49 protein-coding genes and 3 tRNA genes (2 of these 52 only partly in view) are annotated in these 56,894 nt (G+C 71.5%); 18 read left to right on the top strand and 34 right to left on the bottom strand.

Annotated features, from left to right (window positions below; translation table 11 throughout):
* The 7 genes from pheA to ACIRRU_RS26745 all read right to left on the bottom strand — a co-directional run.
* On the bottom strand, window positions 1-738 hold the 5' portion of the coding sequence (pheA, locus tag ACIRRU_RS26775) for a prephenate dehydratase (protein WP_363203536.1). 198 nt of this gene lie to the left of the window's left edge; only the first 738 of its 936 coding nucleotides appear in the window; the start codon lies at window positions 736-738; its stop codon lies off the left edge, out of view.
* Window positions 739-850: 112 nt separating this feature from the next.
* Entirely contained in the window at window positions 851-2,212 is a 1,362-nt protein-coding gene (efeB, locus tag ACIRRU_RS26770) for an iron uptake transporter deferrochelatase/peroxidase subunit (RefSeq protein WP_403684603.1), read from the bottom strand.
* 126 nt (window positions 2,213-2,338) lie between these two features.
* Entirely contained in the window at window positions 2,339-4,423 is a 2,085-nt protein-coding gene (locus ACIRRU_RS26765; protein ID WP_403684585.1) for a copper resistance CopC/CopD family protein, read from the bottom strand.
* A gap of 10 nt (window positions 4,424-4,433) precedes the next feature.
* Entirely contained in the window at window positions 4,434-4,883 is a 450-nt protein-coding gene (locus ACIRRU_RS26760; RefSeq protein ID WP_403684583.1) for a copper chaperone PCu(A)C, read from the bottom strand.
* Window positions 4,880-5,542: an SCO family protein gene (locus ACIRRU_RS26755; protein WP_403684581.1), complete on the bottom strand. Its 663-nt coding sequence runs from the start codon at window positions 5,540-5,542 to the stop codon at window positions 4,880-4,882. Before ACIRRU_RS26755 ends, ACIRRU_RS26760 begins: the two co-directional genes overlap by 4 nt.
* A 44-nt stretch (window positions 5,543-5,586) precedes the next feature.
* On the bottom strand, window positions 5,587-6,336 hold the full coding sequence (locus tag ACIRRU_RS26750; protein ID WP_403684579.1) for a YcnI family protein: 750 nt from the start codon (window positions 6,334-6,336) through the stop codon (window positions 5,587-5,589).
* A gap of 165 nt (window positions 6,337-6,501) precedes the next feature.
* On the bottom strand, window positions 6,502-7,362 hold the full coding sequence (locus ACIRRU_RS26745; RefSeq protein ID WP_403684578.1) for a hypothetical protein: 861 nt from the start codon (window positions 7,360-7,362) through the stop codon (window positions 6,502-6,504).
* 293 nt (window positions 7,363-7,655) lie between these two features.
* Between ACIRRU_RS26745 and ACIRRU_RS26740 the strand changes: the two genes are divergently transcribed.
* Window positions 7,656-8,153: an ATP-binding protein gene (locus ACIRRU_RS26740; RefSeq protein WP_403684576.1), complete on the top strand. Its 498-nt coding sequence runs from the start codon at window positions 7,656-7,658 to the stop codon at window positions 8,151-8,153.
* Between the two features lie 112 nt (window positions 8,154-8,265).
* On the opposite strand, the gene ACIRRU_RS26735 is transcribed toward ACIRRU_RS26740, so the two are convergent.
* The gene (locus tag ACIRRU_RS26735; RefSeq protein WP_403684574.1) at window positions 8,266-9,747 is read right to left on the bottom strand and encodes an aminopeptidase P family protein; all 1,482 of its coding nucleotides are present in this window, start codon (window positions 9,745-9,747) and stop codon (window positions 8,266-8,268) included.
* Window positions 9,748-9,994: 247 nt separating this feature from the next.
* Window positions 9,995-11,482: a PP2C family protein-serine/threonine phosphatase gene (locus ACIRRU_RS26730; protein ID WP_403684600.1), complete on the bottom strand. Its 1,488-nt coding sequence runs from the start codon at window positions 11,480-11,482 to the stop codon at window positions 9,995-9,997.
* Between the two features lie 578 nt (window positions 11,483-12,060).
* On the opposite strand from ACIRRU_RS26730, the gene ACIRRU_RS26725 reads away from it, so the two are divergent.
* Together ACIRRU_RS26725 and ACIRRU_RS26720 are read left to right on the top strand one after the other, a co-directional pair.
* Window positions 12,061-12,813, top strand: coding sequence for a bifunctional DNA primase/polymerase (locus tag ACIRRU_RS26725; protein WP_403684573.1), 753 nt, complete (start codon window positions 12,061-12,063; stop codon window positions 12,811-12,813).
* Between the two features lie 482 nt (window positions 12,814-13,295).
* Window positions 13,296-13,739, top strand: coding sequence for a hypothetical protein (locus ACIRRU_RS26720; RefSeq protein ID WP_403684571.1), 444 nt, complete (start codon window positions 13,296-13,298; stop codon window positions 13,737-13,739).
* Window positions 13,740-13,984: 245 nt separating this feature from the next.
* Here ACIRRU_RS26720 and ACIRRU_RS26715 read toward each other — a convergent pair whose 3' ends face one another.
* The 3 genes from ACIRRU_RS26715 to ACIRRU_RS26705 form a co-directional block, all read right to left on the bottom strand.
* On the bottom strand, window positions 13,985-14,950 hold the full coding sequence (locus ACIRRU_RS26715) for a DUF5926 family protein (RefSeq protein ID WP_403684569.1): 966 nt from the start codon (window positions 14,948-14,950) through the stop codon (window positions 13,985-13,987).
* A 323-nt stretch (window positions 14,951-15,273) separates the two neighbouring features.
* Window positions 15,274-15,891, bottom strand: coding sequence for an ATP-binding protein (locus ACIRRU_RS26710; protein WP_403684567.1), 618 nt, complete (start codon window positions 15,889-15,891; stop codon window positions 15,274-15,276).
* Between the two features lie 76 nt (window positions 15,892-15,967).
* Window positions 15,968-16,816: a glycerophosphodiester phosphodiesterase family protein gene (locus ACIRRU_RS26705; RefSeq protein WP_403684565.1), complete on the bottom strand. Its 849-nt coding sequence runs from the start codon at window positions 16,814-16,816 to the stop codon at window positions 15,968-15,970.
* A 200-nt stretch (window positions 16,817-17,016) separates the two neighbouring features.
* Between ACIRRU_RS26705 and ACIRRU_RS26700 the strand changes: the two genes are divergently transcribed.
* Both ACIRRU_RS26700 and ACIRRU_RS26695 read left to right on the top strand, forming a co-directional pair.
* Window positions 17,017-18,813, top strand: coding sequence for a S1C family serine protease (locus ACIRRU_RS26700; protein ID WP_403684563.1), 1,797 nt, complete (start codon window positions 17,017-17,019; stop codon window positions 18,811-18,813).
* A gap of 86 nt (window positions 18,814-18,899) precedes the next feature.
* Window positions 18,900-18,989 (top strand) — tRNA-Ser (locus tag ACIRRU_RS26695).
* Between the two features lie 136 nt (window positions 18,990-19,125).
* Here the strand turns inward: ACIRRU_RS26695 and ACIRRU_RS26690 are convergent.
* From ACIRRU_RS26690 to ACIRRU_RS26670, 5 genes are all read right to left on the bottom strand, one after another.
* Window positions 19,126-20,529 carry a tyrosine-type recombinase/integrase gene (locus ACIRRU_RS26690; protein ID WP_403684560.1) on the bottom strand — a complete coding sequence of 468 codons (1,404 nt, stop codon included), beginning with the start codon at window positions 20,527-20,529 and terminating at the stop codon, window positions 19,126-19,128.
* A gap of 60 nt (window positions 20,530-20,589) precedes the next feature.
* On the bottom strand, window positions 20,590-20,775 hold the full coding sequence (locus ACIRRU_RS26685) for an AlpA family transcriptional regulator (protein ID WP_037878213.1): 186 nt from the start codon (window positions 20,773-20,775) through the stop codon (window positions 20,590-20,592).
* 203 nt (window positions 20,776-20,978) lie between these two features.
* Entirely contained in the window at window positions 20,979-22,139 is a 1,161-nt protein-coding gene (locus tag ACIRRU_RS26680; RefSeq protein WP_403684558.1) for a DUF3631 domain-containing protein, read from the bottom strand.
* Window positions 22,136-22,483, bottom strand: a complete 348-nt coding sequence (locus tag ACIRRU_RS26675) for a hypothetical protein (RefSeq protein WP_403684556.1) — start codon at window positions 22,481-22,483, stop codon at window positions 22,136-22,138. Before ACIRRU_RS26675 ends, ACIRRU_RS26680 begins: the two co-directional genes overlap by 4 nt.
* Complete coding sequence (locus ACIRRU_RS26670) at window positions 22,480-23,394, bottom strand: bifunctional DNA primase/polymerase (RefSeq protein WP_403684553.1); 915 nt, start codon at window positions 23,392-23,394, stop codon at window positions 22,480-22,482. Before ACIRRU_RS26670 ends, ACIRRU_RS26675 begins: the two co-directional genes overlap by 4 nt.
* A gap of 172 nt (window positions 23,395-23,566) precedes the next feature.
* Between ACIRRU_RS26670 and ACIRRU_RS26665 the strand changes: the two genes are divergently transcribed.
* Window positions 23,567-24,580, top strand: a complete 1,014-nt coding sequence (locus ACIRRU_RS26665; protein WP_403684552.1) for a hypothetical protein — start codon at window positions 23,567-23,569, stop codon at window positions 24,578-24,580.
* A 162-nt stretch (window positions 24,581-24,742) separates the two neighbouring features.
* On the opposite strand, the gene ACIRRU_RS26660 is transcribed toward ACIRRU_RS26665, so the two are convergent.
* The 10 genes from ACIRRU_RS26660 to ACIRRU_RS26615 form a co-directional block, all read right to left on the bottom strand.
* Entirely contained in the window at window positions 24,743-25,264 is a 522-nt protein-coding gene (locus tag ACIRRU_RS26660) for a hypothetical protein (protein WP_403684551.1), read from the bottom strand.
* 18 nt (window positions 25,265-25,282) lie between these two features.
* Window positions 25,283-25,477 carry a hypothetical protein gene (locus ACIRRU_RS26655; RefSeq protein ID WP_403297151.1) on the bottom strand — a complete coding sequence of 65 codons (195 nt, stop codon included), beginning with the start codon at window positions 25,475-25,477 and terminating at the stop codon, window positions 25,283-25,285.
* 258 nt (window positions 25,478-25,735) lie between these two features.
* Window positions 25,736-27,898, bottom strand: a complete 2,163-nt coding sequence (locus ACIRRU_RS26650) for a hypothetical protein (protein ID WP_403684548.1) — start codon at window positions 27,896-27,898, stop codon at window positions 25,736-25,738.
* A 115-nt stretch (window positions 27,899-28,013) separates the two neighbouring features.
* Window positions 28,014-29,084: a hypothetical protein gene (locus tag ACIRRU_RS26645; RefSeq protein WP_403684545.1), complete on the bottom strand. Its 1,071-nt coding sequence runs from the start codon at window positions 29,082-29,084 to the stop codon at window positions 28,014-28,016.
* A 978-nt stretch (window positions 29,085-30,062) separates the two neighbouring features.
* Window positions 30,063-30,449 carry an RRQRL motif-containing zinc-binding protein gene (locus ACIRRU_RS26640; protein WP_403684543.1) on the bottom strand — a complete coding sequence of 129 codons (387 nt, stop codon included), beginning with the start codon at window positions 30,447-30,449 and terminating at the stop codon, window positions 30,063-30,065.
* Window positions 30,446-30,955, bottom strand: coding sequence for a hypothetical protein (locus tag ACIRRU_RS26635; RefSeq protein WP_403684540.1), 510 nt, complete (start codon window positions 30,953-30,955; stop codon window positions 30,446-30,448). Before ACIRRU_RS26635 ends, ACIRRU_RS26640 begins: the two co-directional genes overlap by 4 nt.
* Window positions 30,952-31,971 (bottom strand): DUF2637 domain-containing protein, encoded by a 1,020-nt coding sequence (locus ACIRRU_RS26630; RefSeq protein ID WP_403684539.1) that lies wholly within the window; start codon window positions 31,969-31,971, stop codon window positions 30,952-30,954. The genes ACIRRU_RS26635 and ACIRRU_RS26630 overlap by 4 nt, the downstream gene beginning before the upstream one ends.
* Window positions 31,968-32,252, bottom strand: a complete 285-nt coding sequence (locus ACIRRU_RS26625) for a DUF6303 family protein (protein ID WP_403684537.1) — start codon at window positions 32,250-32,252, stop codon at window positions 31,968-31,970. Before ACIRRU_RS26625 ends, ACIRRU_RS26630 begins: the two co-directional genes overlap by 4 nt.
* Window positions 32,249-32,551, bottom strand: coding sequence for a hypothetical protein (locus tag ACIRRU_RS26620; protein ID WP_403684535.1), 303 nt, complete (start codon window positions 32,549-32,551; stop codon window positions 32,249-32,251). The genes ACIRRU_RS26625 and ACIRRU_RS26620 overlap by 4 nt, the downstream gene beginning before the upstream one ends.
* A 695-nt stretch (window positions 32,552-33,246) precedes the next feature.
* Entirely contained in the window at window positions 33,247-33,963 is a 717-nt protein-coding gene (locus tag ACIRRU_RS26615) for a GntR family transcriptional regulator (protein ID WP_403684532.1), read from the bottom strand.
* 56 nt (window positions 33,964-34,019) lie between these two features.
* Between ACIRRU_RS26615 and ACIRRU_RS26610 the strand changes: the two genes are divergently transcribed.
* A complete protein-coding gene (locus ACIRRU_RS26610) occupies window positions 34,020-34,847 on the top strand; it encodes a class I SAM-dependent methyltransferase (RefSeq protein WP_403684529.1) in 828 nt (275 codons plus the stop codon).
* Between the two features lie 1,223 nt (window positions 34,848-36,070).
* Here the strand turns inward: ACIRRU_RS26610 and ACIRRU_RS26605 are convergent.
* The gene (locus ACIRRU_RS26605) at window positions 36,071-36,460 is read right to left on the bottom strand and encodes a hypothetical protein (protein WP_403684527.1); all 390 of its coding nucleotides are present in this window, start codon (window positions 36,458-36,460) and stop codon (window positions 36,071-36,073) included.
* A 244-nt stretch (window positions 36,461-36,704) separates the two neighbouring features.
* Here ACIRRU_RS26605 and ACIRRU_RS26600 point away from each other — a divergent pair, with 244 nt between their 5' ends.
* Window positions 36,705-37,700 (top strand): DUF6602 domain-containing protein, encoded by a 996-nt coding sequence (locus ACIRRU_RS26600; protein WP_403684525.1) that lies wholly within the window; start codon window positions 36,705-36,707, stop codon window positions 37,698-37,700.
* A 1,054-nt stretch (window positions 37,701-38,754) separates the two neighbouring features.
* Here the strand turns inward: ACIRRU_RS26600 and ACIRRU_RS26595 are convergent.
* The gene (locus ACIRRU_RS26595) at window positions 38,755-38,877 is read right to left on the bottom strand and encodes a hypothetical protein (protein WP_403684523.1); all 123 of its coding nucleotides are present in this window, start codon (window positions 38,875-38,877) and stop codon (window positions 38,755-38,757) included.
* Between the two features lie 213 nt (window positions 38,878-39,090).
* Window positions 39,091-39,981 carry a bifunctional DNA primase/polymerase gene (locus ACIRRU_RS26590; RefSeq protein ID WP_403684521.1) on the bottom strand — a complete coding sequence of 297 codons (891 nt, stop codon included), beginning with the start codon at window positions 39,979-39,981 and terminating at the stop codon, window positions 39,091-39,093.
* A gap of 545 nt (window positions 39,982-40,526) precedes the next feature.
* Between ACIRRU_RS26590 and ACIRRU_RS26585 the strand changes: the two genes are divergently transcribed.
* From ACIRRU_RS26585 to ACIRRU_RS26550, 8 genes are all read left to right on the top strand, one after another.
* Window positions 40,527-40,841: a hypothetical protein gene (locus ACIRRU_RS26585; RefSeq protein WP_403684518.1), complete on the top strand. Its 315-nt coding sequence runs from the start codon at window positions 40,527-40,529 to the stop codon at window positions 40,839-40,841.
* A gap of 356 nt (window positions 40,842-41,197) precedes the next feature.
* A complete protein-coding gene (locus tag ACIRRU_RS26580) occupies window positions 41,198-42,493 on the top strand; it encodes an acyl-CoA dehydrogenase family protein (RefSeq protein WP_403684516.1) in 1,296 nt (431 codons plus the stop codon).
* A gap of 197 nt (window positions 42,494-42,690) precedes the next feature.
* Window positions 42,691-43,680, top strand: coding sequence for a bifunctional MaoC family dehydratase N-terminal/OB-fold nucleic acid binding domain-containing protein (locus ACIRRU_RS26575; RefSeq protein ID WP_403684597.1), 990 nt, complete (start codon window positions 42,691-42,693; stop codon window positions 43,678-43,680).
* Between the two features lies 1 nt (window position 43,681).
* The gene (locus tag ACIRRU_RS26570) at window positions 43,682-44,857 is read left to right on the top strand and encodes an acyl-CoA dehydrogenase family protein (RefSeq protein WP_403684513.1); all 1,176 of its coding nucleotides are present in this window, start codon (window positions 43,682-43,684) and stop codon (window positions 44,855-44,857) included.
* Complete coding sequence (locus ACIRRU_RS26565; protein WP_403684511.1) at window positions 44,854-45,501, top strand: hypothetical protein; 648 nt, start codon at window positions 44,854-44,856, stop codon at window positions 45,499-45,501. Before ACIRRU_RS26570 ends, ACIRRU_RS26565 begins: the two co-directional genes overlap by 4 nt.
* A complete protein-coding gene (locus ACIRRU_RS26560) occupies window positions 45,498-46,664 on the top strand; it encodes a lipid-transfer protein (protein ID WP_403684508.1) in 1,167 nt (388 codons plus the stop codon). The genes ACIRRU_RS26565 and ACIRRU_RS26560 overlap by 4 nt, the downstream gene beginning before the upstream one ends.
* 158 nt (window positions 46,665-46,822) lie before the next feature.
* Complete coding sequence (locus ACIRRU_RS26555) at window positions 46,823-47,386, top strand: SigE family RNA polymerase sigma factor (protein ID WP_403684506.1); 564 nt, start codon at window positions 46,823-46,825, stop codon at window positions 47,384-47,386.
* Window positions 47,387-47,619: 233 nt separating this feature from the next.
* Window positions 47,620-49,272 (top strand): long-chain fatty acid--CoA ligase, encoded by a 1,653-nt coding sequence (locus tag ACIRRU_RS26550; RefSeq protein WP_403684503.1) that lies wholly within the window; start codon window positions 47,620-47,622, stop codon window positions 49,270-49,272.
* A gap of 121 nt (window positions 49,273-49,393) precedes the next feature.
* On the opposite strand, the gene ACIRRU_RS26545 is transcribed toward ACIRRU_RS26550, so the two are convergent.
* Window positions 49,394-53,905 (bottom strand): PAS domain-containing protein, encoded by a 4,512-nt coding sequence (locus ACIRRU_RS26545; protein WP_403684502.1) that lies wholly within the window; start codon window positions 53,903-53,905, stop codon window positions 49,394-49,396.
* 317 nt (window positions 53,906-54,222) lie between these two features.
* The gene (locus ACIRRU_RS26540; protein WP_363203579.1) at window positions 54,223-54,780 is read right to left on the bottom strand and encodes an SSI family serine proteinase inhibitor; all 558 of its coding nucleotides are present in this window, start codon (window positions 54,778-54,780) and stop codon (window positions 54,223-54,225) included.
* 291 nt (window positions 54,781-55,071) lie between these two features.
* Here ACIRRU_RS26540 and ACIRRU_RS26535 point away from each other — a divergent pair.
* Both ACIRRU_RS26535 and ACIRRU_RS26530 read left to right on the top strand, forming a co-directional pair.
* A tRNA-Ser gene (locus ACIRRU_RS26535) sits at window positions 55,072-55,163 on the top strand.
* Between the two features lie 203 nt (window positions 55,164-55,366).
* Window positions 55,367-55,439: transfer RNA gene (locus ACIRRU_RS26530), tRNA-Arg, on the top strand.
* A gap of 134 nt (window positions 55,440-55,573) precedes the next feature.
* On the opposite strand, the gene ACIRRU_RS26525 is transcribed toward ACIRRU_RS26530, so the two are convergent.
* Window positions 55,574-56,794, bottom strand: coding sequence for an NAD(P)/FAD-dependent oxidoreductase (locus ACIRRU_RS26525; RefSeq protein WP_403684498.1), 1,221 nt, complete (start codon window positions 56,792-56,794; stop codon window positions 55,574-55,576).
* Between the two features lie 93 nt (window positions 56,795-56,887).
* Window positions 56,888-56,894, bottom strand: partial view of an RNA polymerase sigma factor SigJ gene (sigJ, locus tag ACIRRU_RS26520; RefSeq protein ID WP_403684495.1) — the final stretch only. 938 nt of this gene lie beyond the right edge of the window; only the last 7 of its 945 coding nucleotides appear in the window; the start codon falls outside the window, past its right edge; it ends in the stop codon at window positions 56,888-56,890.

Genomic DNA, 56,894 nt, shown 5'->3' with positions numbered 1-56,894 from the left:
CTCCGCGTCCACGGCGAAGCAGTAGTTGCCGATGCCCTGGCCGGTCGGGCGGGACTGGATCAGCATCAGGTTGACGCCGCGCACCGCGAACTCCTGGAGGAGTTCCAGCAGGGCGCCGGGGTGGTCGTCGCCCAGCCAGATCACCACCGAGGTCTTGTCCGCGCCCGTCGGCGCCGAGGGCCGCGCGGGGCGGCCCACCAGGACGAAGCGGGTCTGGGCGTTCTCCGCGTCGTGGATCTCCGTCACCAGCGGTTCGAGGCCGTAGGTGGCGGCGGCGAACTCCCCGGCGAACGCGGCGTCGTAGCGGCCCTCCTGCACCAGCCGGGCGCCGTCCGCGTTGGACGCCGCCGACTCCCACACGGCGCCCGGGAGATGGGCGGCCATCCAGTTGCGGACCTGCGGCTGGGCGGCCGGGTGCGCGGTCACCGTCTTGATGTCCGACAGCTCGGTCCCGGGGCGCACCAGCAGCGCGAAGGTGATGGAGAGCAGCACCTCGCGGTAGATCATCAGCGGTTCCCCGCTGGTCAGCTCGTCGAGCGTCGCGGTGATGCCGCCCTCGACGGAGTTCTCGATCGGCACGAGCGCTGCCGCGGCCTCCCCGTTACGTACGGCGTCCAGGGCGGCCGGTACGGAGACCATCGGGGCGAGTTCCCGGGTGGCGGCCTCCGGGAGCGTGCGGAGGGCGACCTCGGTGAAGGTGCCCTCGGGGCCGAGATAGGCGTAGCGCGTGGCTGACATACGGTCACCCTAATGCGCCCCGGGAGGGCCGCCGCGCTGTCTCAGGATGCGGGCGCGAGCCCGCGGCCCCCCTCGGTGAGGGCCGGGCGAACCCCACGGACCGTACGGGTGACTACGCCTCCAGCAGCCGCTGCCCCACGTACTCGCCCTCCGCCGCCCCGCCCGGCACCGCGAACACCCCGCTCGCCTCGTGCCGGATGAACGGCGACAGCGCGTCACCCCGGTCGAGCTTGCGCTGCACCGGCACGAAGCCCCGGAACGGGTCCGCCTGCCAGCAGACGAACAGCAGCCCGGCGTCCGGAGTGCCGTCCTCCGCGATGCCGTCGTGGTACGAGAACGGGCGGCGCAGCATCGCGGCCCCGCCGTTCTCCTCGGGGGAGGAGATCCGGGCGTGGGCGTTGTCGGGGATCACGAGCCGCCCGTCCGGGCCCGCCTTGCCGAGGTCCATCTCCGTGGTCTCGGTGCCTCCGCTGAGCGGCGCCCCGTCCGCCTTGCGCCGCCCGATGACCCGCTCCTGGCGGTCCACCGGAAGCTTCTCCCAGTCGTCCAGCAGCATCCTGATCCGGCGTACGACCGCGTACGAACCGCCCGCCATCCACTCCTGCGGCTTGCCGGGGGAGGCGGGCACGAAGACGCGCCGGTCGAAGTCCTCCTCCGACGGCTTCGGGTTGCCGGTCCCGTCGACCTGGCCCATCAGGTTGCGGGCGGTCATCGGCCGGGCGGTGCTGCCCGGGGTGCGGTTGAAGCCGTTCATCTGCCACCGCACCCGCGCCGTACTCGCGGCCTCCTTCTGGAGCGCGCGCAGCGCGTGGAAGGCGACCAGCGCGTCGTCCGCGCCGATCTGCACCCACAGGTCGCCCCCGGAGCGCCGGGCGTCCAGCTGGTCGGAGGAGAAGGCGGGCAGCGGGTCGAGCGCGGCGGGCAGCCGGGAGGCCAGTCCGGTGCGCCCGAAGAACGTACGGCCGAAACCGAAGGTGACGGTGAGGGAGGAGGGGCCCGCGTCCAGGGCGATCCCGGTGTCGTGCCCGGATCCCTCGGCCGCACCGCCCGCCGGGCGGCCCTCCATCAGCTCCCGCGCCACCGCCGACCAGCGCCGCAGGAGCGCGGCCGCCTCCTTGCGGCCCGCGCCCGCCGCCAGGTCGAAGGCGACGAGGTGGCCCCGGGCCTGAAGCGGAGTGGTGATCCCCGGTTGATGTTTCCCGTGAAACATCGCCTCGGTGGAGCCGATGGACGTCACCGCGGCCGGGGCGTCGGAGCGGGTCGCCGCGTACCCGGCCGCGCCGCCTCCGGCGCCCAGCACCAGCCCCGCCGCGCCCGCCGCCCCCGCGGTCCCCAGCAACCGCCGCCGCGAGACCCCGGACGCGGGTCCAGGATCGCGGTCGGGTCCGGACCCACGGCCGGCCCCGGGATGGGGTCCGCCCCCCGACCCGGGCTCGGGGTTGGTGCCGGGACCGGGCGTGACCCCGGACCCCAGGCCCGACGGTGCGCCCGCACCGCCGGCGCTGGACCCCGGGCCCCGCGTGCTCAGCTTCCTCTTGTCGTTGCTCACGTTCCTCTTGTTGTTGCTCACGTGCTCAGCTTCCTGGTGGTGCTCACGTGCTCAGCCGATCTTCGCGTTCTTGTCGATGGTCACCTGGTCGATGTCCGACGTCCGTACCGTCACGTCGATCTTCCAGTCCCCCGCCATGGGGATCTGGACGCCGCTCGCCGACCAGTGCCCCTCGGCCAGCCGGTCCGGCGCCACCGGCAGCGGGCCGATGTCCTGGGCCTCCAGGGTCAGGGCCACTTTCAGCTCGGGGACGTCCATCGGCTTGCCGTCGCTGCCGTCGACCCACACGTGCAGCTCGTTGGAGCCGGTGCGGCCGGGGTCGATGTCGATGCGGACGGTCCCCTTGCCGTTCTGGCCGCCCGTGTCGAACGGCATGCTCAGGTTGACGGGTCCCCCGGTGGCGGGAGCGGCCGCGGCGGCGGTCCCGCCCGCCGCCTCCTCCTCGGTGCGGCCCGGTTCCGTGGAGGTCAGCACGGTGGTGACGGCCAGCAGGACCACGGCGACGGCCGCCTCGGCGAGGACCGAGCGGCGCAGCCCGGAGCGCTCCGCGTCGGCGTCCCGTATCCGCTTCTTCCGGGTCGCGGTCAGGGCCGCCCGCTGCCGGGCCAGTTGGGCGGCGCGCTCGGGGCCGACGTCGTCCGGAGTGTCCTCGATGGCCGCTCCGGCACCTTCGGCCGCTCCGGCACCTTCGGCCGCCCCGGCCCCTTCGGCCGCTCCGGGCTTCCCGGCCGCTCTGGCCTTCTCGGCCGCCCCGGCACCCTCGGCCTCACCGGCCGCCCCGGCCGCCCCGACGGCTTCGGCCTCCGTATCACCGGCGAGCGCCGAGTCCTCGTCCTCGTCCTCCGCCTCATCGGAAGCGGCCGTGCGGTCGGTCAGCCGTCCCGTCCAGCGGCGGGAGAACCAGGCGACCGCGAGCAGAACGGCGATCAGCGCGATCTTGAGGATGAGCAGCTGTCCGTAGCGGGTGCCGGTCAGCGCCGACCAGGAGCCGACCTGCCGCCAGGACTGGTAGATCCCGGTGGCCGCCAGCACCACGACGCTGCCGAACGCGACCGCGGAGAACCGCCGTACCGCCGCGCTGTCGATGTCCGGCGTCCGGTACAGCGCCACCAGCAGCGCGGCGAGCCCGCCGAGCCAGGCGGCGACGGCGAGCAGGTGGAGGACGTCGACGGGCATGGCGATGCCCGCCTGGATACCGGTCGAGGCGTGCTCCGACATGGCCCAGGTGGCGGCGATGCCCGCCGCGACGACCCCGCCGCCGACCGCGAGGCCGAAGGTGAGGTCCTTCTTCTCGCGCTCGTCCTCGCGCCGGGCGTACGTGCCGAACAGCACGGCGATGAACAGGGCGGCGGCCCCCAGCAGGAGCAGCCGGGAGACCAGGGCGGCGCCGGGTTTGGTGTCCAGGACGGCCTGGAGCCCGCCGAGGTCGAAGGCGTCGCCGAACCGCCCGCTGCCGGTGTACGGGTGGCGGAGCAGCAGCATGACCAGGGTCGCCGCGGTCAGCGTGACCCAGCCGCGTACCACCAGCCGCTGCATCGGCAGGGCCCTCGCGCCGCGCTGCCAGCAGCCGAGGACGAAGGCGCTGCCGCCCGCCAGCAGGACGAACCCGGCGTACGCGGCGTAGCGCGCGATGCCGTAGACGACGCCGACCGGTCCGCCGCCCGCCTCCTGCGCGGGCAGGGCGACCGTCGTGTCGGACGGGGCGCCGATGGAGAAGGTGAACGCACCGGAGATCGGGTGGCTGTCGGCGGAGATCGCCTGCCAGGCCACCGTGTAGGTGCCCTGGGGCAGTCCGGAGTGCAGGGAGACGCCGTAGCGGACGACCGGACCCTCGGACAGGTCCTGGGGCTCGGCCCCGGTGTCGGCGCGCTTGCCGCTCGGGTCCAGGACCCGGATCGAGTCGTCGCCGAGGGCGATCGCCTCGGAGAAGCTGAGCGTGACCTCCTGGGGCGCGGTGTCCACCACCGCCCCGTCCTGCGGGTCGCTCCCGGTGAGGGCGGCGTGCGCGGACGCCGGGCCCGCGCCGGCCAGCAGCAGCCCGAACACCAGGCTGACCAGGGCGGCGAGGAGCGCGGCGGCGGCGAGCGGCCGTCGTATCGGGGACGGCCCGAGGGGCGGGGCGGTGGCAGACGTCACGGTCGGTCCCTCACTGCTTCTTCGGGTTGTGGGTGGTTTCCTTCACCGGCAGGTCGACCGTGATGGCGTCGGCCTTCTCGAAGTGCAGCTCGACGGAGACCTTCTCGCCCTGCTTGGGCTGCTTCTTGAGCTTCATGAACATGATGTGGTTGCCACCGCGTTCGAGGTCGAGCTCGCCGTTCGCGGGGACCTCGAAGGACGGGACCTCCCGCATCTTCTGGTCCTTCGTCTCGTGGATCGTGACGTCGTCGGAGAGCGGGCTGGTCACCGAGGTGAGCCGGTCACCGGCGTCCCCGCTGTTGCGAACGGTCAGGAATCCGGCGGCCATGTCGCTGACGGGCTGCGGCAGATACGCGCCGGTGACCTCCAGCTCGGGCCCGCTCCCGGAGGAGCACCCGGCCAGACCCAGCCCGGTGGTGAGGGCGAGGACGCCGACGAGGGCCGTGCGGCGGCGGTTCACGGGGTCTCCCCCTTGATCAGCTTCGGCAGATCCTTCGCGTACTCGTCGGCGGTGGTGTCCTCGCCGTAGATCACATAGCCCTCGTCCGTCTTCGGGGAGAAGGCGACGACCTGGGCGCCGTGCATCGAGACGACGGTGCCGTCCTTCTCCTTCTTCGGCGCGTCGATGCCGATGCCGATCTGCCGCGCCCCGGCCTGGATGGTCGGGAAGTCGCCGGTGAGACCGGTGAAGGTGGGGTCCTGGGCCTTGAGCCACGTGCCGAGCGAGGCGGAGGTGTCGCGCTCGGGGTCGGTGGTGACGAAGACGACCTGGAGCTTGTCCTGGTCGGCCTTGGGCAGCTCCCGCTTGGCGAGCGAGATGTTGCTCATGGTCAGCGGGCAGACGTCGGGGCAGTTGGTGTAGCCGAAGTAGATGAGCGTCGGCTTGCCCCGGGTCGTCTCGCGGAGGTCGTACTTCTCGCCCCGGGTGTCGGTGAGGACGAGGTCGGGCTTGGTGAAGGGCTGATCGAGGACGGTGGCGGCCTTGGTCTTCGGCGCGGCGCTGACGTCGGCGACGGACGCGGAGCCCGCCGTGTCGTCACCGGAACCGCAGGCGGAGAGGGCCAGCGCGGCCGCGGCGGCGAACGCCACGGCCGTCACTGCTTTTTTGCTGCTACGCATGAAAGGGGTGTCCTGAGTGTGGTGCGGGTGGTTGAACCGGCGGGTCAGGCGGTGCGGCGACGGCCGGCGAGCACGCCGAAGGCGACGCCCGCGATGCCGACGACGATGCCGATGATGCCCAGCGTGCGGGCGGTGGTGTCGCTGGAGGAGGACGCGGCGTGCTCCGTGTCGTCGCCCTTCGCCGAGGCGTTGGTGCCGGCGGCCTTGGCGTCGCCGTCCTTCGCGTCGTCGGCCGCGCCGCCGCCGTGGTGGTCGTCGCTCGCGGCGGAGAGCGCCAGGACGGGGGCGGGGCTGTCCGGCTCCTCGCCGCCCTCCTTGGGCTCCTCGATCCAGCGGACGACCTCCTTGTTGTCGTACGTCTGGATCGCCTTGAAGACGAGCTGGTCGGCGTCCTCGGGGAGCTGGCCGACGGAGACCGGGAACTGCTGGAAGTAGCCGGGCGCGATCTCGCTGCCGTCGGCGGTCCAGGTGACCTTGGAGACGGCCTCGGTGACCTTGTTGCCGTGGACCTCCAGCGGCTTGTCGAGCTTGCTCTTGTCGATCGCGATCTTCCAGCCGGGGACGGCCTCGGGGGTCACGGAGGACAGCGGGTGGTCGGCCGGGAAGTTGACCTCCACCTTCACGGTCGAGGCCTGGTCGCGCTCGTTGGGGACCTTGAAGTTGAGCGTCGCGTAACCGCCCTTGGCGGCCTCGCCCTGCGGCTGGACGCTGACGTGCGCCGCGGCCGGTCCGGCGATCAGCAGGACGGTGGACGCGGCGACACCCGCGGCGAGGGCGATACGGGAAGGCTTCATGGCAGGAATCACTCCACAGGGAGACGGAACTCGGTGAACGGAACGTGGTGCTCCGGCGCGCGGATGCACGACGGCGTCACGACACCTCGTCGTCCGGTTCCGTGGGAGCGCGCGGGCACGGATGGGTGCTCGGGCGGCCCTGCGGGGCGGCGGGGAGGTGTCGCGTCAGGCTGCGAGGGCGTACGGGGCCGGAGGCCCGCGCCTGATCACCAGGTGCTGGAGAGGATCCCCGGCCGCGGGCAGGGCGTCGTCGGCGGCCGTCCGCACCGCGCGCGGCCCGGCCGTCCGCTGCTCGCGCGGGGCGGCCCGCAGCGCGCGGACGAGGGCGAGCGCTCCCCGCAGGGAGCGCAGCCGCGCCCCGGCGGCCAGGGCCTGGGCGCTGTACGCGGAGAGCCGGGCCAGCCGGAAGAGGGCCGTCTCGCCGCGGCGCAGCAGCCAGCCGGTGGCCAGCGCGACGAGGAGGTGGGCCAGGAACATCGGCAGGCTCGGCAGCAGCGCGGTCACCGTGGCGCACACCGCCGCGATGCCGGACGCGCCGTCCCCGGCCGCCGCGCTCGCCGCCCCGGCCGCGTCGGCCGACGCGAGGTGGCCGTGGCCCCCGGTGAGCGTGGCGGGGTCGATGCCCGCCGTGGAGACGATGCGGTGTGCGTCGGCGGCGTCCAGCCGCTCGCCGCCGCCGCCCCCGCACACCAGGTCGGCGGCGAACCGGATGAGTGTGCTGTCGCCGCCCATGGCCCCCGCGGTGGGGGAGGCGCCGCCGTGTCCGCCGGACGCGAAGAGGGTGTGCAGGGCGAGCTGACCGCCCGCCAGCGCGCCCGCGATCGACGGAAGGGAACGCTCCCGTCCGGCGAGGACCGCGGCGACGGCGAAGACGCCGAGGAACGCGGCGAGCAGCGTCCACGCGGGGACGGCCGCTCCGGCGGCGAGGACATGTCCGCCCGCGGACAGCACGACGCAGACCGCGGTGAACACCGCGGCCCTCATGAGCCGCAGACCGGCTCCGGCGCGTGCGCGAGGCGTGGACATGGCCGGGACATCATCGCACTGAGCGCCCTCCTCCGGTACGGCAGGTCCGGAAGATCAGCCTCCGTCCGCAAGCGCGCTTGTTACGCCTGTTCGCGGGGGATGTACGCACCGGGGCACACACCGGACCCGGACGGGGGCGCACTCCGAGCTGTCCGCCGCGACGGCGGCCCCTTACACCGGCCGGTGGAATGTACACATCCGCCGATCGAGCGCTCTGCGGCCCGATCCGTGCTTACGAAGGGCCGAGGGCGGCAATACGTATCGATACGTCGAGCCGCAGCCAGGAGGCTGGAATGGGCATCTGGTGGTCTCTCCATTTGCGGCGCGAGGCTGCGAGCGTTCCGCTCGCCCGTCGTTTTCTGCTCGGCACCATGGAAACCGCGGGGGTCGATCCGGACATCTCCTTCGACCTGTCGCTCGCGCTCAGCGAGGCCTGTGCGAACGCCGTCGAGCACGGTGGTGACCGCACGGCCCCCGGTGAACACGGGCCCGGGAGCGGGGTCGAGGGATGCGGACACACCCCGCCGGACGCCGGGCAGTACCAGGTCACGGCCTATCTGGACGGTGCGGTCTGCCGTATCGAGGTCAGTGACTCGGGGCCGGGTTTTCCCGCCCGGCGCGCGCTTCGCCCGGCCGCACACCTCCCCTGCGTCGCCGAGAGCGGCCGGGGACTCGATCTGATCGAGCAGCTCTCCGACCACGTCCAGTTCGCCAACGGGCCGGGACGCGGCGCTGTGGTGAGCTTCGACAAGACCCTGAAATGGCGCGAGGGCGCGCTGCTCACGGTGTAGCGAGCGGCGCGCCCCGGCGCGTGTACGTCCCTCCTCCGGCGCGTGCGGAACGCCCCGGCGCGCGTACGAACGCCTCCGGCGCGCGTACGTACGGGAAGGAGAGGACGAAGGGTCAGCCCTTCAGCCGGGCCATCCAGGCCTCGACCTCGTCGGCCTGGCGGGGCAGCGCGGCGGAGAGGTTCCGGTTGCCGTCCTCGGTGACGAGGATGTCGTCCTCGATCCGGACGCCGATGCCCCGGTACTCCTCCGGCACCGTCAGGTCGTCGGCCTGGAAGTACAGCCCCGGCTCCACCGTCAGGCAGACGCCCGGCTCCAGGGTGCCGTCGACGTACGCCTCCCTCCGCGCGGCGGCGCAGTCGTGGACGTCCATGCCGAGCATGTGGCCGGTGCCGTGCAGGGTCCAGCGGCGCTGAAGGCCCAGCTCCAGGACCTTTTCCACGGTCAGGTCGCCGAGCAGGCCCCACTCGACGAGCTTCTCGGCGAGCACGCGCTGCGAGGCGTCGTGGAAGTCGCGGAAGGAGCCGCCGGGCTTCACCGCGGCGATGCCCGCCTCCTGGGCCTCGTACACCGCGTCGTAGATCTTGCGCTGGAGCGGCGAGAACGTGCCGTTGATCGGCAGGGTGCGCGTCACGTCGGCGGTGTAGAGGTCGTTGGTCTCCACCCCGGCGTCCAGGAGCAGCAGCTCGCCCGCGCGGACGGCGCCGTCGTTGCGGACCCAGTGCAGGGTGGTGGCGTGCGGTCCGGCGGCGCAGATCGAGCCGTAGCCGATGTCGTTGCCCTCGATGCGGGCGCGCAGGAAGAACGTGCCCTCGATGAAGCGCTCGCTGGTCGCCTCGGCCTTGTCCAGGCTCCTGACCACGTCCTCGAAGCCGCGCGCGGTGGCGTCGCAGGCCTTCTGGAGCTCGGCGATCTCGAAGGCGTCCTTCACCAGGCGGGCCTCGGAGAGGTGGACGCGCAGCTCCTCGTCGCGCTCGGCGGTCACCTTGTCGGTGAGGGCGGCCTCGACGACGGCGTCGTGGCCGCGCACGTTACGGACCGGACCGGTGGCCTCGGCGAGCGCGGCGGCCACTTCCCGGACGTCCTTCGCGGGGATGCCCAGCCGCTGCTCGGCCTCGGCGAGGGAGTGGCGGCGGCCGACCCACAGCTCGCCCTGGCCGTCGAGCCAGAACTCGCCGTTCTCCCGGTCGGAGCGGGGCAGCAGGTAGATGGTCGCCCGGTGGCCGCTGTCACCGGTGGGCTCCAGGACGAGGACGCCGTCCTGGGTCTGGTCGCCGGTGAGGTACGCGTACTCGGTGGAGGCCCGGAAGGCGTACTCGGTGTCGTTGGAGCGGGTCTTCAGGTTGCCCGCGGGGACGACCAGGCGCTCGCCGGGGAAGCGGGCGGAGAGCGCGGCGCGCCGGGCGGCGGTGTGCTCGGCCTGGGCGATCGGCCGGAGGTCGCGCAGCTCGGTGTCGGCCCAGCCGGACTTCATGTTCTCGGCGAGCTCGTCGGAGACGCCCGGGTACAGGCCGTTCTTCCGCTGCTTGATCGGCTCCGCTGCCTCGTTCTCTTCGGTCTCCTGCTCCGGGGTCTCCGGAATGAGCTCCTCAGACACGATGTGACTCTCCTTGATACGACACTGGACCACCCCCCATCGTACGGGCGTACGGAAGGGGGCCCAGGGCCGAAGGACCTCTTACCGCGGCGGGCGGGAACGGCTCACCGGGCCGGGCGCGGGACAGCGCGAGTCGACGTGCGCGGCTCGGCCGACGTGCGCAGCTCAGTCGAGTCGACGCACGCGGCTCAGCCGAAGAGGACAGCTCAGCTGAGTCGAAGTGGACAGCTCGGCCGAAGTGGGCGGCTCAGTCGAAGTGCGCGGCGAGGATCACGACGTCCTCGGCACCGTCGCCGCGGTCCAGGCCGTCGGGGAGCACCGTGCGCAGGACGTGGTCGGCGACGGCCCCCGGATCGTGCCGCTGGGCCTTCGGTACGCAGGAGGCGGCGGCGTGCAGCCGCGCGAAGGCACGGTCCATCGGGTCGCCGGTGCGGCGCAGCAGCCCGTCGGTGCACAGGAGCAGCGTTTCGCCGGGCGCGGGGCTGAACTCCACGCTCGGCGCCTCCCAGCAGGCCAGCATCCCGAGCGGGGCGGAGAGGGTGGTCTCGACGAACTCGCACCGCCGGTCGCCGAGGATCAGCGGCGGGGTGTGCCCGGCTCCGGCCAGCACCACCTTGCGCGCGGCGGGCTCGCAGTAGGCGAACAGGGCGGTCGCGGTCCGGGCGGGCTCGGTGAGCCGCAGCAGCAGTTCCAGATCGGAGAGTACGGCGACGGGGTCCTCGCCCTCCATCACGGCGTACGCCCGCAGACTGGCGCGGAGCCGCCCCATCGCGGCCATGGCGCTCGGCCCGGACCCGCCCACGGAGCCGACGGCGAGCCCGAGGGCGTGGTCCGGCAGCGGCAGCGCGTCGTACCAGTCGCCGCCGCCCCGGGGGCCCGTCCGGTGCCGGGCGGCCAGCTGGACGCCGGGGATCCGGGGCAGCCGGCTGGGAAGCAGTTCCTCGGCGACGGTGGCCACGTCGGCGCGGGCGCGCTCCAGTTCGGCCAGGCGGGCCAGGTGCTCGGTGGCGTAGCGGACGTAGAGCCCGACGAGGTGGCGCTGCTTCCCCGTGGGCTCGGCGGGCTCGTCGTAGAGCCAGACGACCGCGCCGAGGCGTCCGGCCGCCTCGGAGGAGAGGGGGAGGGCGTAGCTCGCGGCGTAGCCGAGCCGGGCGGCCACCTCGCGGTGGCGGGGGTCCAGGCCCGGGTCGCCGGGGAGGTCGGGGCTGGCGACCCCGTCCGCCGTGCCGGGGGCGCCGTCGAGGGCGCGGCCCAGCGCGGTGGCGGCGCGCTCCACGGTCTCCAGCAGTCCGAGGTCCGCGTGGGCGAGCCCGAGGCCGAGGGTGGTGGAGGGGCCGCGGCCGTCGTCCGGTTCCAGGACGAGCAGGCCGCGGCGGGCGCCGACGAGGGCGGCTCCGGCGCGCAGCAGTTCGTTCAGCGCGCCGTCGAGGGTGTTCGTCCCCGCCAGCCGCTCGGTGAGTTCGTGCAGAGTGGTGAGGTCGGAGACCCAGCTCGCCAGCCGGTCCTGGAGGAAGGCCCCGGGCGCTGCCGGAACCTCCGGAAGGGGAGCAGGAGTCCGGCTTGAAACCGGAACCCCGGAATCGATTCCAGCCACTTTCGGCAGGTGTGGGGCGCTCATGGCAGCCAGCTTTCCGACCGGTGTGTTACGTCGAATAGCATCGCAAACCCCCATGTGATTCTGCGCCACTATCAATGCATCCACATGTACACGCACAAGTAAGCAGATGTCCAGCATTGTCCCTGCGGGGTTCGAGGGATTCACGCTCTCCCAGTGTCGGGTAACTTGGCCGAAAAATGCACCCCGTGGACGTTATTTACGATCGACTGTGGCAGCTCGACAGGGGCATCTCCGGGGTACGGCTCCCCGGGGAAGCGTCATGACGGGCATGCTGGGTACGTAATCGTTGCCGCACGGGGGCAGTTGTGATCGCCCGGAGGCATCGCCCAGGAACCCGGCAGCGGGTTCGGGCGTCCTAACCCGTGACGATGACGCCTCCGCCGGAGCGGCGGGGTGCGCACCGGAGCGGCGGGCGAGGCACGTGCCCCCTCGCCCTCGGGTGGCAGGCCCGGCCCGCCCGGTTCGACACAGCTCGACTCTGCTCGGTTCGGCCCTGTTCCACCCCGGATCGGTTCTCCTCGGATCGGTTCCGTCCGGCTCGACTCGACTCACGCTCGGTACCGACGGCACACCCTCGCACCGCCCCGTACCGCAGAACTGATGAGTACGTACGCACAGCGAAGAGATACACGCGTGGTGCGACACACGCGTGGTGTCATGTGGACTCGGCGTTCAACGGAAAGGAACGAGCGCTCATGCGCGAGATCCTCGGAAGGCGACGCAGGCTCCGGCTCCGGCGCAAGGAGGGGGCCGCCCGGCTCGACGCGGCCCTGACCTGCGCCACCGTCTGGCAGTGGCCCGTGCTCCCGGGAGCCGGGACGGCACCCGCCGCCCCGCACGGCGAGCGCGGCCAGGGCTGCGCCTGCCCCGAACCGGACTGCGTCGTACCGGGCGCACACCCCTTCGAACCCGGCCTGCTGGCGGCCACCACCGACGAGCGCATGGTGCGCTGGTGGTGGACCGGCCGTCCTGCCGCCCCGGTGATCCTCGCGACCGGGGGCCGCGCGCCCTGCGCGGTGAGCCTGCCCGCCGTGGCCGGCGCGCGGGCGCTGGGTGCGCTGGACGCCCTCGGCATGCGGCTCGGCCCTGTCGTGGCGACGCCCACCCGGTGGTCGCTGCTGGTGGCCCCGTACACCCTGGAGCGGCTCGGCGAACTGCTGTACGCGAAGGACTGGGTGCCCAGTTCGCTCCGGTTCCACGGCGAGGGCGGCTACATCGTGCTGCCGCCTTCAGCGATCGGCACGGGCCAGGTCCGCTGGGAGCGCCCGCCCGCGCCGGGACCCTCCCCCGCCGCTCCGGTGGGCCCGGTGTCGTCCCGGAGGCGGTCCTGGGGCAGGGCCCCCGTCGTGCCCCAGGCCCCCTGGCTCCCGGATGTCGAGGCGGTCCTGGACGCGCTGGTGGAGGCCAGCACCGGCGCCCCGGGCGGCGGCAGCCGACTGGCGTACTGACGGCGTACGACGGCCGACGCGCATCGCACGACGTGCGACGGACGTATGACGCGCATCGCAGGACGTGCGACGCACATCGCAGGACGGCCGTCGGACCTGGCAGGACGCGCGACGGGCTTCGGGCGCCGGGGAGTTGCTGACGGCGCCCGGCTCACTCGTACGGGTGCGAGCCGGGCCGGATCCGCGGTGAACGGGTGCGGAGGGGCCCGGTGGTGCGTATTCCGCCGATATCGTCGCCCCGTCGTCAGGAATTCCGCGCAGTCGCCGGGTGGGCCACCATGAACCTCCGCATGATCGGCTTCGCGGCCGTCACCGTGTCCGCGTGTCTGGTTCCCCTGATGGCGGCCGCGGACCCGGTGGCCACGCCCGTGGCGGCCGAGGGCGGCGCGGGAGCGGGAGAATCTTCTGGCACATCACCAGAAAGCCACCGGAGAAGCATTTCTGACGACCTGTCCGGAAACGGGGGTGCGCGTTCTTCTCCGGTGCCGCGGAAATCGCCGTCGAAAAGGGAAGCAGAAGGCGGATTTCTGTCTGAATTCGACCGCGCGGCCGTTCCCGGTGGCGCGGCCGCCCGGTGCGGTCCCGAGCTGGTCGCGCCGGAGGGCGTCGAGGCGCAGACCTGCGTCCTGAGCCGGGGCGGCGAGACCTGGGCGCGTACGTACCACCGCAACACGACCGGTGAGGAACTCCGTTCCGTGCTCACGCTGATGGCCCCGGGAGGCCGGACCGTGGAGCTGCACTGCGCACTCGCCGCGGACGACGAACCGGGCAGTTGCGAGACGCCGCGCGAGCCGTCGGCGGGGAAGCTCTCGGCGTACCGCGCGGTCGCGGAGTTCGCGGGCGCGGGCCCGGTGGAGGAGGCTCCGCTGCTGCTGCGCGCCGGATCGGACCGGGCGCCCGGCGACGCGGACACCGCCGCGGACTGAGCACGCGGCGGGCGGGTGGGCCGGACGGGCCTGCCTGGCCGGGGAGCGGGCCGGGGACGGGCGGCGGCGGAAAACGAAGACGCCCGGTCGCTGGCGACGGGGGATGCACCAGCGACCGGGCTTTTAGAACCGTAACAAGAGATCTGCCGTTCGCAAATTCGATCTCGGCTCTGGAGACAGGGATTTACTTACGGGTACGGCGAGTTGTGACGCGGGTCACCGCCTGCGGCCCGTTCCGGTCACGGTCAGCTGAGCGTCACCTGACGGTTGGTGAGCCCGCTGCGGGCGCGGCGCTCCTCGGCGGTGAGCGGCGCGTCGGACGCGAGCGCGGTGGCCAGCCGCTCGGCGAACGCGACGGCGGGCTTCTCACAGGCTTCGGCGCCCATCGAACTCGGCAGGTCCCAGACCGGGACGACCAGTCCGTGCGCCCGGAACGAGCCGACGAGCCGGGTGTCCTCGCCGAGCGAGGACGTGCCGGCGGCGTGCAGCCGGGCGAGGGCGTCGAGGAGCCGCTCCTCGGGGTGCGGCATGACCCACCGCAGGTGGTTCTTCTCCGGGGTCTCGCACCAGTACGCGGCGTCGACGCCGGACAGCAGCGTCGTCGGGATCGCGGCCGCGTTGGCGCGCTCCAGGGAGGCGGACACCTCGGGCGTGGCGTTCTCCGCGTCCGGCACCCAGAACTCGAACCCGCTGTGCACGTCCGGCTCGAACGCGGCGTCGGGGGCGAGGAGGTCCTGCAGCCGGGGGCCCTCGGCGGGGACCCGGCGGGCGGCCACGGGCGAGCCGGGCTCGGTCTCCAGCGCCCGCTGGAGGGTGTCCGCGAGGTCGCGGCTGAGGTCGCCGGAGGAGGTGTCGTTCTGGAGGGCGAGCAGGACGGAACCGTCGTCGCGGCGCAGCGCGGGCCAGGCCATCGGCAGGACCGTGGCGAGCGTCACCGACGGAACCCCGTCGGGCAGCCCGTCCTTGAGGGTCAGTTCGACCGTGGCGGCGGGCACCAGCTCGCGCAGCGCGACCCAGTCGCACTCGCCCGCCAGTCCCTCGAAGGGCCGGGGCACGAGCTGGGTCACGGCCTGCGCGGCGGCACGGCCGTGACACGCCTTGTACCGGCGGCCCGAACCGCACGGGCAGGGCTCACGGGCCCCGACGACCGGAATCTCACCGCCCTGGAGCTGCTGCTTCCCGGCCTTGGTCTGAGGGCGCTTCTTCGCCATGGTGGGCGTTCTCCCGAGTGCGACGGTGCGGTGACGCGACGGTGCGCGTTGCGGTGGTGCGGCGACGCGGTGCGGCGTCGCGGTACCGGCGCGAGCCTAGCCGTACGGGAGGACACGGCGGGACCGTGCCGTGCCGTCGGCCGGGGCACGCCGCCCGTCGAGCGCGCACAGGAAGGCCGTGCGTGTACGGGAGTCGGGGCGCACCGGGCCGCTGCCGTACGGGAGTCGGGGCACACCGGGCCGGACGGGAGTCGGGTGGGTCCGGGGGCCCTGTGTACACGGCAGTCCGTGCACGGCGTAACGGGAGAAGAGAAAAAGGGGGGTCAGCTCACGTCGTCGAAGGCTTCGGAGAGATCAAGCCCGGGGAACGGGGCGGGCCCGCCGACACCGGGCGGCCCGCCTACGCCCGGCGGCTTCTGGCAGGAGACCAGGGCCCAGACGGTGACCTCGCCGGAGGCGCCGTCCCGTACGCCCCACTCCTGGGCGAGAGCGCTGATGATGTTGAGCCCGCGGCCCCCGCGCGCCGTCACCGAAGGGGTGGCCGGGACGGGACGGGTGGGACCGCCGCCGTCCGTGACCTCCACCGTCAGGACGCCGCCCGTCTCCACCCGCCAGGCGGCGCGGATGTCGCCGTCACCGACGTCGGTGTGCCGCCCCAGGGGCCTGCCGTGCCGGCAGGCATTGCTCAGAAGCTCCGAAAGGATCAGAACGGCGTCGTCGACGACCGCGTCCGACACGCCGTTGCCGCGCAACTGCTCACGCATCCGGTGTCGTGCCTGTCCCACGCCGACAGGGCCGTGCGGTACGGCCATGCTCGACGACGCGGGCACCTCTTGTGCCACCACCAACGCCACCCCCGAGACCTCCTTCGTCCCACGCCAGGGGTTGGATGCCCCACCGAGCCGTACCGGAAACCGGCCGATGCGCCGCCGGTGACGCACTCGTCACGCTCGACCGCGCACCGAATGCGCCGGTGTACTCCCCGTCACGACGGCTGCGGGGCGAGGGGCTTCCGTACTAAATGCGGCCCAGTTGGGACAGAACCTGCTTCGGGCGGTTGGTGATGATCGCCTCGACGCCGAGTTCGGCGCAGAGTTCGACGTCGGCGGGCTCGTTCACGGTCCACACGTGCACACGCTGGCCCGCCCGGTGCAGCCGTTCGATGTAGCCGGGGTGGCTGCGCACGATCCGCATCCCGGGCCCCGCGATCCGGGCGCCCGCGGGCAGCCGCCCGTCCCGCAGCCGGGGCGAGACGAACTGCATCAGATAGACCGTGGGCAGCGTGGGCGCGGCCGCCTGGACGCGGTACAGGGAGCGCGCGGAGAAGCTCATGACGCGGATGGGCGGGGGCTCGTCGGGGGCGGGGACGGCGGGCGGGTCGGCCAGCCCGAAGCGCCGCAGCAGCTCCAGGAGGCGCTCCTCGACCTGCCCCGCCCACCGGGTGGGGTGCTTGGTCTCGATGGCCAGTTGCAGCGCGCGCCCGGTGGCCCGTACCTCGGTGAACAGCTCCAAGAGCCGTTCCAGGGTGAGTACGGAGGTGAGCTCGCCCGGTACCGGATCCCAGTCGGGGGACTCCTCGCGGTCCTTCCAGGAGCCGAAGTCGAGGGCGGCGAGGTCGGCCAGTTCCAGGGCCGAGACGGCGCCGCGCCCGTTCGACGTACGGTTCACCCGGCGGTCGTGGACGCATACGAGATGCCCGTCGGCGGTCAGCCGGACGTCGCACTCCAGGGCGTCGGCCCCGTCCTCGATCGCCTTGCGGTAGGCGGCCAGAGTGTGTTCGGGGGCGTCGTCGGACGCCCCGCGGTGGGCGACGACCTGGATCGAGCTGTGCGGGCTGCGCCGCCGTGCGTGGGTCACCCGGGCCATGGTGTCACCGCCACGGGGTGGGTGAGCCCATGTCACCCTGGAGGTCTGTTTTGTCTGATGTAAAGATTGGTGTGCGGATGCACAGGTCCTGCTTACAGTGACCCGACGTGCTGTGGGAAAAGCTGACCGCAGACACCTGCACAGCGGATTTCTTGCCGAAGACCGACTGGATGCCGAGTGGAACCGAGGAGCAAAGAGCTGTGAGCACCGAGAACGAGGGCACCGAGGGCAACGCGGTACCGGCCGTGCCGTCTGTTCCGCCCGCACCTCCCATGCCGCCCGCCACTCCCGGGTCGGCCCCTGACGGAGCGGCGCCCTCGTCGCCGTCCCCGTCGGCTCCGCCCCAGGACGCGTCCGGCGCGCAGGACGCCGCCACGGCGCGCACGCCGAGCGCCTCGGGGGCGTACGGAGACGGCCCCGAGCCCGGCGACAGGCCCGTGCACGGCGACGGTCCCGTAGCGGCCCCCGGCGACGGATTCGCGTCCGGTTCCGGTGACGAGACCACACCCGGCTCTCACGGCGCGCCGTCCACGCCCGCGGCGCACCCCGCGCCCCCGGCGCACGCGGAGGCGCCGCGCCACGACCCGACGCACCAGGGCGCGCCGCAGGGTGCTCCGCACCACCAGGGCACGCCGCCCTCCCACCCGCCGCAGCACTCCCCGTACGGCGCGGCGCCCGAGCCCCCCGCGGGCGCCGCCGCCTGGCCGCCGCCCCCGCCCGCCGTCCCCGCGTACGCCGGCGGGGAGGCCCACCACGCGTCCGGACACCCGGCCGGTCCCGCGGCGGGTCACGCGTCCGGCGCAATCGGCGGCGGGAGCGGCCACGGACCGGTCTGGGGCGCCCCGGTCCCGCCCGGCTCGGAACCGGCGCGCGGCAAGCGCCGGGGCGGCGGGCTGGTCGCGGCCGTCGCGGTGGCCGCGCTCGTCGCGGGCGGCATCGGCGGGGCCCTCGGCTACGTCGCGGCCGACCGTAACGACAACGGCTCCTCCGGCAGCTCGACCACCGTCGCGGCGTCGGACAGCCCCAGGGACCTGAAGCGCCCCGCGGGCACGGTGGCCGGGGTGGCGTCCAAGGCGCTCCCGAGCGTGGTCACGATCGACGCGCAGGGGGACGGCGGCGAGGGCGGCACGGGCACCGGCTTCGTGTACGACAAGGAGGGCCACATCCTCACCAACAACCACGTGGTGGCCTCCGCTGCGGAGTCCGGCGAACTGTCGGCGACCTTCTCCGACGGCAAGAAGTACGCGGCCGAGGTGGTCGGCCGCGCCCAGGGCTACGACGTGGCCGTGCTGAAGCTCAAGAACCCCCCGGCGGGCCTGGCGCCGTTGCCTCTCGGCAACTCGGAGAGCGTCGCGGTGGGCGACTCGACCATCGCGATCGGCGCGCCCTTCGGCCTCTCGAACACGGTCACCACGGGCATCATCAGCGCCAAGAACCGCCCGGTGGCGTCCGGGGACGGCCAGAGCAACAAGAACTCCTACATGAGCGCCCTCCAGACGGACGCCTCGATCAACCCGGGCAACTCCGGCGGTCCGCTGCTGGACGCGACGGGCGCGGTGATCGGCATCAACTCCGCGATCCAGTCCTCCGGCGGCGGCCTCGGCCAGTCCCAGGCGGGCTCCATCGGCCTCGGCTTCGCGATCCCGGTCAACCAGGCGAAGAACGTCGCGGAGCAGCTGATCAAGACCGGGAAGCCGGTGTACCCGGTGATCGGCGCGACGGTCACGATGGAGGAGAAGACCGGCGGCGCCGCCATCTCCGCCGAGGGCGCGGGCGGCACCCCGGCGGTCACCCCGAACGGCCCGGCCGCCAAGGCGGGCCTCAAGTCGGGCGATGTGATCACCAAGTTCAACGACACGGTGATCGACAGCGGCCCCACCCTGATCGGCGAGATCTGGACCCGCAAGCCGGGCGAGAAGGTGACCCTCACCTACGAACGGGACGGCAAGGAGGCCACGGCCGACGTCACCCTGGGCCAGCGCGAGGGCGACAGCTGACCGGCTAGGCTGTCCCACGCGTCGATCCGGCCCCACCCGGGCCTGACGGCCCCTCGGCCTGCACAGCCCCGGGACCGCCGACGCGGGGTGGGTTGCCCGAGCGGCCTAAGGGAACGGTCTTGAAAACCGTCGTGGCAGCGATGTCACCGTGGGTTCAAATCCCACACCCACCGCCAGGTGAGAGAAGTAGCAGGTCAGAGGGCGGGTCTCCGAAATGGGGGCCCGCCCTCTGTGCTCACCTTGTCTCACCTCACGCCCCTGATTCCCGATCCCGACCAGGGTGTGTGGGCCATACGTGGGCCAGGATCGGCCCTACTCCTCGGCGCGAAGCCCCAGCTCAACGAGGCGGTTGGCCGCTGCCGAACCGCCCTTGAGGAGCTTGGCGTAGAACCGGTAGAGCACCGCGAGACTGTGGCCGGCGCGGTAGGCGGCTTCCACCGGGTCCATGCCGGATTTGATCCACAGCGAGATCGCGGCATGCCGCAGGGAGTACGGGACCTCTGCCAGCGCAGTCCGAAGCTCCTGCTCGCTGAGCACCGCCTTCCGCGCCTCGCTCCAGACCTCGGAGTACTCGTTCGACGTCAGACGACCGCCACGCACCGCCCGAAACAACCGGCCGTCCGGTGCGACGCCGAAGCGCGCGATGTGGGCGCGGACCATGCGTACGTATATCGGCGGGACGGGAACGGCGCGTACAGCCTTCCGAGCCCGGTGCTTCAGGCCGCGCTCGTCGTGGGACTTGCCGCTGTCGGTCCAGCCGCCCCCGACTTCCGGGTGGCTCTCCGAGACCAGCACTTCGCCCCACGCTTCCGGCTCGCTCTCTGGCGGCAGGATGAAGTCCGCTTCCTTCAGTGCTGCGGCCTCGCCGGGGCGTGTCGCCACGTAGTAGACGGCTCCGTAGAACGCCTCCAGTTGCTCACCGCGTTCTCCCTGCGCGGCCACGGCGGCGAGCAGAGCGCGAGCGAGTCGGGGGCCGGGCACCCACCGAAAATCGACCTCGTCCGAGGTCTGCGGGGCGGCCCAGTCCACCGACAGGAACGGGTGGCGGGTGAGGAGGGCCCGTTCCTCAACCGCGTAGCGGAAGGCGTTGCTCAGCACCATGCGCTTCCGGTTGGCGGTGTTCTCCGCCGCAGGCTTCCCGTTCAGGAGCCGGGAAAGGGCCGTGAGCGCCGCTCGCACGTGCTCCGGCTTCGCGGCTTCGTCCACCCGCATCGAGTGTTGCCCAACCCACTCCAGTGCCTTCCGAACTTCGTCGGGAGGTTCTTGGGCTTCGGCGCGCGAGACGAGCTGATCCTTCGGACCGTCCACGGCTCGGAACGCCCACTGGTACAGAGCGGCACGGAGGACGCGGGCGTCGGGTCGGATGCCGCTGCCTGTCGTGAAGACGGGCGTCACGACCGCGAGGGATTCCGCGATGCTCGCTCGATGCTTCGCCGCCGCCCCGGGCCACTTCATCAGCGCGTACGCCTTGGCGTGCTCGAACCACGTCGGCATCGCGAGGGCGGCAAGCTCCTTCTCGGGGAGCCCGGTCTCCTCGTCGAACTGCTGCCCCGCTCGAAGAGCGGCCATGAGCTGGGAGCGCCGACCGTCAGCCTGCGGTTTGAGTGTGAAGCTCTTCGAGTGCCCCTCGGCTCCGACGCGCCAGCGGACCTCCCAGGGCTTCGGCCGGCCTTTGCGCTGCCGGATGGACCAAATGACGACGTCGAAGGTGAGCATGTCTCTCCATGAAGAGAGGGCCCGCCATGGCGGGCCCTCTCAGATCTGGTTGGTGCGGACTCAGGCGGCTTCCTCGTACCTGGCGAGCCAGGCGTCAAGGTCGGCGCGACGTACACGCACCTGGTGGTTGGGGAGCTTGATGAGCTTGGGTGCGAGGCCCCGGGCGCGCAGGCGGTAGAAGGCGGCGCGAGACATGTTGAGTTCGTCGAGGACTTCGGGGAGCTTCAGCATCTGGGGGCGGGCCACGGTGCGACTCCTTCGGCATTCGGCTTCATGGGGTCGGTTACATCGGTTACGTCGGTTACATCGCAGGTCAGGGGCCTGTTTTCTGTAACCGGTGGGTGGGGTGTAACCGATGGCTTGCGGTTACAGGGGGTGGGTTGGCCGGGGTGGTGTAACCGGGGTGTACCGGTTACACCACCCCGGATCGGTTACGGCTGCGTCGCAGGTCAGGCGGGCAGGGTGAGGGGTGTAACCGATGTAACCGTGGTTTCCGGAGGCGGGGGGCAGTACCGGTTCCAGGCGTCGGTGAGGTCGTCTCGGTGGTAGCCCTTGACGACCTGTCCGCCGATGCGGAGGGGGCGGGGTGAGATGGGCTTGTTCTTCGCGGTGACGTACTCCTTGAGCATCTTGGACAGGGCTCGTGCGGTGAGCTGCTGGCCGTCGAGGTCGCCCCAGGGGGATTCCTCCATGGCGTTGAGCATGTGGAGCATCTCGACGGTGGAGACGGTGTCGGTGCCGGGGAAGACGTGGTCGCGCAGGTCGGTGAGGAGCTTCACTCCGAGCGAGGCGCGGTCGTCCTCGTTGACGGCGGTGACCAGGTCGACGCACGCCTGGCGGGCACGCTGGGGCCAGTCGCCGCCCGCGGCGTCGGCCACGGCGAGGAGCGGTTCCCAGACGTCGGCGGGCCGGTCGGTGATGCCGTCGGGCATCTCGGGCCAGGCGCCCTCGATCTGGTCGCGGACCTGGTCGGCCCAGGTGGCGAGCTGGTCGCGCAGGGCGTGGCCCTGGGGCTCGTGGATGCGGGCGCGGAAGGGTTCCACGGTCTCGGTGCGGGCCCTGCGGCGCATCCGGATGATGACCGAGCGGGCCAGGATCGTGTCGGGGAGCGATCCGAGTCCGCCCATGGCGACGGCGCAGTAGGAGGGGAAGGCGACCACCGTCTGGTTGCCGCCGTCTCCGACGCACCGGTAGGAGACGCCGCTCCTGCGGTGTCCGGCATTCAGCAGGCCGCGCAGGTCTTCGTTGTCCTTGGCTTTGGGGCCGAAGACGGTGTCGATCTCGTCGAAGAGGATGGTGGGCCGCCCGGCGGTGTCAGCGACCGCGCGGAAGAGTGCGGCGGGGGAGGCGTTGACCGCGTGCATGGGGTGGGGCACGAGGGTGCTGATTACTTCGAGTGCGCGGGTTTTGCCGCTGCCCGGTTCGGGGCTGAGGAAGGCCATGCGCGGGGTGGAGTCGAAGGCGTCGAGGAGGTGGGTGTGTGCGTCCCAGAGGGCGACGGCGACGTAGGCGGCCTCGGTCGGGAAGGCGTTGAAGCGGCGGTGGAAGGTCTCCACCTCGTTGAGGAGGGCGGCGCCGTCGACGGGCTGTGTGGTGGGGGTGGCGTTCATGCGGCGGCGCCTTCCTGGGGGGTGCGGAGCGGGCAGAGGTCGCGGTGGCGGGTGTGGTCTTCGATCAGGGCGAGGGCCAGGTGGTGGCCTGCGGCGAAGAGGTTGCGCCCGCACTGGCAGACGCTGGTGACGGTCGGAGTCGCGCCACGGGGTGCGGTGATGGTGAGCCAGGCGACGGCACGGCGGCCGTCTCCGGTCTGCTGGTCAGGGCGAACAACAGTGGGGACGCCTTCGGCGACGACCTCCGGCGCACCATTGCCGGATGCGGCGGGGGCCAGATTGGCGAGTCTGAGCTGGGGAGTGGGCGGATGGCCTTCCAAGCGGGGGCGGTACGGGGTGCTCATGCCGTTTCCCGGGGCCGGGCGGTGCGAATGGAGCTGTCCAGGGCGCTGCGGATCGTGGCGCGGCACTCGGCAGCGGTGAGTCCCCGCGTCTCTCCCGCCCCTTGGAAGGCCTCCTCAACCTCGTGCCGGGCGAGGTCGCCCCACGCGACGAAGCGCCCCACCTTGAACGCGCTGCGGTTGAGCGTGTTGTTGCCCTGCTTCTCCGGCGCCGCGACAACCCGCCGGCACTCCCGTTCCAGAGCGGCCCGACCGGCGCGGCTGCCACTGACAACCGGCACGGCCAACGGCCCGACCGGCTGGCGGGGTGTGGGCTGGAGGAGGGTGAGTAGCCAGTCGGGCAGCGGTGCGACGGGAGCCGGGTCGATGACCTCGTACCGGCCGCCCGGTGTCGCGCTACCGGCAGCGACGACGTATCCGCCCCATGCTCGGGTGTCCACCAGGGGTGCCAGGGTGCCCGCGGTGTTGCCCAGCCGGGTGCCGGGTGGGGTGGTGAAGTACAGGTGGTGTCCGCCGGACGCGGTCCGGGTGCGGTAGGTGGTGGGGACGGGCTGCCCGGCGCGCTCGCAGAGCGCTTTGAAGGTCGTCACGCCGGGAGGCGTGTCTGTGCTGCTGTTCCGCTTGGGCATGTCCAGGTCCACGACCAGCAACCCGGAGGGTCCGGTGGCAATACCGATGTTGAACGGCCGGTCGGCCCAGGCGCGGCGGATGCGGTCGGGGTCGGTGGTGGCCCGGTACTCCCACTTGCGGTGTCCGCCCGCGCAGTCCCCGGTCAGCGGGCACGCGGCCTCGCCGTGGAGGGCGGGGCGCTTGTCCGCGGGGCGGAGCGGGAAGAGGTGCCAGCCGTGCTCGGCGGCGGCCAGGGCGGCGGAGAGGTGTGCGCCCTCTCGTCGGATGGGGACGGGGTGGGTCATGCTGGTGGCCTCCACTGTTGAGTTGGGTGGAACGAGGGCGGCCCCGGATCTTTGGTCGGATAGGGGGTCGCCCTCGGCGTGTCGGTGAGCTGTTGGCCGCGGGGCCCGTGGTGGGTGTGGCCTGGGGAAATGGGAAGGCGCGGTGTCAGTGGTGGGGTCTAGGGTCGTTGGCATGCTGACCACCGCTGATCTTGTGCCGGGCCTCGTGACGATGCGCGATGACGTCGCGGAAGCCTTTGGCTGCGGGACGTTCCAGGGAATCGAGCCGGCTTCGGCCGCGAAGAAGGTGTTCGTCTACTCCGACCCGGCCGCGGGCGAGGAGTACGGCTACACCTTCGATGGGCGGGGCGAGGACGACGAGTTCGGGCCGCTCTACCTGTACACCGGTGCCGGCGCGAACGGCCCACAGACCCCGACCGGCCGTAACAGCTCTCTGCTGACCGCGAAGGCGAAGGGCCGCGAGATTCACCTGTTCGTCGCGCACGGGGAGGTGTCGCCCGGCGGCGCGATGAGGCAGCGCTACATCGGGCAGATGGTGCTGGACCCCATCACCCCGTACGTCGTCCGCCGCGGTCCCGGCAAGGACAAGGTGATGCGGGACGTGTTGGTCTTCCGCTTCCGCCCGGCGCCGGGCACGACGCCGGCGTGGACGGAGGCGGACAAGCAGCCGCCGGCCACGAAGACGACGACGGAGATCACCGACCCCGCGGTCACGGTGCCGGCGCCGATCGTGCTGCCGAAGCAGAGCGGGGCGAAGGTCAAGAAGACCGAACAGCACAGCACGTCGGAGACCGTCGCGGACATCCCGGCCGGTCAGCGCAAGGTGAAGCGGCGCGAGGGCGAGCTCGTGAAGGCATTTATCGCGCACCTGACCGCGGCGGGACATAAGACCCACAGCTTCCAGTTCACGATCGCGGGCGAACCCGGGACGCTCACCCCCGACCTGTACGACGTGAACGACCACGCCCTGTACGAAGCCAAGGGGCTCACGACCCGGGCGAACGTCCGCATGGCCATCGGGCAGCTTGCCGACTACCGCCGGCGCGTACCGAACAACAAGACCCTGCGCGTCGCGGTGCTGCTGCCCACCGCCCCCACCCCCGACGTGCAGGAGCTCCTTGCGGAGCAGAACATCGCGCTGGTCTACCAGACCGAAGACGGCTTCGCCGGCTGGCCCCTCACCTGACCTACGAAGCGGGGCTGCTCCTCAGTTGATGCGGGCGGCGCTGCCGGTGATGTCCCCGTCGCGCAGGTGCGGGTGCCTGCGGATGATCTCGGTTCAGTTGGGTGGAATGTGGGCGGCCCCGGTCATTGGCGTGAGGGGGCCGCTCTCGGCGTTTGGTGGGGTTCAGCCGTGGAAGTGGCTGCGCTTGATGACGGCCTTGCGGATGTTGACCGTGGTCCCGGTGCGGCCGGTCGGGCGGGCACGGCGGCTGGTGAGGAAGAGGGCCGCGAGGACGGCGAGGACGGCGATGGTCATGACGGCCTGTCCGAGCGCGGCGAGGATGTCGTCGATGTGGGCGAGGCCGGGTGCGGCGGCGCCGATGCCGTATCCGGCGAGGGCGACGAAGCCGCCGGTGGACAGGGCAAGCGCGCTGTACTGCCACACCCACCCGGGCACCCCCGTGGGGGCGGGGGCCTGCTGCCGGGCAGGGTTGGTGAGGGCGGCGGGCGCCGGGGGCGTGGCCTGGTGGTGGGCCGGGGTGGTCTGTCCGGTGCGGGTTTCCTCTTCGCGGCGGATGAGGGACCAGACGCGGGCCATGTACAGCTCGTCGGAGAGCAGTTCGTGTGCCTCGGCCGGGTCGATGGGCGCGCGGTCGGTGACGGCCGGGGTCCGGTGGGCGGGGGCGAAGGTGGTGTCGGTGTTCACGCGGGGCTCCTCGGTTGGTCAGGCGGTGAGCTGGGCGAGGGCGGTGATGACGCTGTTGAGCGTCTGGTTGATGGCGGGGGCGATGCCGGTGGATGCGGTGAAGAAGCCGAGCAGGGCGGCGGCGAGGGCGGCGCCGAAGCGGAGGTAGCCGGTGCGGAGCATGATCAGGACGATGATCAGGAAAAGGACGACGGCGGACACGGTCAGAGCCATATGGGGCGACCTCACGTGAGTTTTTTGGTTACCGGGAGTGATGTGTGGGGTGTGGGGCCACACGGCCCGCTGAGAGGCCCCGGAACCCTCTTGGGGGAGGGGGTTCCGGGGTTGTTCCGGCGGGGGTTGTGTGTGACGCACACGCCCCACACGGGCAGGTCAGGGACCTACACGCCCGTGTGTGACGCACACGGGCTGTGTGGGTCGGGGCGTGTGGGCCTGTGTGGGTCGGCTGTGTGGGTCAGGTGCCGGGCTGGGTCACTGTGTGTTGCGGTAGCACTGGATGGCTTCGGCCAGGGTCTCGGCGAGGTAGCCGCTCTTGGACTCGTCGCCGATCCGGACCGTGCCGACTCCGGGGCGCTCGACACCGACGTCACGCAGCAGACGGTTGAGCTCGGTGCCGAAGGCGCGGGGGTCCAGGCCGTGGGCGGCGGCGAGGTCGCTGCTCCACATCCGCCCGCCCGCGGCGACGACGTGCTGGTGCGCCTCGGCCAGGAGTTGGGGGACGGGGCTGGGTCGGTCTTCGGGAGTCCCGGCCTGCTGGATGACGCGGCCGAAGTCGGCCCGGATGACCGTCGCGTTGTCCCCGTCGGTGGTGGTGGCCGGGGTGGGGGTGGTGCGGGCGGCGGCGAGCATGGTCGACAGCAGATCGCTCCCGACCGTCGGTTCGGGCCAGGCCGCTCCCTGCGTGGCCGCGGCGACGACGCGGGGAGCGGGCGCGTTCTCGTCTTCGGGGTCGGTGGCGGTGGTGATGGGGATGCCGGTGAGGGGGTTGATCGGCGGGTAGAGGGTGTCGCCGCTGGTGTAGGGGGTGGTGGTGGGGGCGAGTTGGGTGGGCTTGTAGAGGCGGGGCAGGATGCGGCCCCACCGGCTGGCGTAGTACTCGCCCGGCTCGGTGTCGAGAAAGACGTCTTCGAGCTTCGGCCGGCGCTCGGCGTAGGTGACGGACAGGGCCCGGATCTGCTTCGGGGTGATCCGGTAGGCCTTGAACGCGGTCGGGTCGGAGACGACGTCGTCGGCGTCGGGTGAGGAGTAGAACCCGCAGCCCTTGTACGGGGCCGACTTGGGGTTGATGCGGGCCCCGCCGGTCGGGAACAGGTGGGAGAGCTCCTCGGGGTCGGAGACGCGCATCCCGACGCGGCCCCGGGACTGCTTCTTCATGGCGGCGGTGATGACGTCCTGGGTGGCGCGCAGTCCGCAGATCAGCACGCGGACGCGGACGGCGCGGCCGGTGTTGACGATGGTGTCCAGCTTGCGGAGCAGGGCGGGCGGGAGTTCGGCGATCTCGTCGACGACGACGAGGACTTCGGGCAGGTCGTGGGTGACGGTGAGTTTGTCGTCCTCGGTGAGCCTGTCCTGGTGCCCGGTCTTGCGGGCGCCGATCCCTGCGATGACGGTGTCACACAGGATGTGGGCTTCTTCGACGGTGTCGGCGGTCCAGTCGATCAGCGGCACCCCCGCGGTTCCCTCGGCGGCCCAGGAGTGGAGCCAGGGCAGGCTGATACCGGCGCCGGTGACGTCGATGTGCATGACAATGGTGTTGTTGGTGCGCAGGGCCCCGGCGTTGGCCACGTTGACGGTGTTGGTCTTCCCGGACCCGGTCTGGCCGACGACCAGGACGCAGTCGTCGACGACCGCGATGCGGGCTTCCTCGGCGTCGGGCTTGAGGCCGAGGGGGATGCCGTCGTAGATGCTGGTGACGGTGGTGTCCGGCGGGGTGTCGGGGTGGTCGATCTGCTGGGCGAGGACGTCGACGGCGGTGACCCGGATCAGGGTCTGCCCGTACGTGTCGCCGTCGAGGATCTGGATGCCGCCCCCTTTGGGGAGGCGGAGGTCGACGGCGAGCTTGCGTACGGCGTCGGCGGGGAGTTCGGGGGTGTCGGAGGGCATGGTGACCAGGACGGTGTAGCCGACGTCGCCCTTCCAGGGGCGGACACCGTCGACCTGGTGGCCTTCCAGGCGGAAGAGGCGCTCCAGGCGCTCGTGCCATTCACCGGCCTGCTTGTTGGCCCACTTCTGCAACCGTCGCTGGTGGCGTTCGGTGCGGGCGGTCTCCTCGGCGCGGACCAGGCCGCGGGCCAGGGTCATGCCCGCCACGGTTCCGGCGGCCCACCAGCCGGTCATGCCCCAGGTGAGGGGAGTGTGGTCGGCCAGCGCGGACGCGGTCCAGCCTCCGGCGGTGAGCCAGGCCGCGCAGCGGGCGACGATGTGGCCGGCGGGCCGGTGCTGGACCAGGTCGGCCAGGCTCTGGGCGGCGGCCCCGGCCCCGGCGACCATGAGGGCGTGGCTGGGGGGCAGGCCGGTGACGGACCCGGTCGCGGCCAGCGCGTAGGCGCCTCCGGCGACCAGGGCGGCGGACGTTGCGGGTGTGTGGTTCCAGCTCCAGTCCAGGACCGGAGCAGCGGCGGGCTTGGCAGCCATCAAGGCTCCTTCGACGAACACAGATCAGGGCAGGGCAGGGGGAGGCGTGTGGGCCGTGCACCGGCTGGTGCACGGCCCACACGCGTTGAGCGGGGTGTGGTGGTGGTTCAGGTGGTCAGACGTCCCACATGGCTTCGGACTCTTCGCCGTTGCGGGGGGCTTCGTGGCGGGCGATGTCGGGGGCGTGCAGACGCCGGAAGGACGGCATCAGCTCCTGCGCGGCGGAAGCGGCCTGCATGAGGATCTGGTGGACGTCCGTGATCGCGTCCACCACTGCCTTGTCGACGGGGTAGCGGTCGTTGGAGCGGACCTGGAGCAGGCTGACCGCGGCGGCGATGTTCTCGATCCCGGCCGGGATGCCCTCGTACTCGGCGGCGACCTGGTTCATGTGGCCGGGCTCGTAGCGGGCGTAGACGTGCGCGACGTCCTGGGCGACCGCGACGAACCGGGAGGGCTCACGCTGGTCGAACCCACCGTCCGGGCGGCGCTCCAGGATGTTCCACATGTGCTCACCCGGCCGCGGCTCCTCGAAGCGGCGCAGGTCGTTCTCGTGGACCTTCGCGAAGAGGGGGCCGACCTCGGCGGCCTTCTGGGCGGCCTGGTGGAGCAGGGCGTAGACCGCGGCGACCTGGTCGGCCATCTTCGCGTCGGCGGGGTACTTGTCGGCGGTGTTGACCGCGAGCTGCCGTACCGCCTCGGCCACCGAGGTGACGCCCTCGGGCAGGCCCCAGTACTCGGCGGCTACGGCGAGCATCATCGGCGGGTCGTAGGCCGCGTACGCCTCGCGCACGGCCTCGGTCTCGGTCTGGAACACGGACACGAGGTTTCCTCCGAAGTAGTCGGCACCGAACGGGTCGTCCGCGGTGAGGGGGCGGGTGTGGCCGGGCTCGTCGAATTCGGTCAGGACGTCCGGCCGGGTCTCGGCGACCAGCTGCTTCTTCGCCTTGGTCATCAGCCGGGTGTGGACCTTCTTGGCCAGGTGGAGGGACCAGCGGGTGAAGTAGATCCCCCACTTGGCCCCGGTGCGCGGGGCCAGGCGCAGCAGCCGCAGGAGACCGCCCATCGCGGCGGCCCCGGTCCGCAGCACCAGCCCCGGGATCACGGCGAGGGCGCCGACCGCACCGGCCGCGACCTTCGCCGCCGCACTGCGCAGCACGTACCGCACCCCCGCCATCCCCTTCTTCACCAGGCTCCGGCGCCCGGAACGGATACGGTCCGACAGAGCACGACCAGCCGCGGAGTCACGGGCCGTTCGCCCCGCACCCACGGTCTTGGCGAGGGTTCGCATCCCGGACCGGGCGGCCCGCCGGGTCCACGCACCGACCGTCGACCGCCCCGCACCACCACGGCCACCACCCGACGCCTTGTCCTTGGACAGTGGCCCCGAGCCCCCCGAACCGGAAGGAGCACCGGACCCACCACCACCGTTGCTGCGCTGGGAAAGACGCCGCAGCAGACCACCCCGACCACCAGAGGCCGACCCCGTACCGGGGCCGGACGGCGAACGGCCGGCGAACCCGCCCGCACCGGCTCCGCTGCCGCCCGCGCGCTTGTTCATCCTGTTCAGCCCGGGGCTTGTCCTGGTGGGCGAGGTGGAGGAGATGGGGGACGGGCGGGAGCCGTTGCGAGGAGAAGAGGCCCCGGAGCTGACCGCACCAAGCCCGGAGGAGCGCCCCCGGCCTCCCGTGCGGTGACCACGACCGCCACCCGTCCCCAGCCCGGTGCCACTGCCACGGCCGCCGGAACGGCCCCGGCCCGACAGAGCGTTGGACGTCGCGCGAGGACCGGAGGGGCGCAGTACCCGCCCGCCGGGCCTCTTCGGGCTGGTGGTGCGGGAGCGGTAGGCGGCCACCCCGGCGGCGATCAGACCGCCTCCGACAGCAACCCCCGCAGCCGCCAGCACGCCCGCCGTCCCGGCCGCAGCGTAGGCGGCTGATGCCCCGGTGGTGGCGGCCTCGGTGCCGAACAGTGCCACCGGCCACGCCCGCAACCGCCCCGCACCCTCCTGAGCAGGCACAGGCCCGGTGCTGTCGGCGGGCTGCTGGCTGAGGGTGATCTCGATCGGCACCGACTGACCGTCCGGCCCGTCGACCGACGCCAGCACCCCGGACTCGGGCGGGGTGTCGGGCGGCGCTTTCGTACTCGTCTCGGTGGTGGACACTGGTCACGCTCCTTCAGGAGTGAACGGCGGGTGCCCGGCCGGGCCCTGGAAAGCAGGCCGGGCACCCTCGGGGGTGTCATGGCAGGTCACGCACATACCGAGAGAACGCGGGATGCAATACCCCACGTCCACCAGGCAGTTGGGGCAGGTGCGGCGGGCCCGCATCGCCGCGGCGAGCGCTGCGCGGCGGGCCGGGGTCATGGGCCGGACCGGACGAGCGCAGTCGATGCGGTAGAGGTAGGCCACCAGCGGAGCCCGCCGGCGGCGCGGCCGGTGAACCTCCGCAACGACGTCCTGACCACCCGGCCGCAACCCCAGCGCACGGAGCTGACGGCGGGTAGCCAGCCCTTCAGGGGCGAGGTGCCACCGGTAGCTGGGCAGGGTGCTCATGGCCTCGGGGTGCCGAAGGGGAGGGGCTGAACCCGCCAGGTGACCTCCCATGCCGAGGGCATCGCGGCCCCCGGGGTGTGGGTGGTCCAGCCCGAGGGCGGCGCGCCCTCGGCCTCGGCGGCGATCTCAGCGGCTTCCACCGTGGGGTGGACGCTGTGAAGGCGGCCCTGGTGGAAGAGCGCGTAGACGCGGTCGGCCCGCTGGTTCTGCTTCCGGGTAACACGCAGCAGCGTGCGCAGCGCCTGGCGATCTTCGGTGTCCAGCAGCACCTGGGCCCACAAGACTTCCAGCTCGCCTTCGAGCCGCGCCGCATCCAGCCGGGACTGGGCCAGGTCGGCCCGAAGCCCGTCCGCCACGTCGTCGGCATGGGTCAGGTGGTCGAGCATGGCGCCGCTCTGCTCCAGGCACGCGTTCGCCTCAACACGGGCGGCCTGGGCTTCCGCCTCGGCTGTGGCGAGGTCGGTGCGCAGGGTGTTCAGGGCGCGATTGCGGATCAGGGTGATCATGCGGTGACCTCCTCAAGGTCCGGAGCGGAAGCGCTGGCGCCGGCGGTGGTGTCGCGGTGTTCCTGGTAGCGGGTGGTCACCCACCCGACCGACCAGCCGCACAGCTCGGCCGCCTGCCGGATCGGCAGACCGGCGTCGAACGCGGCCCGGATCGTGGCCCGCGCCAACGGCTCCTCCTGCCGCTCCTCGGCGGGCCCGGCTGACAGCAGGGCCTGGCGTTCACGCTCGGCCCGCTGCTGTTCACGCTCGTGCTCACGGCGCTCACGGGCCTCCCGCTCCCGGGCCTCCAGCTCCCGCCGCTGAGCCGCCTCCCGCTCGGTGCGTTCACGCTCGCGCTCACGCTGTTCACGCTCGGCCTCGCGGCGCTCACGCGCTTCACGCTCCGCCTGCTCCTTGGCCTGGGACCGCTCGCGCTCCTCACGCCGCGCGGCCTCTTCCCGGGCGGTCTGCTCACGGGTCAACAGGGCTTCGTGGTCGCGCTGTTCACGCGCCAACTGGGCCGTGTGTTCACGCTCCTCACGGCGTCGGCGCTCAGCGGCTTCCCGGCGCTCCTCGGCAGCCCGCTCCCGCTCCGCACGCTGGGCGTTGAGCTGTGCTTCACGGGCGGTTCGGGCGGCGGTGATGGCCTTCCGGTAGGCGAGACCGGTCTCAGCAGTGACGATCAGCAGCAGAGGTGCGACCGAGTGGACCGCCACCCCGACCAGGTCTTTCTTCAGCGCGCTGTCAGCGATGTTCAGGGCCAGGGTCATGCATCCGGTCATCCACCGCAGCGCGATAGGCCACCGGCCACCGTCCCCGCCCAACGCGGCCAGCACCGAGTCGAGACGGACCACGATCACCACCGCCGCATCCACCACGAGCGGCAGGATCGGGGCCGTCCACTCCCACCCCTTCGGGCTGTGGCGCTCCATCAGCGGCGTGACCGTGAGGATGGAGAACAGCATCGCCCCGCCTACGATCAGCCACGTGCCGACCGACAGGGCGCGTTCCGCTGAACGGATCTGAATACTGTTCACGACAGGCCCCCGTCCCGTGAACACACCCGGACCGAAGCCAGCAGGAGGACCGGCGACGTGTCGTCGCCCGGCCTCTCCGGGTACTCCTCCCACGCCCACTGGGCCCCGTCCATGAACACGAACCCGAGATCGGTGAGCGCCCGTGAACGCTCCGCCGGGGTCGGCGTCACCCCGCTTCCGAAGTTGTGCTCCGGCCACTGCGACACCGGAACACCCATGAGGGCGACGTACAAGGTCCACCGGCCGGTGCGGATGGACAGTTGCGCGGTGTGCTCGCTCATGCGGCCACCGCCGCACGCTCGTGCACCGGACGCCGGACAGCCGCGCGACGCGTACGCCGGCCGGAGGTGCGGGACTGCTTCAGCGGGAGAGCCCGCAGCAGGCTCTCCGCGTAGGCCGCGGTCTCCGGGTCGCTCTCCCGCAGCTCCGCGAGGACCTCGTGGGCGACGTCCAGCCGGGCCGCCCGGTCCATGACGGACTCATTGGGTGAACCGGTGAACAGCTCCAGGTCGATCCCCAGAGCCAGCTCAACGAACTCGGTCGCGGTAACAGGCTCGCGACCAGCAACGATGGACTTCATGAGTTGTTCCTCTCCGACAGGAACGGCTCACCACGAACCCCCGGAGCAGCAACTCCGGGGGTTCTCGCCGTTGGAACCAATCCGGCTCCCCTCAACCCCGCCCGTACGACACCGCCACCAGTCGGGCCGGACGGGCGAGGGAGGCAACCGGCGCGGCGATAGCCGCCGCGAATGGGTGGAAGATGACCGGCCGCCCACAGAGCCCGGAAGCTCTAGCGCGCGAAGTGAAGTGGCGCTGCCCTACCGGTCTGTCACGGGAGCGCCCTGGTATGTAACTGGATCACTTGATGACACCTTCATGCCGCTGAACAGGGGATATGCACTGCAAGGGGGACCGCGTCCCCACTCTCCGGCCGTTGCTCGCGGTCGCCGGGCCACCTCGCCAGTCGGGCCGAAGCCCATTGCGTCCTACCTGGCCTTTAGCGGGATTGCAGCGTCCCCGCCCTCTGCGTTCGTGCATGTCGAAGCAGCCCAAAGAAGGCCCCTTCTGCGTGGTTCACCGCCCTTTCCGGAAGTTCCGGATCGGGCGATGGCCACAACCAAGAGACTGGACCGGTGGACCGGTCCAGTCAAGCCGTGAGCTTACGCTGCGTCGTGTCGTAGCGACGGAAAGTGCAGGTGGAGCGGCATTTCGAGGCAATAAAAAAAGCTGAACCGGTGGACCGGTCCAGCAGTTTCTTTTTGCCGCTTTCTGCCTACATCGCGTAGGTGTCGACCTGTTCGAACAGTGAGGACGGTGTCACTCCTTCCTCGCAGACCAGCGGCTTCCCCTGCTCGTCGTAAGCGGTGTGCAGCAGCACGGCCACCGGCGTCCCTTCCGGCACACCCAAGCGCTCCGCCTCCGTCTCCGATGCGCCTCGCACGGTGGTTACGTCCACGCCTTCGGCCGGGCCCCGCCCGGTCTGACGTCGGACGTAGCGAGTCGTCCCTTCTGCGATCGGGGCGGTGTCTGCCAGGCGCGGCGAAACCTCCGCGACCTCCGGCGGGAACCACGCCTCAACGCAGCTATTCGGCGTTCCGTCCGGGAGCTGGAGCACGCGAACGCGCCGGAGCGCCTTCCCCCCGGGTGAGAGGCCAAGGGTGGCGGCGACGCGGGCGGGGGGTTCCGCCCAGTCGGGCTCGCCGACGCGCAGGAACGGCATCCCGCCCAGGATGCGCGCCGACCCAGCACGGCGAGCCCCGGCGGGGCGAGCAACAGGCGTCTCCGTGACCACGAACCCGGTTCCCTGTTTCGCCACGACCACGCCATCGTTTCGCAGTACATCGACTGCCTTGATGGCGGTGGCGCGTGACACATCCCACTGCTCGGCCAGCTCTCGACCGGACGGAATCGTGTCCCCGGGCGCGATCTCACCAGCGGCGATGCGGGCGCGCAGGAACTCTGCGATCTCTTCGTACTTCAGGACTGCCATGGCTTCCCCTATTTCCCGCACTGGACTGGTCCACCGGTACACACGATACTGCGAACATGTCGAATCTCGAATTGGCTCCCTCCGTGATGCGGTTCTATGGCGAGACGGTCAACGAGGACAGCCGCCTGCGCAGCTCGGCAGACGGTCGGATGGAACTGGTCAGAACTCAGGAACTCCTCCGACGTTTTCTGCCCCCCGCGCCGGCGCGCGTGCTCGACGTGGGCGGGGGGACCGGGATTCACGCTGAATGGCTAGTGAAGGACGGCTACGACGTCGCCCTGGTAGATCCAGTGCCCCGTCACGTTGAGGCCGCGTCGGTGGTGTGCCCGGCGGTGGTCGGTGACGCGCGCGACCTGCCCGAGCCGGACGACACATTCGACGTCGTGCAGCTCCTCGGACCGCTGTACCACCTGCCCGACCCCACCGACCGGCAACGGGCGCTTGCGGAAGCCTCCCGCGTGGCAAAGCCCGGCGGACTGGTCGCCGCTGCCGCGATCAATCGCTATGCGTCGCTCTTCGAGCACGTCACGTACGCCCACCTGCACAGCGAGCGGATTCACAACTCCGTCTCCAAGATTCTGGAGACGGCGGTCTACGACGGATCGAGGGGGTTCACCCTGTCGTACTTCCACCGGGCCGAAGAGCTGGTGACGGAGTTGGTCGCCTCCGGGCTTGAGAACGTGCAGGTCTTCGGCATCGAGGGCCCGGCTTGGTCGCTGGTGAAGGCGGCAGAACAGCAGCCGGGCGAAGGTCCCACGGATGAGCTGATCGCCTCAGCCATGGACGCAGCCCGCATGGCAGAGCCGTACCCGGAACTCCTCGCCGCCAGCTCGCACCTCCTGGCTGTCGGCACTGTGCCCGCCTGTCCAGTCCGGCTGCCCTGATCTGTCGCATGTGCGCGCTGCTCCTATCGATCAGAGGAGGGCCAGCAGGCGGCCACAACAGCCGAAGAAGCCGGGCGTGGGAGCCAACAGAAGCAAAGGTGGAGCTACCACTACTTTCCCTGCTTGATCAAGGCGGCTCGCTCCGCTCGCCGCGCGCTCCCCGGCTCACTGCCGGGGCCCGAGACTCCTGCCTTCGGCCCGCTCTGGCTACGCCGGTCGCGCGGCTGGAGTGAGCACCATGGTGGGAAAGAAACCCGCTGGGGCTGGAGTGATCGGCTCCACGGCGTCACAACGGTGCCTCCGGTGGGGGCGCTCAGGGTCCGGGATGGACGGGGCACCGTTCGCGAGTGCCGGCCGGAGCGGGGCGAGCGTCGTGGGCTCCCCATCCCGACCGCCTTCGATCCAGGCAGAGCCGAGCAGTCGCGGCCAAGGCAGCAAGGTCGTTCGTACAGTGGCGCGGTCCACCTTGACGCCCTGAACCACGACCGCTCCACGACGTGTGGGTCGAAGGTGGACGGGATGGGAACCAGGGCGACTGGTTGGCGCGGCTAGCAGCGCCCAAGCCCCTAGATTCTCCAAAACCACCCAGAGCCAGCCCACATGTGGCAAAATTTTGCGAAATGATTTCCTTTTAGCACTGAGGAGTCGAGAAAAGTATGACTGCACCAGAGCCTTGGGACAGTGGTTCCTCCTTGTGGCGTGACTGGAACTTCCCAAGTCCAGACGGACGCGGAATCGAGTCTCTTCTGTGGTCAGACCGAGAATTCAGCGACGCTGAAGATACACCGAGCTGGGATGGGCCGCACCAAGTTTTCGGTCCGATCGTTCTTTGCCCTACAGGTACAGCTACTTACCAGGAGGGCACACTCCGCCCCAGCCTGGCTGCAAGAGTTCTGACAGAATATGTAGGTCCCATCGATTCAGAAAACGCCCGTCGACACGCTCAACACGACACAGGCTTGAGTTCGGGCGATGAAATATGCGCCCTGATTTCTCTTCTTCTTGGAGTAAGAATCCGAAATGGCGGGCCGGTCAGGGTCTATCCCGCTGACGGTGATCCTGCCGGATTTCCGTGGTACGGGCACCATGCACCGCCCGTTCTCATGGAATCCCCTGTACACGCTCGCATATTTCCCGCCCTTAACGATGCTTCTGTAAACCTCGAAAATTGCGATCCACTATTGTCCACTTTTGGCGGTCTGCCCCCTGCTATGTCCGCAGTGCTAGTGAAGGCCGCCCACCATTACGCTGAGGGGCTCTGGATAGCCGAAGCTCATCCCCAGCAGGCCTGGTTGAATTTTGTTACCGCAATAGAGGCAGCAGCCGTTCACCATCAGGATGAAACTGTCGATCCTGTAGATGCGTTCCGAACCGCCTACCCCGGAGCTGCAAAAAATATTGAGAGAGCCGACGTAGAAGGGCTGCTCAGCAGCGTCGCAAAGGATTTCCGACGACTTCTTTCTGCTGGGCGTAGAGTTCAGACGTTCATAGGCAGGTTCAATCCAGGCCCGCCGAGAGATCGTCCCGAAATGACCTCCGCCCGAGTCGATTGGGAGAACGAGCTGCTTGACCATATCAAGAAGATCTATACCTTGAGGTCCAGCCTGCTGCATTCGGGGGCTCCTTTCCCTGCACCGCTTCTAGCGGGAATCGGCTCTGATTTTGACGATAACGGTATCCTCCCAGAGAGGCCGGAAGGAATTTGGGGCTCGGGAGAAAGTGAGTGGGATGCCGCTGAACTTCCCATGCACATACACATTTTCGCTCACACAGTGAGAGGCTCTCTCCTTAACTGGTGGGCAGCCGAGACACTTGAAAACCAAACACCCTCGAGCGAATAGGTTTCCACCAGAATCAATGAGCGATAATCACGAACTCCACACCTTCCTAAAGCAGGTAAGCGAAGAAATGAGGAGCGAGTATGAAAGGATATACAAAAGAACCCGTGAGGATCCCGGTACCGCCGGGGACGAGGGGGAGGCCAATTGGGCGCGCCTCCTGAAAGATTGGCTACCTGCCGATATTCACGTCGAAACCAAGGGGAGAATCCTCGCAGCGGACGGTTCCGCCAGCCCGCAGTTGGACGTCGTACTCTTGGCGGGCGACTACCCCCGCAAGCTGAGAGACAAAAAGCTTTACCTGGCGGGAGGTGTTTTGGCGGCCTTCGAATGCAAAAACACACTACGAAAGCCGCATCTTTCGAAACTCTTCTCCACGGCAAAAGCGATAAGCCGCATGGCGCCAGGGCGAAAAGGGAACTTTTACGGAGAGTCCTTTAGTCCGATCACATACGGGCTACTCGCCCATAGCCACGAGTGGGCGCCTGGAAATGCTGCAGATTCGATTGACAGAGAAATAGCGCGCCTTCACGGATCTGCTGCACACCCCCGGGAGATTCCTGCCGTAATCAGCGTGAGCGACTTGCATACGTGGGAGCACTCGCTTAGCCCACTCAATCCCTTGGTCACCGAACCTGACTGGAGAAAAGATGCCTTGATCTCTGCTGGCGCAGGAAAGTGGAGCTACTTTATCGAGAGCAACTACATGCGATGGCGCCCACTTCCCTGGAGCTACGCACCAGGGGAAGGCCCTCAAATATCGAAAGAGAGGCCTAATCCAATCGGAGAATTGCTTCTTTGTCTTTTGCGCCACCTTGGCCAAAGGGGCTTCGACAGGGCTGGCATGGCAGATTATTACAGAAAGGCCCATCTGTCTGGGGGAGTCGGGGGTATTTCAGTCAGATATTGGGATCCGCCAGCGGTCTATAGCGACCTGATACTGGGAATATTGAAATCCAATGATTGGTCAGGCCTTGAAAGGCATGGGAATATATTTGTGCGGCAGCTTCCATGAATGATTGACGCCGAGCCATTCTCTTCGGCCTCATTCATGACCGCACGACGCTGCGCCCAAAAGCGACCCTTGGGCCCAGGGACTCGACTTCGGCACCGACTTTCCTGAGGAGTTGCGACGTAGCTCCCCAATCCCGGTCGTCAGTGGCGTGATCCTGAACATGCCGGAGGCCTTGTGGCTCGCCCCCTGCTTCTCTACGCCGGAGATGCTCTGGCGAGGTGTTGAGGTTCCGAGATGAGAGAGCTGCTGACCACAGCTCGCGGACGGGCTGCGTGCGACTGAGTGCCTAACTGAGTGACAACCACGGCGCACAACCGCCAACATGGTGGACATCCGCGGACCATCAACGCAGGTGACAGGCACGGCAGCCCAAGGACAGCGGCTGTCCCGAGTTGCTTCGGGACGAAGGGGGCCGCGCAGGAGAACGTCGATACTCGTTCCGTGTCGGCTGTGGGCCATGTGCGGGCCAGGAGAGGTGCGCAAACGGCGATGTCTGCCTACGACGCAGGTCAGCGCCGTTGGAACTGGCAGGGGTGGCCGGTCTTGAAAACCGTCGTGGCAGCGATGTCACCGTGGGTTCAAATCCCACACCCACCGCAGAGGAACGGCCTCCGACCAGATGTATCGGTCGGGGGCCGTTCGCGTGTCATGTGCGGGCTGCTCCGTCGATAAGGGGCGCCGATCACGGTGGTGCGATGCTGACGACCTGGGTCGATGGTCGGCGGGCACACAGCTGCGGGGAGCGTTTCGTGCCATCGCGTGTCCGGGGCGCCCTGCGGCGCTCCAAGATCATCTATTCGCCAGGATTCGCCACCCGCGCCTGTCTTGACCTCGGATTCCCCGGCGTTAACGGGGGCTAACCAAAACAGGAATCCGCAGCTCAGAGCGGGCTCGGTGGGGGCGGCACCGCTACATTGAACCGTGTACCGCACGCGAAGGCCTGGCCCCGGTCGCATCCGGAGCCAGGCCGGTCGTGCGGGCGGTTGGGCCCGGTCGAGCATCCATCGGCCGGGCCCGGCTCTCGGGCCCTTCCGACCGGGTCATGCGCGCACGATCAGAGCACGAACGGCATGACGCAGCCCGCGATCGTCCCAGCCACGGCCAGGGTGTCCAGGGTCAACTGGATCCACCACTGGTGCCGCCGAAACCAATTCGGCGTCTCGGACTGGTCCATCAACTCACCTCCTGCCTCTCACAGTCCCCCCTGCTGCACGGTGAAGCAGGGGAGGCGTGGAGGGGCAGGACCGAGCCTCCGTAGCGGAGGCTATCGCGGCTCGGGGCGGTATCCGGCGGATCGAACCATTCGCCAGGGTTCGCCATACGTACGGTGCGATCGCCCGTACTCCGCGCGCGCGGCGGGCCACGCCCCCGAGGCCGGACGGAGCGCCCGCTACAGCGGTTCGCCGTCGTGTCGGGAGGTCAGCCGTGCGGCCGAGGCGATCGCGGCGCGGGCCTCGTGTTCCGGGAGTCCGGTGCGTACGGCGGCCGCGGTGAGCGCGTCGGCCAGGGCGTCGCCGAAGCCGTGCTCGTAGGCGCGGCAAGCGGCCCAGAACAGGCGGGTGTTGCGCTGGCCCTCGTGGGCGGCGAGCACGAACTGCACCAGGCCCTCGCCCCGCCGGCCGCGGTCGCCGCTCGTGCCGTGGGTGCGGGGTGCGCGTCGCGGCGGGGTGAGGAGGCGGACCAGGGCGCGCGGGCAGGGGGCCGGGGTGAGATGGGCGGTGCCTGGGGCCAGGCGGTATCTGCCGTACGCGGTGACCGAGCCGGGGCCGACCAGGTAGCCGCCGCTGCCGCGGATGTCGATGCCCGGGGCCAGCCGGCTGGCGGAGTTGGGGACCGTCACATCGGCGGGGCCGGTCAGCCAGAGATGGAGGCCACCACTCGGGGTGAGCACGGTGACGGTGGGCGGAATGGTGAACAGGTGGTGGAGCGCCAGCTGTTGGAGGGCGCCCGCCGAGTCGTTGCCGTACGCCGTGTCGACGTCCAGGTCGATGCCGATGAGCCGGTGCGGGGCCCGGCCGCAGGCGATCCCGTAGCCGGTGGCCCACGGCGCGGCGGCGAAGAGCGCCCGGACGGCCGCGGGGTCCGTCGTGGCGTCGTGCACCCCGTGGCCGGGCAGCCCGCACTCACCCCGGCAGTGCGTCGGCGCCTGCTCGCCGTGGTGGGGGGAGCGCAGGGCGGGGAGCTTGGAGGCGGACAGGGGGAAGACAGGGAGCCCGCGCTCGGCGGCGGAGAGGGCGTGGGCGAGGGCCAGGGTGGGGGTCTGCCGGTCGGTGGTGGCCATGCAGCCATTTTCGTACACACGTTCGAGTATGGGAAGGGCTTATCGGTGTGAGGGTGGCGACGGGCCGCTCGTTCTTGGCGTCGCTCCGGAGATCCGGTCTCGGGCCTCGCCGCTGGGCTCCCGGGTCTTGGCCGCTCCTGAGCTCCGTCCCATGACGGTCCCGGGTCCCGGGTCCCGTGCCGGTCCTGGGGTTCGTCCCGCGTTCCGACCGGGCTGGCGGGGACTGGCCGCGCTGATCGCGCTGACCGGACCGGCGGGGCTCGGTGGGCTGCATGCCCCGTCCTTCTTCTCTGTGGCGGGACGGAGGCCCTCGGGCGCGAGGCGCGGTCCAGTCGCTCGGACGATTCGAGAAGGAAGAGGGGGGTTGGCGGGTTTATCCGCTCTTCGTCATACGTGAGAGGGAATCGGCAGGTCGTGTGGGTTCGTCGGGGAAGTGCTGGGCAATTCTGCTCTCGCGACGTCGTGACCAGCACCGGGACGGTCGGCCAACTGGCCCGGAGACAGACGAATTTGAAGCCGCAATTCCGTTTTCTGGAGGAAATGACATGGCAAGCATCCGTACCGCTCGTGCCCTCGCCGCAGTCGCCGCTCTGCCCCTGACCGTCGCCCTCTGCGGAGGAGTCGCCGTGGCGGACAACGGGTCCTTCGCGAACGACGGATCGAACGCGGCTGTGGCGACGGTCGGCGGCAGCGGTGTCGACGGCAACAACTCCGGCAACTCGTCCACGACCCAGCAGCAGGCCGTCGGCGCCGGCGCGTCGAACCAGAACACCTCCGCCCAGGTGAGCGGATCGGCCTTCACGGCCATCGATCAGTCCGACCACAGCGTCGCGGTCAATTTCACCCCCTTCTTCTGGTGACCGGGCCCGGAGGTCCTGACCGGACCCGGAGGTTCCCCCTCTGACATCCACCCTGGTCGCCTGGGGTGAGGTGGTGGCCGGGACCTCCTGGGGGGTGGGTCCCGGTCGTCTGGGCAGCAGCCCGTGCGACGGCGCTTCGGTGCCGTCGCGCGGGCTGCTGCTGTTGCGTTCGGCGAGGCCAGAACTCCTGATAGAGCCGATATTGCCGGCGGAGCGAGCGCTCGCGAGCAGGGCGATTGCCCTTGGGGCGGGGCGGGTGCTCGTAGCGGGGCGAGCGCTCTTGACAGAGCGAACTTATCTGACGGACAGTCAGAAAGTTTTTCCGGTCGTTCCGATTCCCCTCCGGAGGTCCCGCCGTGCACCTCGCCCCGACGGAGCGCCAACAGCACCTGCGTACGGAACTGCGCGCGTACTTCAGCACCTTGCTGCCCGACCGGAGCCTCGCAGACGCCCGCGCTGTCGATGAGGTGGGCGCAGGCGCCACCGCTGACGCGGCCGCTATCGCTGATGGTCCCGCCGAACAGCGGCGGCTGCTCCGGCGGATCGGTGCCGACGGGCTGCTCGGGCTCGGCTGGCCCGAGGAGTACGGCGGGCAGGGCCGGGGGCCCGACGAGCAGTTCGTCTTCTTCGACGAGGCCTACCGGGCCGGAGCCCCGGTCTCCATGGTCACCCTCAACACCGTGGGCCCGACCCTCATGGCGTACGGGACCGAGGAGCAGAAGGCGTACTTCCTGCCCCGGATCCTCAGCGGCGATCTCGTCTTCGCGATCGGCTACAGCGAGCCGGAAGCCGGTACGGACCTGGCGGCCCTGCGCACCCGTGCCGTACGCGACGGCGACGACTGGGTCATCGACGGGCAGAAGATCTTCACCAGCAACGCCCAGCAGGCGGACTGGATCTGGCTCGCCTGCCGTACGGACCCCGACGCCCCCAAGCATCGCGGCATCTCGATCGTCCTCGTACCGACCGACGATCCCGGGTTCTCCTGGACGCCCATCGAGACGGTGGGCGGGCTGACGACCACCGCCACCTATTACGACGGCGTACGCGTCCCGACCGCCAACCTCGTGGGGGAGGAGAACGGCGGCTGGAAGCTCATCACCAGCCAGCTCAACCACGAACGCGTCGCGCTGGCCGCCATCGGCATGGAGGCCGAGGACTTCTACGCGGCGGCCCTCGCCCATGCCCGTGTCCCCGACGCCGTCACGGGGCGCCGCCGGATCGACGAGCCGTGGGTACGCGCCCGGCTCGCGGAGGCGTACGCCCGGCTCGCGGCGACCCGGCTGCTGAACTGGCGGCTCGTCGACGCGGTCGGGGCCGGGGAGCTGGCCCCCGGTGAGGCGAGCGGCGTGAAGTTCGCGGGGACGGAGAGCGCCGTCGAGGTCTACCGGATGTGCCAGGAGGCGGTGGGGGAGACCGCCTTCCTGCGGAGCGGTTCACCAGGCTGCTTCGGCGCGGGTGGTGAGGGCCGCGGGGGTCACGAGGGCCGAGAGAGCCGCGAGGGTAGTGACGGCGGTGAGTATGGTGCGGGCGGCGAGCTGGAGCGGATGAACCGGGCCGCGCAGATCAACACCTTCGGGGGCGGCGTCAGCGAGGTCCAGCGCGAGATCGTCGCGACGATGCGGCTCGGTATGACACGGGGGAAGCGGTGAACCCGCGCAGCGCGGCGGAGGCGCTGGACCCGGGCGAGGCCAAAGGGACGCCGGACCCGGGCGAGGCCGAAGATGCGCCGGACTCAAGCGACGCCAAGGAGGCGCCGGACCCGCGCAGCGCGGCGGAGGCGCCGGACCCGGGGAGGCGTGACCCACACCCCGGGCCCCGACCGGTCCCGGCCGATGCCCCGGATCCCCTGTTCACCCGGCTCGCCGCCTACGAGGGGCGGTCCGCCACGACCGGCGGCACCGGCAAGGACCCGGTCAACGAGCCCATGATCCGGCACTGGTGCGAGGCCATGGGCGACACGTCCGCCGCCTACCGTGGGCCGGACGCCGTCGCCCCGCCGACGATGCTCCAGGCCTGGACGATGGGCGGCCTGGCGGGCCATACCGAGCACCGCTCCGCTGCCTACGACGAACTGCTGGGGCTGCTCGACGACCACGGCTACACCTCCGTCGTCGCCACCGACTGCGAGCAGGAGTATCTGCGGCCGTTGCGCCCCGGCGACCGGATCACCTTCGACACGGTCATCGAAGGTGTGTCGACGCGCAAGACGACCAAGCTCGGCACCGGCTACTTCGTCACCACCCGCACCGACGTTCACGCCGATGCCGAACCCGCCGCGACGCACCGCTTCCGCATCCTCAAGTACCGCCCCGACCAGGGCAACCGCCCCAAGTGGAGCGACCACCCCGACCGCCCCGCGCAGCGGAGGCCCGCTGAAGAACATCCCCTCCGCCCCCGCCCTGTCGTCAACCGCGACAACGTCGGTTTCTGGGAGGGCGTCGCCGCGCACCGGCTCCTCATCCAGCGCTGCACCGACTGCGGGGCCCTGCGCCTGCCCTGGCTGCCCGGCTGCAACGCGTGCGGCGGCGCGGAGTGGGACACGGTCGAGGCGAGCGGCGCGGGCACGGTCTTCAGCCATGTCGTCATGCACCACCCGCCGTTCCCCGCCTTCGCCCCGGACGGCGAGGGCGGACCGTATGCCGTCGCGCTGGTCGAACTGGCCGAGGGGGTCCGCATCGTCAGCAACGTGGTCGGTGTGCACCACGACCAGGTCCGCGTCGGCATGACCGTACAGCTGGAGTTCCTCGTCACGGACCCCGAGCTGGAACTGCCGGTCTTCCGGGTGGCCCTCGGGGCGGACTCGGATGTGGACCACCGGGCGAGCGAGGAGGGTTGAGGTGGACTTCACCCCGAGCGAGGAGCAGTCCGCCGCGCGAGGGCTGGCCGCGCGGATCTTCGGCGACCGTTCCACGCACGAGCGGCTGTCGGCGGCCGGTACGGGTACGGACGCGGCGCTGTGGAAGGAGTTGTGCGTCGCCGGACTGCCCGCCGCCGTCGAGGACGTCGGGCTCCTCGGCCTCGTCCTGCTCCTGGAGGAACAAGGCCGGACCACCGCCCAGGTCCCCCTCGCCGCCACCTGCGTGTACGGGGTGCTCGCGGTCGCCGCGCACGGTACGGCGGAGCAGCGCGAGCGGTTGCTGCCGGGGCTGGGCGACGGTACGGCGGTGGCGACGGGGGCGCTCCCGGCGCGGGGTGGCGTGCGGGCGGCGGAGAACGGCGCGCTGTACGGGGCCGTCCCCTGGGTGCCCTGGCTGCGCGACGCAACCCATGTGCTGGTGGCGGACGTGGACCGGGCCCTGTGGCTCGTCGAGGCGGGCGCGCCAGGCGTCACCGCCGAACCCGTGGAGACGACCGCACCCTGGTCCGCGGGGCGGCTCGCCCTCGACGGCGTACGTGGAGAGCGGCTGGGCGACGGCGTGGGCGGTGAGTGCCAAGCCGACGCCGTACGCGGGTGGCTTCGAGGCGACACCACGACCGGGAAGCCTCCGCATACGGAACCGAGGGAGCCTTCGTGCACCGGACCCGTGCGGCCCGTGCGGCATGGCCCCGACGCGTACGCGGCCGTTCTCGCCGCCGCGCGCATCGCCTTCGCCGGGCTCCAGGCCGGGGTGTGCGCGGGCGCACTCGCGCGGGCCGTCCACCACACCGTCACCCGCGAGCAGTTCGGGCGCCCCCTCTCCACCAACCAGGGCGTCCTGCTCCGCGCCGCCGACGCCCATATGGACACCGAGGCCATCCGGGTCACGGCGTACGAGGCGGCCTGGCGGTACGACGAGGGACTGGACCACGCGGCCCAGGCGCTGACCGCCGCCTGGTGGGCTTCGGAGGCGGGCCGACGGGTCGTGCACGCCGTCCAGCATCTGCACGGCGGCACCGGGGCGGACCTGGACCATCCGGTCCACCGGCACTTCCTCTGGGGCCGGCAGCTCGACGCGTACCTCGGCTGCGGCGGCGAGGTCCTGGAGGAGCTGGGTCTGTTGCTCGCCGCCGCCCCTCAGGAGGACGCACCATGACCCGGACCTTCCGCGAGGGCGACGACCTGCCGCCCCTGGACATCCCGGTGACCCGGACCCTGATCGTCGCCGGGGCCATCGCCTCCCGCGACTACCAGGACGTGCACCACGACGCCGAACGGGCCCGGGAGAAGGGCTCCCCCGACATCTTCATGAACATCCTCACCACCAACGGGCTCGTCGGCCGCTACATCACCGATCACTTCGGCCCCACCACCGTCCTCCGCAAGGTCGCCATCCGCCTCGGCGCACCCAACTACCCAGGTGACGTGCTGCGGTTGACCGGCCGCATCGCCGAGATGACCCCCGCGCAACCGACCGAACGCGCTGAACCGTCCGAACGCGCCGAACCGATCGAACGCGCTGAACCGGCCGAACCAACCCAACCGACGGAACCAACCGACCCGACCCAACCAACCCAACCGGTCGAGGCGGTCGTCCACGTCACCGGCGACAACGGCATCGGCCGCCACGTCACCGGCACCGTCACCGTGGCCCTCACCAGCACCAGCACCAGCACCAGCACCAACACCGGCCCCGGTCCCGGTCCCGGCACCATCGGAACGGACATCGTGGCCCCGACCCACACGAAGGGTCATACGAAAGGGCAGACGAAGGGACGTACGAAGGGGGCCGGAACATGAGCATCCGCAGGGCCGACTCCCTCGGCGGAAAGGCGGCCGTCGTCGGCATCGGGGCCACCGAGTTCTCCAAGGACTCGGGCCGCAGCGAACTCAGACTGGCCGTCGAAGCCGTCCGCGCCGCTCTCGACGACGCGGGGCTCACCCCCGCCGACGTGGACGGTCTCGTCACGTTCACCATGGACACCAGCCCCGAGATCACCGTCGCCCAGGCGGCCGGGATCGGCGAGCTCTCGTTCTTCTCCCGCGTCCACTACGGCGGCGGCGCGGCCTGTGCCACCGTGCAGCAGGCCGCCCTCGCGGTGGCGAGCGGCATCGCGGACGTCGTCGTCTGCTACCGGGCGTTCAACGAGCGCTCCGGCCGCCGCTTCGGCTCCGGCGTCCAGTGGCGCGAGCCCACCGCCGAGGGCGCGGCGCTCGGCTGGAACCTGCCGTACGGGCTGCTGACCCCGGCTTCCTGGGTGGCGATGGCGGCCCGGCGCTATCTGCACACCTACGGTCTCGACCCCGGGGTCTTCGGGCACGTCGCGGTCCTGGACCGGCGGCACGCCGCACGCAACCCGGCGGCGTACTTCCACGGCAAGCCGATCAGCCTCGCCGACCACGCCGCCTCCCGCTGGATCGTGGAGCCGCTGCGGCTGCTCGACTGCTGCCAGGAGACCGACGGCGGCCAGGCCCTCGTGGTGACCAGCGTCGAGCGGGCCCGCGACCTGCCCCGGCCGCCCGCCGTGATCCTGGCGGCGGCCCAGGGCGCGGGCCGCCGCCAGGAGCAGATGACGAGCTTCTACCGGGACGGGCTGACCGGCCTGCCGGAGACGGCCGTGGTGGCCCGGCAGCTCTGGCGCGGCTCCGGACTGACACCGGCCGACATCGACGTGGGCATCCTCTACGACCACTTCACCCCGTTCGTCCTGATGCAGCTGGAGGAGTTCGGCTTCTGCGGGCCCGGGGAGGCGGGCGACTTCGTCGCGGCGGACGCGCTGCCCCTGAACACCCACGGCGGTCAGCTGGGGGAGGCGTACCTCCATGGGATGAACGGCATCGCGGAGGCCGTCCGGCAGCTCCGGGGCACCTCGGTGAACCAGGTGGCGGGCGCGGCGCGATCGCTGGTCACGGCCGGTACGGGGGTCCCGACGTCGGGGCTGGTGCTCGGGGCCGACGAGTGAGCCTCCCCGCCCAGGGTCGAGGGTGGACCTTGACGGAGGTGCGACGGCCCGTCCACCTTCAGGAGGTGAAGGCCGTCCGGCCCCTACAACCTGAGGCGGACGCGGCTTCGGGACCTGGGGCCGATCCCCCGGACGGGCCCCGCTCCTAGGTTGAGTACATGACCACGCCAGTCTGCACGGCCGCCTCCCGGGCGGCCTCCGCCACCGCCGGCCACCACCCCCACACGCTGTACGCGTCGTTCTCCTCCTACGTACGGGCCCGGGGGCCGGTCCTGCTGCGTACCGCGCGCTCGCTCACCGCGAACCCGTGCGACGCGGAGGACCTGCTGCAGACCGCGCTCGCCAAGACGTATGTCGCGTGGGAGCGGATCGAGGACCACCGGGCGCTGGACGGCTACGTCCGCCGCGCGTTGCTGAACACCCGTACCTCGCAGTGGCGCAAGCGCAAGGTCGAGGAGTTCGCCTGCGAGGAGCTGCCCGAGCGGGAGGCGGTCCCGGCGCCCGACCTGGCCGAGCAGCAGTCGCTGCACGACGCGATGTGGCGTGCGGTGCTCAAGCTCCCGGACCGCCAGCGCGCGATGGTCGTCCTGCGCTACTACGAGGACCTCAGCGAGGCCCAGACGGCGGAGGTGCTCGGCGTCTCGATCGGCACGGTCAAGAGCGCCGTCTCCCGCGCCCTCGGCAAGCTCCGCGAGGACCCGGAGCTGACCCCGGTGCGCTGAGCGCACGCACCACCTTGTACGCAGCACGCCCTTCGTCCCACGCCGCGCGCGCCATTCCCTACGCGCCACTCCATACGCGCCACGCCGTGCGGACCCCTCCGGCCGCGCCGCGGACGCACCGCCGCAACTGGCCCCGGACAGGAATTTTCTCCCGCGAGTAGTGACATACCGCGTGGTATGTGAGCAGAATCAGCGGAACCCTACTGCCGCGTAGCGCCCACCGGGAGGACGCCGTGCTGAGCACCATGCAGGACGTACCGCTGACTGTCACCCGCATCCTGCACCACGGGATGACGATCCACGGGAAGTCGCAGGTCACGACCTGGACCGGCGAATCCGAGCCGCACCGCCGCACCTTCGCCGAGATCGGCGCCCGCGCCACCCGGCTGGCCAACGCGCTCCGCGACGAACTGGGTATCGACGGCGACCAGCGGGTGGCCACCCTCATGTGGAACAACTCGGCGCACCTGGAGGCCTACCTCGCGATCCCCTCCATGGGGGCCGTGCTCCACACCCTGAACCTCCGGCTCCCGCCCGAGCAGCTCGCCTGGATCGTCAACCACGCGGACGACAAGGTGGTCATCGTCAACGGTTCGCTGCTGCCGCTCCTCGTGCCGCTGCTGCCCCACCTGCCGGGTATCGAACACGTCGTGGTGGCCGGTCCCGGCGACCGCTCCGCCCTCGCCGGGGTCGCGCCGCGCGTGCACGACTACGAGGAGCTGCTCGCGGGCCGCCCGACCACGTACGACTGGCCGGAGCTGGACGAGCGCCAGGCCGCGGCCATGTGTTACACCTCCGGCACCACCGGCGACCCCAAGGGCGTCGTCTACTCCCACCGCTCCGTCTATCTGCACTCGATGCAGGTCAACATGCCCGAGTCGATGGGGCTGACCTCGAAGGACACCACGCTCGTCGTCGTGCCCCAGTTCCACGTGAACGCCTGGGGGCTGCCGCACGCCAACTTCATGTGCGGCGTCAACATGCTCATGCCGGACCGCTTCCTCCAGCCCGCTCCGCTCGCCGAGATGATCGAGCGCGAGCGGCCGACGCACGCCGCCGCCGTCCCCACCATCTGGCAGGGGCTGCTGGCCGAGGTCGCCGCCCACCCGCGTGACCTCTCCTCCATGGCCAACGTGACCATCGGCGGCGCGGCCTGCCCGCCGTCGCTGATGGAGGCGTACGACAAGCTCGGCGTCCGGCTCTGCCACGCCTGGGGGATGACGGAGACCTCGCCGCTCGGCACGATGGCCCACCCGCCCGCCGGGCTGAGTGCCGAGGAGGAGTGGCCGTACCGCATCACCCAGGGCCGCTTCCCGGCCGGCGTCGAGGCCCGGCTCCTCGGCCCCGCCGGCGAGCACCTGGCGTGGGACGGGGAGTCGGCCGGTGAGCTGGAGGTCCGGGGACCCTGGATCGCGGCCGCGTACTACGGCGGGTCCGACGGTGAGCACCTGCGCCCCGAGGACAAGTTCAGCGAGGACGGCTGGCTGAAGACCGGCGATGTCGGCGTGATCAGCCCCGACGGCTTCCTCACCCTCACCGACCGGGCCAAGGACGTCATCAAGTCGGGCGGCGAGTGGATCTCCAGCGTGGAGCTGGAGAACGCCCTGATGGCGCACCCCGATGTCGCGGAGGCGGCGGTCGTCGCCGTACCGGACGAGAAGTGGGGCGAGCGTCCGCTCGCGACGGTCGTGCTCAAGGAGGGCGTCACCGGGACCGACTACGAGTCGCTGAAGGCGTTCCTCGCCGACTCGGGCATCGCCCGGTGGCAGCTGCCGGAGCGCTGGTCGGTGGTCGAATCCGTACCGAAGACGAGCGTCGGCAAGTTCGACAAGAAGGTGATCCGGAAGCGGTACGCGGACGGGGAGCTGGACGTCACACAGCTCTGAGCGCTTGCGCCTCGCTCTGTTTCACGTGAAACAGAGCTGTGAGCCGGGGCGGTACGGCTGCGAGACGGGGCGGTAGTGCTGTGAGTCGGGGCGGTACGGGGGAACTCCGTACCGTCCCGCCTTAGTTGGTGCCTATCTTCGCCAGCAGATCAACGATCCGGGACTGCACCTCGTCGCTGGTGGACCGCTCGGCCAGGAAGAGAACGGTCTCCCCGGAGGCCAGCCGCGGCAGCTCCGACGCGTCCATCCCGGCCGAGGTGTAGACGACCAGCGGGGTGCGGTTCAACTGGCCGTTGGCGCGTAGCCAGTCGATGATCCCGGCGCGTCGACGGCGTACCTGCATCAGGTCCATCACCACCAGGTTCGGCCGCATCCGGCTCGCCAGGTCGACGGCCTCGCTGTCCGCCGCCGCGTGCGCCACCTGCATACCGCGCCGTTCCAGGGTGTGGGTCAGCGCCGCCGCGATCTCCTCGTGCTCCTCGATCAGGAGTACCCGGGGCGGATGCTGGTCGCTGTCGCGCGGGGCCAGCGCCTTGAGCAGGACGGCCGGGTCGGCGCCGTACGCGGCCTCCCGGGTCGCCTGCCCCAGACCGGCCGTGACCAGGACCGGGACCTCGGCGGCGACGGCGGCCTGGCGCAGCGACTGGAGGGCGGTACGCGTGATGGGCCCGGTCAGCGGGTCGACGAAGAGCGCGGCGGGGAACGCGGCGATCTGGGCGTCGACCTCCTCGCGGGAGTTCACGATCACCGGACGGTAGCCCCGGTCGCTGAGCGCCTGCTGGGTCGGTACGTCGGGGGCGGGCCACACCAGCAGTCGGCGCGGGTTGTCCAGCGGCTCGGGCGGCAGCTCGTCGTCGACCGGATACGGGTGCGGCCGGTTGGCGACCTCCACCGCGCCCCCAGGCCCGTCGAGCGGCTCGGGGCCCTCGGCGGCGTCCTCGTCGGGTGCCCCTATGGCGTAGGCGCGCCCCTCGGAGACGGGCGGCGCGAGCAGTCGGCCGTCGCCGTAACCGGGCGGGGGCACGGGGGCGGCGCCGTGGGTGCCGGTGCCGGTACGGCCGCCGGTGGATGCCGGGGGGTTGGCGCCGGGCGGGCCGTGCTGACCGGCGCGGGGATCGGGAGGGCTCTGCGCCGCCGCAGCACCGGGCTGCCCGGACCGGCCCTGACTCGGAGCTTGCTGCGGGCCCGACCGGCCCTGTCCCGGAACCTGCTGCTGCCCGGACCGGTCCTGGCCAGGAGCCTGCTGTGCTCCGGACCGGTCCTGGTCCGGAATCTGTCGCGCTCCGGGCCCGTCTTGCTGCGGCGTGGGCTCCGGGCCGCCTGCGGGGCGGGCCGGGGAGCGGTCGCCCTCGGGCGGGGCGGCGAGCTTGCGCCGCCGACCTGCGCCGCCGAGGCTCTGGTTCTGCTGGTTCTGCTGATGCGCCAGATGCTGGGCGAAAGGCACGCCCTGGCCCAGCGTCCGCACGCTGAACGCCCGCCCCTGTGTCGAGTCCGGGTTCCCGCCCGGCATCGGCTCCTCGGCGGGCAGCGGCTGCCGCCGGGCGTCCGGAACCGGGACACCGATATCGCCGTCGGCCGGATGCGCCCCGGGCGCGGCGGCGGGGCCGGTCTGCGCGGTGCCGGTGGTGTGGGCGGTGTCGGCGGGATGGCCGGTGGTGCCGGGGCTGCCGTTGCCCTCGGCGTCGGCGAACTCCGGGCCCCCGGAAGCCTGGCCGACTCCGACACCGACACCGGCACCCGCATCGGCTACCCGGTCAGTTCCGGCTCCGGCGGGGGCGTTGGCGGCGCTACCGGTGGGTGCGCCCGCGGAGGTGCCGGTGGGCTGGGCGGTCGGACCGGCGTCGCCCCAGGGTGCGTTCTGCGGCGCCGGGGCCGGGCCCGTCGCGTGCGCTACGCCGCCGTGCTGGGCGCCCGGGAGGCTCTGGGCGGCCGGTGCGTGGCGCGGGTCGCCGGGGTGCGCCGGGGCGACGGGGTGCGCCTGCGGCGGCGTGTGACCGGCCTCCGGGGCGCTGCGGCCGTGGTGCGTGGCGCCCTCGTCGGTCCGGGCGACCGGGGCGTCGGGGTGCAGGGGGGCCCGGTCCGCGTCGGCCGGGGGCAGGGCGAACGTGGTGCGCGGACCGGCCTCGGCGGCGGCGCGCTCCTGGGCGGCGGCCAACGCGCGCCGGGCCCGCCGCCCCCCGGGCTGCTGCGGCTGGGCCTGGGGGTGCGCCTGCTGAAGGTGCTCCGCACCCGTGGTGTCGGCTCCTGTGGTGTCGGCACCTGTGGAGTCCGCGCTCATGGGGTGGCCGGGGGCGTTGCCGGAGGCGAGGGCGGGGAGCGCACGGTTCCCGCCGTCCCGCCGGGCCCGGCGTCCGGTGGGCGGTACGGGCTGCTGCGGGTCCACCGGGACACCCTGCGGCGGCACCGTCGGCCCGAGCTGCGGCCGCGTACCGGCCCCCTGAGCACCCTCGGCGGCCGTCACGACGGACCCCTCGGACGGTGCGGGGGACGACGGTGCGGAGGTCAGGGCCAGGGCGCCCCGCTGGACCTGCTGCTCAGGACGGACGGCTTCGGCGCCCCCCGGACCGGAACCCGGACCCGGAAGAGCCCGTGGTCCGACCTCGGCCTCCGCCGGGCTGGGGCGGCCGCGGCGTCGCCCGGACCCCTCACCCTGCTGGGCGGGGATCAGCTCGGGAGCCTGCTCCTCCACGGCGGGCGCTCCCCGGCGGGCCCGCCGCCGCCCGGTCGGCTCGGCGTCGACGCGGTCCGGGACGTTAGCCCCGCCGCCCGGCCCGTTCGAACCGTCCGGGCCGCCCGGTCCCGCCGGACCACCCGGCCCCTCCTCGCCCTCCGGCGTACCGACGGGGCTGTCCAGGAACGCGTCGGTGGAGGACCGGCGGGCCCGCCGCCGCCCCCCGCTGGTGACGCCCGGCGCTCCGACACCCTCCGGCGAGGAGGGAGCGACCGGGGCGTGCTCCGGTGTCTCCGGGGGCGTGATGGAGCCCGCGGCCGCGCCGATCGGCACGTCGAGGACGTACGCGCTGCCACTCATGCCCGGCATCTCATGGGTCTGGAGCACCCCGCCGTGCGCCCGGACGATGCCGCGCACGATCGGTTCGTGCACCGGGTCGCCCCCGGCGAAGGGCCCGCGCACCTCGATCCGTACGACGTCACCGCGCTGGGCGGCGGCCACGACCACGGTCGAGTCGACGTAACCGCCCCCGGGCACCGACCGGGTCTTGCCGGTTGAGTCGACACCGCAGACGTCGGCGACCAAGTGGGCGACGGCGGTCGCGAGCTGACGTGCGTCGACCTCGGCCTCGATCGGCGGGGTGTGCACCGCGAACTGCGCGCGCCCGGGTCCGATCAGCTCGACCGCCCCGTCGATGCCGCCCTTCACGATTCCCTCGACCAGCGCGGGGGCCTTGTGCAGCCCCTCCACACCCGCGTCCAGGCGCTGGTAGCCGAGGACGTTGTCGACGAGGGTGGTCATCCGGGCGTACCCGGCGGCGAGATGGTGCAGGATCTGGTTGGCCTCGGGCCACAGCTGCCCGGCGGGGTCGGCGGCCAGTGTGGACAGTTCGCCGCGCAGCTCCTCCAGGGGGCCGCGCAGGGCGCCGCCGAGCACGGCGGTCAGCTGGGAGTGCTGGGCGGTCAGGGCGGCGATCCGCTCGGCCTGCTCCTCGGCCTCGGTGGTGTACCGCTCGCTCCGGTCGGCCAGTTCGGCCGCGTGGGCCTCCTTGAGGGCCTCCAGCTCCGTGGCGTGCGCCTCGCGGAGCGCGGTGACCTCGGCGGAGTGGCTGGCGGTGAGTTCGGCGACGACGTTCTTGTGCTGGGCGGACAGCTCGTCGTACGGGCGGCGGTCGGTGAACGTCATCACCGCGCCGACGAGCTGGTCCCCGTCCCGTACCGGCGCGGTCGTCAGATCGACCGGCACCCGCGCACCGCTCTTGGACCAGAGCACCTGCCCGCGCACCCGGTGCTTGCGCCCGGACTTGAGGGTGTCGGCGAGCGGGGACTCCTCGTACGGGAACGGCTCGCCCTCCGCGCGCGAGTGCAGGATCAGCGGGTGCAGCTCCTGGCCACCGAGGTCGCTGGCCCGGAACCCCAGGATCTGGGCGGCGGCGGGGTTGACGAGGACGACCCGCCCGTCGGTGTCGGTGCCGACGACGCCCTCGGAGGCGGCGCGCAGGATCATCTCGGTCTGCCGCTGCGAACGGGCCAGCTCGGCCTCGGTGTCCACGGTGCCGGAGAGATCCCGTACGACGATCATGAGCAGCTCGTCGCCGGTGTAGCTGGAGTGGATGTCGTTGTACGCGGCCTGCCCGCTCTCCAGGCTGGCGCTGGTGACCTCGACCGGGTACGCGTGCCCGTCGGTGCGCCGCGCGGCCATCCGCGTCGGCTTGGTCCTGCCCTGCTCGTCCGCCGCCTCGGGACGGCGCATGGAGCCCGGGATCAACTTGGAGTCGAACTCCGGAAGGAGGTCGAGCAGCCCGCGGCCGACGAGCGCGGTGCCCGGAGTCTCGAACATCTCAAGGGCGATGGAGTTGGCGTTGACGACCGTGCCGTTGCAGTTGACGAGCAGCAGCCCGTCCGGAAGGGCATCGAGTATGGCTGCGAGGCGAGCAGTGCCTCGGGATGGCCTGCTGCTCACGACGACGCTTCCTCCCTGATTACCGCACCTTGCCGACAGAAGGCCCCATCTTGCCCCTCGGGCCGCAGACTGTCACGGGAGGAGTCTAAGGGCAGGGGAGCCCCGGACGGCGGCGGATGAGGGGGAGCTCTCACCAAGGTTCTGTGCGCGCGGTGTACGTCGCGAGCCCAGGGCGTGAGCGCCCGCGCACCGTGTGACGTGCGCGGACGCCGCAGGGACGGTCCGGCCCCGGGGGCCTGCGGGGCGCCCGGGGCCGACGTGCCCGGACGAACACTTTTACGCCCCGGCACGCCCTTTTCACACCCCTGCCCGTGTGATTACCGGAGGTCGGGCAGCACCGGCACGAGGCGGTTCCAGCGGGCGATCTCGCACCCGTCGGAGCGGCTGGCGGTGGTGTCCACGGCCCGGCCCTCCCAGGTGCCGACGATGCGCGCGGTGGCATCGCCGCCGTAGATCATGGTGCACATGCTGCCCTCGGGCGTCGGCTGGAACAGCTCCTGCCGCCCGGCCCGGGTGGACCCGGCCTCCGCCAGCCGGTCGCAGGCGGCCTGCCCCCGCGGGTGGCTGCCCCCGGTGGGCCCGCACTCCAGCTCGAACGTCCCGTCGCCCCCGGCGACCCCGGTGTTCTTCACGGTCACGGTGAGCCGGGTCCGCGCCTCGTCCGCGGGGCCGGTGCCCTTCCCGCCGTCCAGGAACCCCGGCAGCGGAGGAAGCGCCAGCGGGAGCGGCCCGAGCGCGGGGCGGGCGGCGGCCAGCGGCCCGGAGGTCGGCTGGGCGGAGGGGACGGGCCCGGAGGCGGTGGCGGTGGACGCCGGCACGGTGCCGGCGAGCACGGCGAGCGGGACGACGGCGGTGAGGGCGAGACGGCGCATCATGCGGAAGCTCCAGAATCTCTGTGCCGCGGTCGACCGGGCGGCCGGGCGCGACCACTCACGGGCACACCCCGCCGCGACGGCGGACGGACGGCTTGACTGACGACGACGGCTGACGAAGACCGCAGCCCCCATCCCTTTAACGCGCACCCCGCCCGGACGTTGCGCCGCCACGCCGAACTGCTTTGCCCAGGCCCCCGACGGACTAGTAACGTGGTTGCCGATTGGTGGCACGACGCTCGACTGTGTCATCATCTGCACGCACCACTCGCGTCCGCGCGAGGCGTGTGTGGAGGAGGCGTCGCCTAGTCCGGTCTATGGCGCCGCACTGCTAATGCGGTTTCGGGGTAACCCCCTGATCGAGGGTTCAAATCCCTCCGCCTCCGCTCCACCCCCGAAGCCCCGCGTCCCTGGCGCGGGGCTTCGGCCGTTCTAGCTCCGGGTCGATCCGCAGGGCGGCTGAGATCCCCGTCGTGGGGCCGTTTCCGCAGCTCAGCAGCGGTATGACTAATGGATTTCGCGTCCCGGCGCAGGTCATGTAATGTTGTTCCCGCAACGCCAACCGGGAAGAAAACGCCCGGAACGCCAAGCACTCGTAGCTTAACGGATAGAGCATCTGACTACGGATCAGAAGGTTGCAGGTTCGAATCCTGCCGAGTGCACAGCAGGTCAGAGGCCCCCAGGAGAAATCCTGGGGGCCTCTGGCGTTTGCAGGCGGCCGGTGGCGGAAGCGGTGGGAGCTTGATCTGGTGTGTTGGGGCGTGGTGGCGGTGGACTGGCCCTGGGGCCGTGGGGGTCAGGTCGCTTTGGCCGGGTCGGTCGGGGGCGGTGTCCTGGTTGGGGGTGGTGTCGCCCGGCGGCGGCGGGTCGGGAGGGCGAGGGTGGGGTGGGCCACGCCCCAGGCCGCGCCCTTGCAGACCAGCTCCTTGTAGAGGGCGGCCAGGCGGCCCGTCAGGGCGGTGTCGCGTGAGCGGTCGTCGGCGGTGACGTACTGGATCAGGCCGTCCTTGCGGCCCAGCGAGACGCACTGGTTGACGTAGCGGATCGGGATGTTCGGGAGCTTGGTGCCGGTGAGGCGGGCCGCGATGGCGTCGGCGGCCTGCCAGGCGCTGGGGACGCCCGAGGCGCAGGACATGCGCAGCGGTGTGCCGCCGGGGCCTGACGCCAGGGCCGCGTCGCCGATGGCGTAGACGTCCGGGTGGGAGAGCGTGCGCAGGGTGGCGTCCACCGGGATCTGGCCCGTCGCTGTGGTGCGCAGAGCCGATGCCGTCGCCAGGGGGTGGGTGGCGAAGCCCGTCGTCCAGACCGTGGCCGCCGACGCGATGTCGCCCTCCGTCGTCGTGATCCGGTCGGCCGCCACCGCCGTGACCGCCGTGGTCTCGTGCACCGTGATGCCCAGGCCGGCCATCACCCCGCGCAGGTGGCGGGCCCCTTTGGCGGAGAGCCAGTCGCCCAGGGTGCCCCGGGTGGCGAGGGTGACGGCGAGGTCCGGGCGGGCCTCGGCGATCTCGGTCGCCGTCTCCAGGCCGGTGAGGCCCCCGCCCACGACCACCACGGGCTCCCCGGGGCCCAGGGCGGCCAGGCGGGCCCGCAGGCGCAGGGCGCCGGGGCGGCCGCTGACGTCGTGGGCGTGCTCCGCGACACCGGGGACACCGTGGGTGTCCCAGCCGCTGCCCAGGGCGTAGACCAGGGTGTCGTACTCCAGCGTCTCCGGCGCCCCGCCCACCGCGGTGAGGGTCACCGTCCGGCCGATCACGTCCAGTTCCGTCACCCTTCCCACCTTCACCGCGACGCCCGTACCGGCGAACATCCGGCGCAGCGGGCGGGCCTTCAGCTCCTGGCCCGCCGCCAGCTGGTGCATACGGACGCGTTCGGCGAAGTCCGGCTCGGCGTTGACCACGGTGATCGCGACGTCCTCGCGGCGCACTCGCCTGGCCAGACGGCCCGCGGCGGTCGCTCCGCTGTAGCCGGCTCCGATGACGATGACCCGGTGCTGTCGCTGCCTGTTCCGCTGCATGTCCTGCACTCCTGTCTCGCGCGGTCTCGCCCCTTGAACCGGGCAGACCGTCGTTTCCTGACAGGGGCGACCGTGACCTGCGTCACAGAGCGCTCAGAGG

The organism is Streptomyces sp. NPDC101181, from assembly GCF_044767975.1.
Classification (GTDB): Bacteria; Actinomycetota; Actinomycetes; order Streptomycetales; family Streptomycetaceae; genus Streptomyces.
This window is presented reverse-complemented; position numbering and strand designations above follow the sequence as displayed.

What these genes read in the sequence shown, in the direction of transcription:
- ACIRRU_RS26565 (WP_403684511.1), top strand. Translation starts at nt 44,854, where the DNA reads ATGACCCGGACCTTCCGCGAGGGCGACGACCTGCCGCCCCTGGACATC.
- ACIRRU_RS26755 (WP_403684581.1), bottom strand. Translation starts at nt 5,542, where the DNA reads ATGCGTAGCAGCAAAAAAGCAGTGACGGCCGTGGCGTTCGCCGCCGCG.
- ACIRRU_RS26750 (WP_403684579.1), bottom strand. Translation starts at nt 6,336, where the DNA reads ATGAAGCCTTCCCGTATCGCCCTCGCCGCGGGTGTCGCCGCGTCCACC.
- ACIRRU_RS26655 (WP_403297151.1), bottom strand. Translation starts at nt 25,477, where the DNA reads ATGGCTCTGACCGTGTCCGCCGTCGTCCTTTTCCTGATCATCGTCCTG.
- ACIRRU_RS26705 (WP_403684565.1), bottom strand. Translation starts at nt 16,816, where the DNA reads ATGGCCCGGGTGACCCACGCACGGCGGCGCAGCCCGCACAGCTCGATC.
- ACIRRU_RS26585 (WP_403684518.1), top strand. Translation starts at nt 40,527, where the DNA reads ATGGCAAGCATCCGTACCGCTCGTGCCCTCGCCGCAGTCGCCGCTCTG.
- ACIRRU_RS26625 (WP_403684537.1), bottom strand. Translation starts at nt 32,252, where the DNA reads ATGAGCGAGCACACCGCGCAACTGTCCATCCGCACCGGCCGGTGGACC.
- ACIRRU_RS26555 (WP_403684506.1), top strand. Translation starts at nt 46,823, where the DNA reads ATGACCACGCCAGTCTGCACGGCCGCCTCCCGGGCGGCCTCCGCCACC.
- ACIRRU_RS26620 (WP_403684535.1), bottom strand. Translation starts at nt 32,551, where the DNA reads ATGAAGTCCATCGTTGCTGGTCGCGAGCCTGTTACCGCGACCGAGTTC.
- ACIRRU_RS26670 (WP_403684553.1), bottom strand. Translation starts at nt 23,394, where the DNA reads ATGACCCACCCCGTCCCCATCCGACGAGAGGGCGCACACCTCTCCGCC.
- ACIRRU_RS26690 (WP_403684560.1), bottom strand. Translation starts at nt 20,529, where the DNA reads ATGCTCACCTTCGACGTCGTCATTTGGTCCATCCGGCAGCGCAAAGGC.
- ACIRRU_RS26675 (WP_403684556.1), bottom strand. Translation starts at nt 22,483, where the DNA reads ATGAGCACCCCGTACCGCCCCCGCTTGGAAGGCCATCCGCCCACTCCC.
- ACIRRU_RS26715 (WP_403684569.1), bottom strand. Translation starts at nt 14,950, where the DNA reads ATGGCGAAGAAGCGCCCTCAGACCAAGGCCGGGAAGCAGCAGCTCCAG.
- ACIRRU_RS26610 (WP_403684529.1), top strand. Translation starts at nt 34,020, where the DNA reads ATGTCGAATCTCGAATTGGCTCCCTCCGTGATGCGGTTCTATGGCGAG.
- ACIRRU_RS26665 (WP_403684552.1), top strand. Translation starts at nt 23,567, where the DNA reads ATGCTGACCACCGCTGATCTTGTGCCGGGCCTCGTGACGATGCGCGAT.
- ACIRRU_RS26525 (WP_403684498.1), bottom strand. Translation starts at nt 56,794, where the DNA reads ATGCAGCGGAACAGGCAGCGACAGCACCGGGTCATCGTCATCGGAGCC.
- ACIRRU_RS26615 (WP_403684532.1), bottom strand. Translation starts at nt 33,963, where the DNA reads ATGGCAGTCCTGAAGTACGAAGAGATCGCAGAGTTCCTGCGCGCCCGC.
- ACIRRU_RS26590 (WP_403684521.1), bottom strand. Translation starts at nt 39,981, where the DNA reads ATGGCCACCACCGACCGGCAGACCCCCACCCTGGCCCTCGCCCACGCC.
- ACIRRU_RS26605 (WP_403684527.1), bottom strand. Translation starts at nt 36,460, where the DNA reads ATGCAGCAGGCTGGACCTCAAGGTATAGATCTTCTTGATATGGTCAAG.
- ACIRRU_RS26680 (WP_403684558.1), bottom strand. Translation starts at nt 22,139, where the DNA reads ATGAACGCCACCCCCACCACACAGCCCGTCGACGGCGCCGCCCTCCTC.
- ACIRRU_RS26640 (WP_403684543.1), bottom strand. Translation starts at nt 30,449, where the DNA reads ATGAGCACCCTGCCCAGCTACCGGTGGCACCTCGCCCCTGAAGGGCTG.
- ACIRRU_RS26540 (WP_363203579.1), bottom strand. Translation starts at nt 54,780, where the DNA reads ATGATGCGCCGTCTCGCCCTCACCGCCGTCGTCCCGCTCGCCGTGCTC.
- ACIRRU_RS26745 (WP_403684578.1), bottom strand. Translation starts at nt 7,362, where the DNA reads ATGTCCACGCCTCGCGCACGCGCCGGAGCCGGTCTGCGGCTCATGAGG.
- ACIRRU_RS26560 (WP_403684508.1), top strand. Translation starts at nt 45,498, where the DNA reads ATGAGCATCCGCAGGGCCGACTCCCTCGGCGGAAAGGCGGCCGTCGTC.
- ACIRRU_RS26650 (WP_403684548.1), bottom strand. Translation starts at nt 27,898, where the DNA reads ATGGCTGCCAAGCCCGCCGCTGCTCCGGTCCTGGACTGGAGCTGGAAC.
- ACIRRU_RS26635 (WP_403684540.1), bottom strand. Translation starts at nt 30,955, where the DNA reads ATGATCACCCTGATCCGCAATCGCGCCCTGAACACCCTGCGCACCGAC.
- ACIRRU_RS26600 (WP_403684525.1), top strand. Translation starts at nt 36,705, where the DNA reads ATGAGCGATAATCACGAACTCCACACCTTCCTAAAGCAGGTAAGCGAA.
- ACIRRU_RS26730 (WP_403684600.1), bottom strand. Translation starts at nt 11,482, where the DNA reads ATGCTGGACATCTGCTTACTTGTGCGTGTACATGTGGATGCATTGATA.
- ACIRRU_RS26740 (WP_403684576.1), top strand. Translation starts at nt 7,656, where the DNA reads ATGGGCATCTGGTGGTCTCTCCATTTGCGGCGCGAGGCTGCGAGCGTT.
- ACIRRU_RS26725 (WP_403684573.1), top strand. Translation starts at nt 12,061, where the DNA reads ATGCGCGAGATCCTCGGAAGGCGACGCAGGCTCCGGCTCCGGCGCAAG.